The sequence below is a fragment of the Sphingomonas sp. PvP056 genome (genome assembly GCF_040549155.1).
In the GTDB taxonomy this organism is placed as follows: domain Bacteria; phylum Pseudomonadota; class Alphaproteobacteria; order Sphingomonadales; family Sphingomonadaceae; genus Sphingomonas.
Genome location: NZ_JBEPST010000007.1, coordinates 1 through 57,671, shown reverse-complemented (window position 1 = coordinate 57,671; position 57,671 = coordinate 1). Strand labels below are relative to the sequence as shown.

General features: G+C 60.6%; 46 protein-coding genes and 2 pseudogenes (1 of these 48 running past the window's edge). 19 read left to right on the top strand and 29 right to left on the bottom strand.

Going from position 1 to position 57,671, the window contains the following annotated elements; genetic code table 11:
• The 4 genes and pseudogenes from ABIC17_RS16045 to ABIC17_RS16025 all read right to left on the bottom strand — a co-directional run.
• Positions 1-498 carry the 5' portion of a DUF2726 domain-containing protein gene (locus ABIC17_RS16045; RefSeq protein WP_354283856.1) on the bottom strand. It extends 6 nt beyond the left edge of the window, so only the first 498 of its 504 coding nucleotides appear in the window; it begins with the start codon at positions 496-498; its stop codon lies beyond the left edge, outside the window.
• Positions 499-550: 52 nt separating this feature from the next.
• A pseudogene (mobF, locus tag ABIC17_RS16040) lies at positions 551-3,787 on the bottom strand (MobF family relaxase).
• Between the two features lie 2 nt (positions 3,788-3,789).
• Entirely contained in the window at positions 3,790-6,132 is a 2,343-nt protein-coding gene (locus tag ABIC17_RS16030; protein WP_354283464.1) for a type IV secretion system DNA-binding domain-containing protein, read from the bottom strand.
• Positions 6,122-6,412, bottom strand: a complete 291-nt coding sequence (locus tag ABIC17_RS16025; RefSeq protein WP_354283462.1) for a ribbon-helix-helix protein, CopG family — start codon at positions 6,410-6,412, stop codon at positions 6,122-6,124. The genes ABIC17_RS16030 and ABIC17_RS16025 overlap by 11 nt, the downstream gene beginning before the upstream one ends.
• A gap of 561 nt (positions 6,413-6,973) precedes the next feature.
• Here ABIC17_RS16025 and ABIC17_RS16020 point away from each other — a divergent pair.
• Positions 6,974-7,345: a metallophosphoesterase family protein gene (locus ABIC17_RS16020; protein ID WP_354283460.1), complete on the top strand. Its 372-nt coding sequence runs from the start codon at positions 6,974-6,976 to the stop codon at positions 7,343-7,345.
• Between the two features lie 108 nt (positions 7,346-7,453).
• Here the strand turns inward: ABIC17_RS16020 and ABIC17_RS16015 are convergent, their stop codons facing one another.
• The gene (locus ABIC17_RS16015; RefSeq protein WP_354283458.1) at positions 7,454-7,633 is read right to left on the bottom strand and encodes a hypothetical protein; all 180 of its coding nucleotides are present in this window, start codon (positions 7,631-7,633) and stop codon (positions 7,454-7,456) included.
• A 131-nt stretch (positions 7,634-7,764) separates the two neighbouring features.
• Between ABIC17_RS16015 and ABIC17_RS16010 the strand changes: the two genes are divergently transcribed.
• On the top strand, positions 7,765-8,133 hold the full coding sequence (locus ABIC17_RS16010) for a hypothetical protein (RefSeq protein WP_354283456.1): 369 nt from the start codon (positions 7,765-7,767) through the stop codon (positions 8,131-8,133).
• A gap of 27 nt (positions 8,134-8,160) precedes the next feature.
• Positions 8,161-8,726, top strand: a pseudogene (locus ABIC17_RS20285) (transposase); the annotation flags it as partial.
• A 749-nt stretch (positions 8,727-9,475) separates the two neighbouring features.
• Here ABIC17_RS20285 and tcmP read toward each other — a convergent pair.
• Together tcmP and ABIC17_RS15995 are read right to left on the bottom strand one after the other, a co-directional pair.
• Positions 9,476-10,654 carry a three-Cys-motif partner protein TcmP gene (gene tcmP, locus ABIC17_RS16000; protein ID WP_354283455.1) on the bottom strand — a complete coding sequence of 393 codons (1,179 nt, stop codon included), beginning with the start codon at positions 10,652-10,654 and terminating at the stop codon, positions 9,476-9,478.
• A 2-nt stretch (positions 10,655-10,656) separates the two neighbouring features.
• Positions 10,657-11,397 (bottom strand): DUF5131 family protein, encoded by a 741-nt coding sequence (locus ABIC17_RS15995; protein WP_354283453.1) that lies wholly within the window; start codon positions 11,395-11,397, stop codon positions 10,657-10,659.
• A 24-nt stretch (positions 11,398-11,421) separates the two neighbouring features.
• Here ABIC17_RS15995 and ABIC17_RS15990 point away from each other — a divergent pair, with 24 nt between their 5' ends.
• Positions 11,422-11,592, top strand: a complete 171-nt coding sequence (locus ABIC17_RS15990) for a hypothetical protein (protein ID WP_354283452.1) — start codon at positions 11,422-11,424, stop codon at positions 11,590-11,592.
• A gap of 61 nt (positions 11,593-11,653) precedes the next feature.
• Here ABIC17_RS15990 and ABIC17_RS15985 read toward each other — a convergent pair whose 3' ends face one another.
• The 7 genes from ABIC17_RS15985 to ABIC17_RS15955 are packed head-to-tail and all read right to left on the bottom strand — an operon-like array spanning position 11,654 to position 24,225.
• Positions 11,654-12,250, bottom strand: coding sequence for a hypothetical protein (locus ABIC17_RS15985; protein ID WP_354283451.1), 597 nt, complete (start codon positions 12,248-12,250; stop codon positions 11,654-11,656).
• A gap of 23 nt (positions 12,251-12,273) precedes the next feature.
• On the bottom strand, positions 12,274-14,223 hold the full coding sequence (gene pglZ / locus ABIC17_RS15980; protein ID WP_354283449.1) for a BREX-3 system phosphatase PglZ: 1,950 nt from the start codon (positions 14,221-14,223) through the stop codon (positions 12,274-12,276).
• Entirely contained in the window at positions 14,220-16,994 is a 2,775-nt protein-coding gene (locus ABIC17_RS15975) for a DEAD/DEAH box helicase (protein WP_354283447.1), read from the bottom strand. The genes pglZ and ABIC17_RS15975 overlap by 4 nt, the downstream gene beginning before the upstream one ends.
• On the bottom strand, positions 16,991-19,762 hold the full coding sequence (locus tag ABIC17_RS15970; protein ID WP_354283445.1) for a DNA methyltransferase: 2,772 nt from the start codon (positions 19,760-19,762) through the stop codon (positions 16,991-16,993). Before ABIC17_RS15970 ends, ABIC17_RS15975 begins: the two co-directional genes overlap by 4 nt.
• Position 19,763: 1 nt before the next feature.
• Positions 19,764-23,504, bottom strand: coding sequence for a DUF6079 family protein (locus tag ABIC17_RS15965; protein WP_354283443.1), 3,741 nt, complete (start codon positions 23,502-23,504; stop codon positions 19,764-19,766).
• Positions 23,501-24,001 carry a BREX-3 system P-loop-containing protein BrxF gene (gene brxF / locus ABIC17_RS15960; RefSeq protein WP_354283442.1) on the bottom strand — a complete coding sequence of 167 codons (501 nt, stop codon included), beginning with the start codon at positions 23,999-24,001 and terminating at the stop codon, positions 23,501-23,503. Before brxF ends, ABIC17_RS15965 begins: the two co-directional genes overlap by 4 nt.
• Before the next feature lie 2 nt (positions 24,002-24,003).
• Positions 24,004-24,225, bottom strand: coding sequence for a hypothetical protein (locus tag ABIC17_RS15955; RefSeq protein ID WP_354283440.1), 222 nt, complete (start codon positions 24,223-24,225; stop codon positions 24,004-24,006).
• Between the two features lie 37 nt (positions 24,226-24,262).
• On the opposite strand from ABIC17_RS15955, the gene ABIC17_RS15950 reads away from it, so the two are divergent.
• Complete coding sequence (locus ABIC17_RS15950; protein WP_354283438.1) at positions 24,263-26,134, top strand: DUF262 domain-containing protein; 1,872 nt, start codon at positions 24,263-24,265, stop codon at positions 26,132-26,134.
• A gap of 340 nt (positions 26,135-26,474) precedes the next feature.
• On the opposite strand, the gene ABIC17_RS15945 is transcribed toward ABIC17_RS15950, so the two are convergent.
• Entirely contained in the window at positions 26,475-27,677 is a 1,203-nt protein-coding gene (locus ABIC17_RS15945) for a tyrosine-type recombinase/integrase (protein WP_354283436.1), read from the bottom strand.
• Positions 27,674-29,185 carry a tyrosine-type recombinase/integrase gene (locus ABIC17_RS15940; RefSeq protein ID WP_354283434.1) on the bottom strand — a complete coding sequence of 504 codons (1,512 nt, stop codon included), beginning with the start codon at positions 29,183-29,185 and terminating at the stop codon, positions 27,674-27,676. The genes ABIC17_RS15945 and ABIC17_RS15940 overlap by 4 nt, the downstream gene beginning before the upstream one ends.
• A 112-nt stretch (positions 29,186-29,297) precedes the next feature.
• Between ABIC17_RS15940 and ABIC17_RS15935 the strand changes: the two genes are divergently transcribed.
• Complete coding sequence (locus ABIC17_RS15935) at positions 29,298-29,516, top strand: hypothetical protein (RefSeq protein ID WP_354283432.1); 219 nt, start codon at positions 29,298-29,300, stop codon at positions 29,514-29,516.
• A 179-nt stretch (positions 29,517-29,695) separates the two neighbouring features.
• On the opposite strand, the gene ABIC17_RS15930 is transcribed toward ABIC17_RS15935, so the two are convergent.
• From ABIC17_RS15930 to ABIC17_RS15915, 4 genes are all read right to left on the bottom strand, one after another.
• The gene (locus ABIC17_RS15930; protein ID WP_354283430.1) at positions 29,696-30,292 is read right to left on the bottom strand and encodes a hypothetical protein; all 597 of its coding nucleotides are present in this window, start codon (positions 30,290-30,292) and stop codon (positions 29,696-29,698) included.
• Between the two features lie 373 nt (positions 30,293-30,665).
• Positions 30,666-31,019, bottom strand: a complete 354-nt coding sequence (locus tag ABIC17_RS15925; RefSeq protein ID WP_354283428.1) for a hypothetical protein — start codon at positions 31,017-31,019, stop codon at positions 30,666-30,668.
• Between the two features lie 757 nt (positions 31,020-31,776).
• The gene (locus ABIC17_RS15920; RefSeq protein ID WP_354283426.1) at positions 31,777-32,877 is read right to left on the bottom strand and encodes a DUF2493 domain-containing protein; all 1,101 of its coding nucleotides are present in this window, start codon (positions 32,875-32,877) and stop codon (positions 31,777-31,779) included.
• Between the two features lie 81 nt (positions 32,878-32,958).
• Positions 32,959-33,405 (bottom strand): DUF736 domain-containing protein, encoded by a 447-nt coding sequence (locus tag ABIC17_RS15915; RefSeq protein ID WP_332748094.1) that lies wholly within the window; start codon positions 33,403-33,405, stop codon positions 32,959-32,961.
• Between the two features lie 885 nt (positions 33,406-34,290).
• Between ABIC17_RS15915 and ABIC17_RS15910 the strand changes: the two genes are divergently transcribed.
• The 3 genes from ABIC17_RS15910 (at position 34,291) to ABIC17_RS15900 (ending at position 35,791) form a co-directional block, all read left to right on the top strand.
• Positions 34,291-34,560, top strand: a complete 270-nt coding sequence (locus ABIC17_RS15910; RefSeq protein WP_354283424.1) for a hypothetical protein — start codon at positions 34,291-34,293, stop codon at positions 34,558-34,560.
• Between the two features lie 408 nt (positions 34,561-34,968).
• Entirely contained in the window at positions 34,969-35,445 is a 477-nt protein-coding gene (locus ABIC17_RS15905; RefSeq protein WP_354283422.1) for a hypothetical protein, read from the top strand.
• 133 nt (positions 35,446-35,578) lie between these two features.
• Positions 35,579-35,791: a hypothetical protein gene (locus tag ABIC17_RS15900; RefSeq protein WP_354283420.1), complete on the top strand. Its 213-nt coding sequence runs from the start codon at positions 35,579-35,581 to the stop codon at positions 35,789-35,791.
• A 16-nt stretch (positions 35,792-35,807) separates the two neighbouring features.
• Here the strand turns inward: ABIC17_RS15900 and ABIC17_RS15895 are convergent, their stop codons facing one another.
• From ABIC17_RS15895 to ABIC17_RS15880, 4 genes are all read right to left on the bottom strand, one after another.
• A complete protein-coding gene (locus tag ABIC17_RS15895) occupies positions 35,808-36,215 on the bottom strand; it encodes a response regulator (RefSeq protein ID WP_353447062.1) in 408 nt (135 codons plus the stop codon).
• Between the two features lie 38 nt (positions 36,216-36,253).
• A complete protein-coding gene (locus ABIC17_RS15890) occupies positions 36,254-36,439 on the bottom strand; it encodes a hypothetical protein (RefSeq protein ID WP_354283418.1) in 186 nt (61 codons plus the stop codon).
• A gap of 112 nt (positions 36,440-36,551) precedes the next feature.
• Complete coding sequence (locus tag ABIC17_RS15885) at positions 36,552-36,977, bottom strand: type II toxin-antitoxin system VapC family toxin (protein WP_354283416.1); 426 nt, start codon at positions 36,975-36,977, stop codon at positions 36,552-36,554.
• Positions 36,977-37,225, bottom strand: a complete 249-nt coding sequence (locus ABIC17_RS15880; protein WP_354283414.1) for a type II toxin-antitoxin system Phd/YefM family antitoxin — start codon at positions 37,223-37,225, stop codon at positions 36,977-36,979. The genes ABIC17_RS15885 and ABIC17_RS15880 overlap by 1 nt, the downstream gene beginning before the upstream one ends.
• Before the next feature lie 132 nt (positions 37,226-37,357).
• Here ABIC17_RS15880 and ABIC17_RS15875 point away from each other — a divergent pair, with 132 nt between their 5' ends.
• Positions 37,358-37,849 (top strand): hypothetical protein, encoded by a 492-nt coding sequence (locus tag ABIC17_RS15875; RefSeq protein WP_354283412.1) that lies wholly within the window; start codon positions 37,358-37,360, stop codon positions 37,847-37,849.
• Between the two features lie 14 nt (positions 37,850-37,863).
• Here ABIC17_RS15875 and ABIC17_RS15870 read toward each other — a convergent pair whose 3' ends face one another.
• Positions 37,864-38,058, bottom strand: a complete 195-nt coding sequence (locus ABIC17_RS15870) for a hypothetical protein (protein WP_354283410.1) — start codon at positions 38,056-38,058, stop codon at positions 37,864-37,866.
• Positions 38,059-39,798: 1,740 nt separating this feature from the next.
• On the opposite strand from ABIC17_RS15870, the gene ABIC17_RS15865 reads away from it, so the two are divergent.
• From ABIC17_RS15865 to ABIC17_RS15855, 3 genes are all read left to right on the top strand, one after another.
• Positions 39,799-40,878 (top strand): replication initiation protein, encoded by a 1,080-nt coding sequence (locus ABIC17_RS15865; protein ID WP_354283854.1) that lies wholly within the window; start codon positions 39,799-39,801, stop codon positions 40,876-40,878.
• A 163-nt stretch (positions 40,879-41,041) separates the two neighbouring features.
• Positions 41,042-42,244, top strand: coding sequence for an AAA family ATPase (locus ABIC17_RS15860; protein ID WP_354283409.1), 1,203 nt, complete (start codon positions 41,042-41,044; stop codon positions 42,242-42,244).
• A 46-nt stretch (positions 42,245-42,290) separates the two neighbouring features.
• Positions 42,291-43,301: a ParB/RepB/Spo0J family partition protein gene (locus tag ABIC17_RS15855; protein WP_354283407.1), complete on the top strand. Its 1,011-nt coding sequence runs from the start codon at positions 42,291-42,293 to the stop codon at positions 43,299-43,301.
• A 66-nt stretch (positions 43,302-43,367) separates the two neighbouring features.
• Here ABIC17_RS15855 and ABIC17_RS15850 read toward each other — a convergent pair whose 3' ends face one another.
• Positions 43,368-43,874 carry a hypothetical protein gene (locus tag ABIC17_RS15850; protein ID WP_354283405.1) on the bottom strand — a complete coding sequence of 169 codons (507 nt, stop codon included), beginning with the start codon at positions 43,872-43,874 and terminating at the stop codon, positions 43,368-43,370.
• A gap of 674 nt (positions 43,875-44,548) precedes the next feature.
• On the opposite strand from ABIC17_RS15850, the gene ABIC17_RS15845 reads away from it, so the two are divergent.
• Positions 44,549-45,787 carry a site-specific integrase gene (locus tag ABIC17_RS15845; RefSeq protein ID WP_354283403.1) on the top strand — a complete coding sequence of 413 codons (1,239 nt, stop codon included), beginning with the start codon at positions 44,549-44,551 and terminating at the stop codon, positions 45,785-45,787.
• Between the two features lie 163 nt (positions 45,788-45,950).
• Here the strand turns inward: ABIC17_RS15845 and ABIC17_RS15840 are convergent, their stop codons facing one another.
• Both ABIC17_RS15840 and ABIC17_RS15835 read right to left on the bottom strand, forming a co-directional pair.
• On the bottom strand, positions 45,951-46,895 hold the full coding sequence (locus ABIC17_RS15840) for a polysaccharide deacetylase family protein (protein WP_354283402.1): 945 nt from the start codon (positions 46,893-46,895) through the stop codon (positions 45,951-45,953).
• 552 nt (positions 46,896-47,447) lie between these two features.
• Entirely contained in the window at positions 47,448-48,140 is a 693-nt protein-coding gene (locus ABIC17_RS15835; RefSeq protein ID WP_354283400.1) for a PEPxxWA-CTERM sorting domain-containing protein, read from the bottom strand.
• 335 nt (positions 48,141-48,475) lie between these two features.
• Here ABIC17_RS15835 and ABIC17_RS15830 point away from each other — a divergent pair, with 335 nt between their 5' ends.
• The 4 genes from ABIC17_RS15830 (at position 48,476) to ABIC17_RS15815 (ending at position 56,308) form a co-directional block, all read left to right on the top strand.
• Positions 48,476-51,361 (top strand): DUF8508 domain-containing protein, encoded by a 2,886-nt coding sequence (locus tag ABIC17_RS15830; protein WP_354283398.1) that lies wholly within the window; start codon positions 48,476-48,478, stop codon positions 51,359-51,361.
• Positions 51,362-51,500: 139 nt separating this feature from the next.
• A complete protein-coding gene (locus ABIC17_RS15825; RefSeq protein WP_354283852.1) occupies positions 51,501-53,225 on the top strand; it encodes a type I secretion system permease/ATPase in 1,725 nt (574 codons plus the stop codon).
• The gene (locus tag ABIC17_RS15820; RefSeq protein ID WP_354283396.1) at positions 53,222-54,586 is read left to right on the top strand and encodes an HlyD family type I secretion periplasmic adaptor subunit; all 1,365 of its coding nucleotides are present in this window, start codon (positions 53,222-53,224) and stop codon (positions 54,584-54,586) included. The genes ABIC17_RS15825 and ABIC17_RS15820 overlap by 4 nt, the downstream gene beginning before the upstream one ends.
• Before the next feature lie 261 nt (positions 54,587-54,847).
• Positions 54,848-56,308 carry a CYTH and CHAD domain-containing protein gene (locus tag ABIC17_RS15815; protein ID WP_354283394.1) on the top strand — a complete coding sequence of 487 codons (1,461 nt, stop codon included), beginning with the start codon at positions 54,848-54,850 and terminating at the stop codon, positions 56,306-56,308.
• Between the two features lie 61 nt (positions 56,309-56,369).
• On the opposite strand, the gene ABIC17_RS15810 is transcribed toward ABIC17_RS15815, so the two are convergent.
• Positions 56,370-56,504: a hypothetical protein gene (locus tag ABIC17_RS15810; protein ID WP_354283392.1), complete on the bottom strand. Its 135-nt coding sequence runs from the start codon at positions 56,502-56,504 to the stop codon at positions 56,370-56,372.
• Positions 56,505-56,970: 466 nt separating this feature from the next.
• Between ABIC17_RS15810 and ABIC17_RS15805 the strand changes: the two genes are divergently transcribed.
• A complete protein-coding gene (locus ABIC17_RS15805) occupies positions 56,971-57,591 on the top strand; it encodes an OB-fold-containig protein (RefSeq protein WP_354283390.1) in 621 nt (206 codons plus the stop codon).
• The last annotated feature ends 80 nt before the right edge of the window (positions 57,592-57,671 follow it).

Here is a 57,671-nt window from a genome sequence, read left to right as displayed (position 1 = left end):
CCGGCTGCTCCCGTGCAATTCGTGTTGTTGGAATAGAGGCGCGATCGCAGCGCGGACTTCATGGATGCGGGGTTGGACCCCACGGCCGATGCGGATCGTGCGGTAGCCTGCGTGGCCCGTCATCGTGTCGCGTTTGCTGTCGCGCTGGACATTATGGCTTGCATCGTCGACCTCGATCAGCGCGACGATCGCCCCGGTCACGCGGTCCTGCGCGACGAAGTCGATGATCTTCTGGGAGAAGGCGTTGCGATCAGCGGGATGGCTCTTACCGATCAGCCGGGGAGGGGCCTTCAATACTGCGCCCATCGCCACCTGAGCATGGAAACGGTACTCAGGCAGGCATCGCTCTAGAATGTCGAGCATCGCAAGCTCGCGAGGTGTCATGAACCGCTTGGCAAGCGGCCGCCTCTCGCCGAAGCCGGCGCCGCCACCAGACAGCGCCTTCAACATCATGAAGACCCCGAGCAGGGCGACCAGGATGGCAATATTCCTGTCCATGGTCACAGGGCCTTTGCGGAGAGAGTGTTAGTTTCGATCGGCATGTCGGTGCTCACATATCCAGGCTGAGGTTCTTCTCAGGCAGCCCACGGGTTTGCTCATTCGAAGCGAGCATCGCGGGCAGGGCACTGAGGTCGTCCATGTCGAGCGGGCGCATCCCGAGCTCATCGTCCTTGCGATCAGGTCGGTCGTCGTGGCGATCCGCGTCGTCGCTATCCTTGATCGGCGGGATATCGCGATCGAAGTTTCTCACGTCGGAATAGTCCGTGGTGGACTCTCCCATTGGAGGCAGGTCGGTCATGTCGAGGCTGGCCGGATCGATCAGGATCGGCTCACTGTCCGCCTTGTCGAGGCCGTCGATCGCCTTGCTCAGCGCGTCATCGGCAGATTTTGTTTTCGCGCCGGACCCGTCGATGTCGAGCCGGCCGAGGCTTTCCAGCGCAGAGGTCTTGTCCCCAGGATTGCGGTCAAGCTGGCGTTCGAGCTTCTCCTGGTCATCGACCACCATGATGAGGTCATCCCGGACGCGGGTGACGACGACGTTGGTCAGGCGCTGGTTGGAGAGGTTGCTCTCATAGCTGTGCATCACGCCGATCGCCTTGTCGGCCGTCACGCCCTGCGCCATGTGCGCGTTTAGCGCATAGGCGAGGTCGAGCCGCGACAGCATCGGATCGCCCTTTTCAAGCGTCAGCGCCTCCTTGGATGCCAGCTCGACGGTGACCCGGCCGCCCTCGATCGCGGTGACGGTGGCCATCGCCGCATTGTTAATGCCGCGGTTCTTGTCGTTCGCGGTCCAGCGGACGCGGTCGCCTTCGTGGATCTTGACCGTCTCAAGCGTGGTCAGCTGCATCCGGTCGCGGTCGATCAGCGGATCGACCTTTTGTGGATTAAACCTGATCCGCTTGCCGTTGCTCTCGACCTCGACCTTCCCATTGGCAAAGACACGCTGCACCTCGGACATGCCGTGCCGTAGCCCCAGCTCGGCAACGTTCCCCTGGACGTGAAGGATCTGTCCCGGCTTGTAGACGTGCGCATAGCGCAACTCCTCCCGGGTTAGGTTGACTGTCTCGTGGACAGTAAGGAGCAACCCTTCGCCCTTCAGCGTGCCGTCCGCGATCAACCCCGCCTGCACGGTCTTGTTGATGGTGGCGCGTGCCTCCTTGCCGGAGGCGAAGATCGCGGTGATACCTTGCTCCTCGGGCGACAGCGCCAGCCACAGCTCCGAAGCCTTCTCGGCCGGGTTATCGTCCTCGACGACCTTGTCTCCAAGCACTCTCAGCGCTTGGGATGCTTTGCCGGCATTCGTCAGGGCCGCGACGGTGCGGAGCTGGTCGGTACGCTGACGGATGTTGTCATCCATTCGCGCCATGGTGACGCCGGCAGCCTGCTGCGCGGAGAAGGACTTGCCGCGATCGATGGGCTGCAGCTGCTGGCGATCACCGATCTCGCCGAGATGCTGGTTGCCGAGCGCGTCGGCGATGGTAAGCAGCTTCAGCATATCGGTATCGGACACCATCGACGTCTCATCGATCACGATGAGGGTCTCCTTCATCTCGGCACGCTTGGCTTGCGCTTCCGGGGTGTTCGGGTTCGCAACGTGCTTCTGGTTCTCCCAGATAAAGGAAGCGATGGTCTGAGCCTCGATGCCGGCCGACTTCATATCGTCGACTGACATTTCGCGCGGCTTCAGGCCTTCCCGCAGGTCGGTGACCATCTTGTTCTGAAAGGCGAGGCCGAGCACGCGTTTGCCTTCCTCGCGCGCGACGGCTGCAGTCGCCTGGAGCATGGTCGACTTGCCGGCGCCGGCGACGCCCTGGACGACGACGATGCGATCGGTGCTCGATACCAGCAATGTCGCTGCGGCGAGCTGGCCGGCGTTCAACTCGAACGGGGAGGCCGCCTGCAACCGGTCCGGCGCATCCGCAGCGGCGACGATCGGGGTAGCTTTCTCTTTCCCTGCGTCCACCATGGATAGGATCGATATTTCGGTTTTGAGCGCTTCCTTGGTTGTCACGGCGTCGACCATCCGGCCCTTCACCTCGATCTGTCCGGCGAGGAGCTTCTCCTGTTCCAGCAGCTGTTCGATCCGGGTCTCGACGTGATTGATCGTCACGCCTTTCAGGCCCAGGTCGAGCGCCTTCTTGCTGACTTGGTCGACCTCGAATGCAGCTTCTCGCTGGCCTAGGATGCGGATCGCCGATGCGACTGCGAGCTGCGCGTTCGCCTGGCCGGTGGATTGTGCCAAACGGACGAAGCCCCGATCAACAAGCGGATCGGGCGACCGGAGCAGGCCGGAAACCGTCTCACGGGCGACACTGACGGCATCTGCGATCACCTGGTAGCTGCGCCCGATCGGACCTGCGTCTTCTCGTTCCGCTGAGGCCTTCAGCGCGCCTTCGAGCAGCTTCTTTCCATCGAAGCCGTGCTCTGCGGCTTTCCTCATCCAGTCCAGGACTAAACCGTCGCGGTCCTCCACATTCAGCTTCGGATCGCGCGTATTGACCGTGACCTTGTTCCGCCCTTATGGCGAGACGATCCCGAGCTCGGCCGCCTTCTCCATGATCTGTTCGCGACGCTGGCTGAACGTCTCAAGCACCTCCTTCGGAACCCCGACAATTTCGAAGGTGCCATGCTTTCCTTCCTGTCGAACCTGGTATCCGAGCTTCTCCATCTCGTTCCGAAGGAAGCTGTGATAGATCGAGCCGATGACGGTGTTGCTCGACCAGATCCGGTCGGCGTGCAGGGCATGGATTTTGTCGTCCGGTCCCCGAGTTAGGTTCGCGACGATTGCGTGAATGTGCGCCTGCGGATCTAACGCGCGGCTCGTATCATGCTGGAAGAGTGCATAGACCAAGTTTCCGGTCTTCACCGTCTCGGTTTTGCCGTCCTTGGTAATACGGGTTTCAGCGAGGTTCTTCTCCACCCAGGCCATCGTCTGCTGGACCGCCTTGGTGTGTGCGCCGTCTGGTCCGAGGATGCGTTTGTCACCGGCGATGTAGGCCATTACCGACACCGACTTCGGTGCGGAAAAGGTCAGATCGTAGCCGGGTCGGCGCGTTTCGCGCTGGTCCATGACTCGATCGCCGGAAGGCAGTTCGCCGTTCAGGACTTTAGCAAACGTCTCCTTATAGACTGTCCCGCCAAGCCCGGCTGCAGCCGCACCCTCGCCACCCCATATGCTGACCTCGCCGGCCTTCTCGTCGGTGTAATATTCGCCGCTGACGAAGTCGTCCTTGCCGAAATAATTGGCGGCCCCTGACGCCGATTTGACGGATGCCATCGAGAGCATCGTTACAGCCCGTATCCGTCGTCCGGGAAGGCGTCGCGCGCCTCCCGGATCGACAGGTCTTCAGAGCGCTCAGCCTCCTGCGCCGCATTATCCTTCTGCTCGCGATGTTCGCTCCGGGAGAGCGCCGCCTGACCCTCCGATGGCTTTGTGCCTTCATCACGATGATCGCGATCAGATCGATCCCGCATGTCGGCGAGGATCACCTGTGGTTCGCTACGGGCCGTCGCCTCGATCGCCATCCCGTCCCGCGAATTGTCGACCTCGCCTTCAGTCGGCTGCGACAGGATGTTGGCCGCAAAATCATTCGCCTCGTTGGCGGGTGCCACCTGCTCCTCAACCATCACGGGCAGATCACCGCGACCAACATCAACATCACCACCTTGCGGCTTGCCACTTCCTCCGCGAACAGGCTTATCAGGCACGTCCGGCGTGCCGGGTTTGCGCCGGATGAACCCCTCGGCGACGGTCGGATAATGCTCCCATTCGAGCCGGACGCGTGCGGCGGGGAAGCCGTCTGGAAACTTTACGAAACCGTGCAGGCTGGGCAGGTTCATGATGTCGTCTGGAATGACCAGCGGCTCGATCTGCTTACGAGGGGTCAGGGTCGAAGCGTCGCGGGTGTTATTGTAGCCGTAGCTATACCCCTCATCCATCTGCCGGATCTCGCGATTACCGATGTAGCGGGAGCCCTGTTCCGCGGTGTCGAGGTCGGCCGCGGCGAGGATCAGCTTTGTCCGCGCCAGCGACGATAAGTTGCGCGCATTTTCCTCGCCGTAGACCTGTATCAGCTTGTCGAAAGAGTGGAGCCCAAGGACCATCGCGCCGCCAAAGTTTCGGGCGGTCTGGAGGCCGCTTTCGATTGCCGGCAGGCGATGCAGTGCGCCGAGTTCGTCAAACACGAACCAAGTGCGCAAATCGCGGGTTTTCTTCATCGTCATGAGCGAATGTATCGCCAGGTTCGACCACAGCGTGAGCAGCGCTCGGTTCATCTCGAGATCGGTGTAGTTCGAGGTGATAAACAGGATCGAGCCAGGCTTCTTCTCGGAGGTCATCCAGTCCCGGATCGAGTATTGCGGACCGTCGTCCGGCAGGAAGCGCAGCACTTGTGCGTTGGTGTTGAAAACGGCGCGGATCGACTCCGCCATCTTCGCCGTCTCGGGGGCGGTGATCGGGTCGGCAATGGTGTTGGCGAGGTGCTTGTGGACTAGCTTCAGGTCGGCGGTCATCAGGTTGTCCGCGAGCGCCCTGTTCGAGGTCATTTTCTTCTCGATGAGCTTCATGCACATCTCAATGAAAAGGGTGCGCGCAGCGAGTGCCCAGAAGGGGTCCGCGGCACCGCCATCCGACGGGATCAACGCCCCGGCTGCAGCTGTGAAATCGCTGTAGGAATGGCAGTCGTTAAAGATCGTCCAGGCCGGACAGCGGGCATCGGCCGGGTTGAGGATCGTGTCCCGTTCGGGATCGTAGAAGGCCTCAACATAGGCCCCGGTCAGATCGAACACGACGGCCGTGTCCTCGCGCTCCCGCATCTGTGCCAGGAGCTTTCGGAAGACGGTTGTCTTGCCCGAGCCGGTAGTGCCCAGCGTCATGAAGTGGGACTGCTCTAGGCGGTGCGGGAAGGGAATGCCGGCGACGCTGTACGGATGGTGGACGCCCCCCGCCTTCCGCGCCTTGAATTTAAGGCTGAGGACGTAGTCGGGTGTCTTGCCCGGGAACAGCCTGGTGGCCTCCTTCACGAACTCGACTTTGTTGTGCTGAGCGATCTCAGAATAGAGGAGGTCGCGGTCGACCAGCATGGCGCCGCGCTCGTGCCGCTCCTGGATCATCGCCTTGCCGCGTCGGGCCGAGAAATCGATGTACCAGATCGACAGCGGGACCGTGATGCAGGAGGCGATTGCGACTGAACCGAGCAAGCCTCTCACAGCCTTGTGCCAGGCGAGGATCACCTCCGGCACATAGGGCACGTAGCCCATGTAGGTGTGCCGCACGGCATTGTTCGGCAAGCGCAGGTTGACCTGCTTCATTTCGTCGAAGGAGATCCAGTCCCAAAGCGATGACAGAATGCGCATGCAGATCAGCTGGACGTTGTTCTCGTCGAGGGTGATCGAGAGGATCGTGAAGTACGCGATCGCGAACACGCCGAGCCACATGTAGACGGGCATCTTGATGCCCTGGAGCCACATGAGGACCTGTGTGTTGAGGAGCTGGCTCCCACGGGTGAAATTGCCCGAATTGCGGGGTGCATCACCGCGCGCAGAATGGTGCTGTTGAGGAATTGGACGCCGGTCGTTTCGGATGTCCTTGCGGGGCTCCTCGGGCGGCTTCTGGGGGTCATCACGCGCCATGGTAGCGCCTCACGCGTTGGTCGGTTTCGACGATCAGCTGGTCGCGCAGTTCCGGGTGGTTTTCCCGAATGATCGCGTCGAGGGCGACCTGCACATATTCGGTCACGCGAAGGTGCCGAAGCTGGCTCTCGGTGCGCTTCTGTTCACCGGTAAGATAATGGGCAATCGCGAGGCGCATGACCTCGGCCATCGACCTGGAATGCTTGGTGGCAAGCTCTTCCAGCCGCGCGTATTGCTGCGGGTCGAACCGGACGGTTCTTTGGACGTAGGGTATCTTCAAACCAACCTCCTAGCAGGGAGGCTGGTGGGCTCTGAGACGCTGCTACAATAGGGCAGTCACCCTTGGTATTGCAACGGTCAGCCGGTCGGAAACCGGAAAAATGTGATCCCATCCGATCCCAGCAAAAATGGCGTTTTTCTGCGGTTTCTTGCCCGAAAGTCGGTTGGGATCAAAAGCAACTCTGTTGGGATCACCTCGGGAGGGCTCGAAAAATGGCGGAAATCCCCCGAAAACGGCAAGCGCAGCTTGCGTAAGGTGTGCTGTCAAATCCGCATAAGATTCGCCTAGATCCGGGCCCAAAGTCATCCGTTGAAGAGCACGCCATTTTCCTTTTTCCGCAGTGACTTAAGCGCGCGAGTCAGCGCGCTTGAATGCTAACTATCTCCCGATGACGAAAGTCCATGTTCTCTGTCTGATCCGTTTTGGGGAGCAAATAGCCATCACGAGGGTGTAAACTACGGGGGAGTACCTGGGCAGCGATCTGGAAGCTTCCTCGCACCCCGACTGTTCGCTAGACGTTCCATAGAAACTGGAGCAGGCGAGACGCCGGCAAGGTGGTGAATGGTGCGCGTTCTGCACAGTGCCGACTGGCAACTCGGCAAGGCGTTTGGTTGCTTAGAACTCGACGTCAGGGTGGCTCTTATCGAAGCCCGCTTCGATGCGATCGACGCCATTGGTCAAGCCGCTCGCGTTCATGATGCCGGCCACGTGCTGGTAGCTGGCAACGTGTTCGATACCGAATGCCCTGAAGACCGAACCATCGTCCAGGCACTGTCCCGGATGGAGCGCGATTCCTGCCGCTGGTGGCTGCTGTCAGGCAACCATGATTATGCGCGCAACGGTGGTCTGTGGGACCGGGTGAGGGCTCGTCGAACTGGCAACGTCATTATTTTGACAGAACCCGATCCGCAGGAGATGGAGGACGGCGTTTAGCTGCTGCCGGCACCGCTCACGCACCGGCACTACCTCGACGATCCGACTGCCGATTTCGATACGATGGTCACGCCGAGGGCGCGCGTTCGTATCAGTCTTGCGCAAGGTTCAATCAGGGATTTCAGATCGCGAGGCGAGGCGCACAATCAGGTCCCACCCGACCGCGCCGAACGTTCTGATCTCAACTATCTCGCGCTGGGGGTTGGCGCGGCATCCTCGAAATTGGTAGCCGTACTTGGCATTCAGGAACGCGAGACCGACCGCTTCCAGCGCGATGTTCCCGGACACGTTTTGCTCGTCGATTTCGGAGGGGGGAGGGGGCCCAGGTCACCCCAATCCGAACCGGCCGCTACCAGTGGCTGATCCGAGAATGGCGGGTCAGTGACACAGCCAGTTTCGATGCGGAGCTGGAGCGCTTGATGGGCGAGGTTGATCTCGCCGCAACGCTGCTTCAGCTTTCGTTAGTGGGCATCACCAACATGACAGATCGCGTCGCCATCCTAGACAAAATAGAACATGATCTGCGGAGCCGGCTCCGCCATCTTGATCTCAGCGCCGACGATCTAGTCACCAGGCCGAGCGATGACGATCTCGCGTCGCTGGCAGGGGAGGGAATGCTCGGCGCCGCAGCCGCCAAGCTCTACGCGAAAGTGAGGGCAGGGGAGGGGGGTGCAGCGCTGGCCAATCGCGCGCTTGAACGCCTGTTCGAGGTGCTACTTCGTGAGCCTGAAGCTGCGGCGCATCACCGCCAACAACTTCCGCAAGTTCCGCGCGCCGGTCACGATTAACGGGCTCACCGACGGCATCACTGATGGAAGCTAATGCTGCGGAGGCTGCTGGTCGCCTACCTATCCGGTATCCGCTCGGAACGGCGCTTGTGCGAAGAGGTGCACCTCAACCTCGCCTACCGGTGGTTCTGTCGTCTCGATCTGGCCGATCGGGTACCTGATCATTCAACTTACCCAAAGAACCGGCCCGGTCGCTTCCGGGCCTGCGACCTGCATCGTCTGCTGTTCGAGCAGGTGGTCGCCAAGTGCGCCGCGGCCAGGTTGGTGGCGGGACGGGACGTAGCGGTAGATGGCGGCACGATCATGGCCGGTGTCAGCCGGGAGAAGAAGCTGAAGGGTACCGCCGCAGTTGACGAACTGCGTGCTCGGGAGAGCGTCTCGCGGCCAGCACCAAGTATCCCGCGGCGCTCGATCCCGCGTTTCCGCCCAGTCCGGACGAGCCGGCATCCGTAGAGCTGGCAAGCATCTCGCCGACCGACCCGCAGGCGGCGCTCACCTGCAAGCACGGGCCGGCACGGTACGGCTACGCTATCAACCTGCTGCTGACCTCGACACTGACTGCACCCTCGACGTGGAGGCAACGCCTGGCCGCCGCAGCCTACAACCTCAAGTTGCTCGCTCGGAATGCCGCATGATACGCAGCCCAACTTCCCGAATGCCGACGTCACCAGCCATCTGCCACGCCGCTCCCAAGCAGCCGTTTTTCGACAGCCTCGTTCGGTTGTGACACTCGCAGCTTTTGCCCGTTGCGCGCCATCGCCCTCAAGCACACTGCTTTTTCATGACACTGCTACAAGTAATTGGGATCACGCTGCCGATTGTGCAAAACCGCACCAACATCGTAGTTCTGAGGCGAAGGAGCATGGCGGTAATCGGCCCGTCGATGCGAAGTGCAGGTTGATGACCGCCCCATACGCAGCGATGACGCCGGCCGCGTAGTTGACGAACGTTTGGATGTGGTAGTCGTCGAACGTATCGAAGTCGTCTTCGGTCGTCCTCAATCCTGCGGCATATCTGCTGGCGAAGGCGTATTGGTCGAAGGGTGCCTGCAGCACGAGCGGGCGCAGATCGCGAATCAGCTACATAATCGAATTGGCGTCCCGAACTTGGCTTTGCGTTCGGGTTTGAGCGGTCCTCTCATCCGTCGCGCCGTCCATTGAACGCGTCGAACAGGATGCCTTCTTTGAATGACTGAGAAATCCACCTCCATAGGAACTCGGTTTCGACCTGGGAGGCACTTCCAGCAATCGCTGGGCAGTCGCACTGACACCGCGTAATTCATCGAACTCACAGAACCACTGTCGCAACCGGATGACGTAGAGTGCGTCGCCTATCCGTGCTTTTAGAGGTCGACTTTTATGCCGCGCGACATCCTATATGTGTCGTCTGGCACCTGCTTGCGATGTCCCCAGTCAAGGAAGTCGATCTCGCCAGAGCTCTTCAATTCCGCCGCGATGCGACCCAGTCGCGTCTTGCGGACGCCGTACTTCGCAAGAATGCGAGGCCACAGTTCACCGTAGGTGACGGTTCGCGGCGCTTCCGGAATGCCGTCAATGAGCGCGGCGCGCGCCTCTCTCTCTTGCTCGGCCAGCCACCGTGCCGCGAATTCGTCACCGGTCGGCGCGGCCCCGAACATGTCAACCATGCCAGCGCGCTCGTCCCGCTTGGCAGACTGCAAATCGGAACGCACCTTGTCCTGTGCCTTGAGCGAACTGTTCTGGCAGTCTCGGAACACCTCCACGCCCTTGGTGCTGCGGGTGGCATAGATCAGCGAGTAGTACGTTCGGTTCTTCAATGGGAAGAGGACTGGCGTTTCCATCACGTAGGGGTACCCGCCTAGGCCGCCGATCGCTTCGCTGATTGCAGCAACCAGCACGGCTTTGCGCGCGTCCGCCACTGACTGACCGAACGCGACTGAGATCCCATCCAGTCGCGGCTTCCAGTCTGTGTTCGGCATTAGCGCCTCCAGGCCCGCCTGGATGGCAGCGTTCGGCATCGAGGCGGACCAGTTGATCATCGTGAACATAAAGTTGAACACGACCTCGCTGTTCGGTCGGTGAAGGAGCGGCGCAACTGCTTTCATATCAATCTTCCAGCCCTTCGGATCCATGAGCACGAAAGAGAAGGCGTCTGCCGGAATGGCGCGTAGAAGGTCGGGAACGAACTTCACGAAGTCACCATTGAAGGTCCGGATGTCTATGTCCGGATAGAGCGGCACGATTTTTTGGAGCCGCGCGTATGCGTCAGGGTCTCGTTCGACGAGCAATGCCCGCATCGTACGGTCGCCACGGCCCATGTCCTTCCACGTCTGCTTGGCTCGCCGAAGGCTTCTCAGGGCGATGCCGAAGGAGGTGTCCTCGAACCGATCAGCTTGGTCCTGCCATGGACCGGAGAAACCATCTACGTACACGATGTCGCGTCGGCTACCGACCTTGAAGACGAGCTGATCGACGTAGTTGGCGAGGAAATGGTGCTTGATGAATGCCTGTTCGCGACCTCCATAGTTGGCGATGTCTGGCATCGTCAGGCGGCTCGCGACGCGACAGGGACGGGAAGCTCGTTCCATTCGCGCCCATCAAGATCGCGCCCCCCCGTCTTCGGACGGATGCCGCCCCACTGCTTGAAGAAGAATGCGACGTCCTGCGCCGCGCATTGGTCGCGGATCTCCCTGGCCCATTCTATCATCATCGGTCGAGCGGCCGGCCCGCTCTCGCCGCCGGCGATGACCCAGTGAATGCCGGACAGGTCGACCGGGCCAACGGAGCCGATTAGTGGCTCGACGGACAGGAATCGCACCGCGGCGGGAGCTTGGCGAAGATGCGTTATTCGAGCGCTGCTCCGGCTGTCCTCGACAGACACGCCGAGCCAGATGTGTGGCGGCGGAACCACGGTGCGGTACCGGCGCTTGAGGTAGTCCCGCATCAGCGAGCTGCGCTTCGTGAGCACCTGGAATACGTGCCAGTCGGCCTTCTCCATGCTGTCGAACACCCGGTCGACGAATTCGCGCGGGACCTCCTTGTGGAACAGGTCACTCATCGAGTTGACGAAGATCATGCGCGACCGCTTCCAATTGAGCGGTTGATCGATGCGTTCTGGCCGCAGTGTCAGGTCGAAGCCGTGCTCGAACGGATGGCCGGGTATGCCACGCCAGCGCTCCGAGAAGCGGGCGGCGTAGCAGTTGTCACAGCCGGCCGTGATCTTCGTGCAGCCCGTCACTGGGTTCCACGTAGCGTCAGTCCATTCGATTGCACTGCCGTCGGCCATAGTCACGCATCCCCGGAACGAACCATGAACCTGTCATATCGTGACTCACGGCGCAATAGCTTTGCCAAAGACGTGATCATCACCGCACCAACTGGCGCTTTGCGCCGATCGGTCAAGGAGTTCGGCTGGAATGACCAGATCAGCCTGTCTCGCCAGCCCGGACTGTTCTATATTTTTGATCAGCAGGCCGCATAACGCACAACTAACTGAAACAGCCGTCCTTTTCTGAGGCGATATTAGACCCATTCAGCTACCATTAGACCCAAGACCGTCTGAAGCCGGTGAGGAGTGGTTCGCCTGAAGCCAGCTCCTGTGGGCTCTGGCGATATATGCTCGCCGCCTGATTGATCAGCGCGAAGCCGTCGCGACTAAGGGTCAGATCTGTTGGAAGGAGAAATCTTCCATCCGCTGATCTGGTCAAGAGTCCCCAAGAAAGCATAGTCTTGAAGGTGTAACTGGTCGCCTGATCGATCGTGGACCGCTTGCCGTGTCGTTCGAACATTCGCCGGTGGATTTCGCCAGCTGTGCAGGTTTCGTGGGTGCGGAGTAGCCGCCCCACGGTTTCGCGGACTTCAGCGAAGTACGGATAGGCGGCGATCGCTACTGAACAGTACGCTGCCGGCTTGGCCGCATCGCCTTCGCGGCGAATTATCGATGCCGCTTCCATTGCGACTCCGATCTGCGCGGCAGATGAAGATAGCCACATGCGGGAGAGAATGCCGCGCGTCTTGACGCGTACGCTAGCCGCCGAGATGTCGAGTTGTAGCCGAGCCTCCAGCTCCGCCATGCTGACTTCGCCGCGGACAGCCTCGGCCGCGATGTCCATCCACTCGGCTGAGATGAATCGATCCATGCCGATGCGCGGGCGTCTCGTTGTCACGCGCTTTCCTTCCTACTGATTCGTACGAAAGGGACGATCAGCTCCTCAAGGGACGCGCCTCCGTGCGTCACCACGTGTTCGCCGCTGTTGATGAAGGCATTGCCCGATCCTGCGAAAGCCGGAAGCAGTTCGGCAGGAATGCCGGCGGGATCGAAAGCGAATGCCGAAGAGCACGACGTCAACAAAGTCTCACGGAGCGTTAGCGAGTCATAAATTCGTACTCGCTCACCACGCTCTAACGCGGCGACCCCTTCGTTCGGCCGGCCGATGCCGACTGCATCAGTGTTGCCATGATCCGCCGTAACGAAGATGTCGTAGCGGTTCGAGAGGAACCATTCGATCAGGGTGGTCCAGGCACCGGTTCCGAGCCAATGGTCGATTTGTGCCGAAAGGTTTGCTTTTCCGAGTACCGTTCCGTGCATCATGCGATCCACTACGTCGACTACGATCCCCACGATGGCAGGCTGGTTGGCCAGTTCGCCGACCAGATCGTCGACCGATGCCCGGCTCGAGATCCCTTTTCTATAGAAGATCTTATTGCTGGCCAGTCCGGCATCGGTCCATAGCCGCTGCCACAGCCGCGGTTCGGCCGATGTCGATCTGATCGTGGTCGCGAAGGTCCGCGGGACCGCGCCGGCGAAGATCGATTGCCGAGAGATGGAAGTGAGGGTTGGAAGCCAGGCAAAGGCTGCTCCGGAATCGATCAACGCGGAAGGGATTGCCCTCGCCGTCTCGCGCTCGAGCTGAAGCCACTGGTCAAGCGCAAGCCCATCCATGACGATGAGAGCTGTCCGATCGTTAGTAGATGACCGACGGTGCTCGATATGTCGCGCGACCTGGTGGACCATGACTGGCGCCCGCACGCTGGATGTCGATGCCAGGGTATCGAACTTGAGTGGAAGCCATTCGCGCAATCGTTCGTCAGCAGCGCGCCGGAGCCCCGAGATCCGCTGAGTGATAGCTGATCTGTCTTCGTGCGCGTTCCCGTGATGGTCAGATACGATGGTGGCGTAGCGGCGCGCGAAGGCGAACCAGGTCCGGTGGTCGGCGTCTCTTTCGGGGACGTCGGCGATCGCCTCGTCGATGCGTCGTTCGAGTAGGCGGCGACGCGCAGCAGGATCGGCCACGACGAGCGGGAGCACCCAACCAGGAAGTCTCTGGCTAGCATCCGAGGCGACGGCGGGTCTCACGACACCATCAAGCACCATGGTGTCTAGGCTTCGGCGGATGCGCGGCTGCTCTACCGGGATCGAATGAGGCGCTGGAGGCTGATCCTCCACGAGAGCGGAAACATAGGCATCCCAGTCTTTCTGGACACGATCGACGAACAGAGCGTCGTCGACGAGTATCTTGACTGCTTCGTCGCGCGAGAGATCGGGCGGAACGGCCATGATCGCGGTCGCGCGCTCTGCGAGCACCGTCGGCAGGCGCATTCCATCGAAGAAAAGATCGAACCTGGCCACCCAGAAGTCGACGGCGCTTCTGATCAACGTTGGCGAGAAGCGGAACAGGTTGGCGGAGATGAAATCCTTCGTCGCTTCCGACGACAGACGCGTCCGAATTTGGAAGCCGTAGGCTGCATCTAGATCGTCGAACCTCTCCGTACCGATTGCCTTTACTACGTTCGGATCGAGGTTTTCGAACAGATCGGCCACGTTGACGTGGAGCACCTGACTTTCTTCGAGTACGTCGAACGGCGCCGATGCCTCATCGTCGCACGGTACGTGCACGATCCACTTCGCGGTGTCAGATCCGTAGAACTGAGTTTCATATTCGTACCGGAAGCGGAACTGGTTATCGATAGTGACGAGTTCGTATCCCCTTGCCGCCAGGATTCTGCTTACTGCCGGTTCCAAGAAGAGCCCGTCGGCATCGAAGACTGTCCAGAGCCGCGATCGCTCCGGTATAATCTTTTCAGTCAGGCGCTCGTACCATTTCGCTCTCATGCCGCTTCGACCTGAGCGGCAGCGATAAGCTCAAGCGTCGGCAGCGTCTTTGCTATTGCCTCGATTTGGGCGAGCCGATTTGCGTGGGCCTCTTCCAGCTTGCGCCTACGATGCGAACGCACGTTCTCAAGCCCGATACGGCCGATAGCTCGCTGGCGAGCCTCAAATGAGGTGGTCGCGCGCTCTCTCGCAGCCGCCGTTTCCTTATCCTGCTCGCGAACCAGCTGCTCGTAGACGGGGCGGAGAATCGGCTGAGCCCCGTCGCGGTCGACTTCGACCCGCTCGGTGGTCGCTACCAGTTCTACGTCTTCACGTGACAGGAGTTCGTCCCAGACCCTAGATCCAGCGGGTCCGAACGTTCGCGCGCCTTGGCAGAACGTTGCAGCGTACCTGTGCCTGCGGCTATCAGTGGCGATCCCGATTCTCCAAAGCGCCCATATGCCGGCAATGCTGCTGGGAAGCCCGGGTACCCTGAGATGCACGGAGGCGAAGTTGGTCGTCGCCCGCTGAACGTCATCGATCAATCCCCTGACCCTCTCGTCCTGCAACGAGAGGGTGGCAGCATCAGGATCTGATGCATGATCGACAGCCGAGCGGCTGCTGGTCAGGATGCCTGGTGTTTCCCCCGGCCAACGTATGCTCATACGTTCGCCATCGCGCTGGATGTCACCGCCCCTGTCGCGCACGCCTGCGATGACGGCCCGCTCGATCCAATGATGAATCGGATGTTGCCTAGCATCGCGAGCTGCCTTTGGGTCGAGAATGCTATGTCCCGCAAGCATCTCACGGTTGCGCTTCTCGTCCGCAATCTTGGCTCGAAGGTTCTCGAGCGTGTGGTCAATCGTACCGTCGAGTGCATCGCCGGCCAGAGCGGAGAGATAGACGGTGTCGAACGCACCTTCTGTCTCGGACGAGTCGAGGACGTCCGCTGCCTTGTCGAACCCAAGCTCCTCGGCGATCGCTGCCAATTTCTGTTCGAGTACGTCCCGGACACGAGCTTCGACCGTATCAGCCAGTTGCAGGTTGAATGCCCGCACGGTCTTACCCTGTCCGATGCGATCGACGCGCCCGATCCGCTGTTCAATGCGCATCGGGTTCCATGGCATGTCGAAGTTGACGATGACGTGTGCGAACTGCAGGTTCAGGCCTTCACCGCCGGCGTCGGTCGAGACGAGTATGCGAGCTTGGCTGCGGAACTCCTCCTGCGCGCGGATGCGATCATCAAGAGGCATCTGCCCATTCAGGGTTGCGACGTTGATGCCCCGATCACGAAGGGCCGTCGCCAGCATCTCCTGGGTGGGTACAAACTCAGTGAAGATGAGTACCTTTAAGTCTGGATCGTCCTCCTCAACCTCGATTTGGCGCATGATCGTCAACAACGCGTCGAGTTTAGGATCGTTGATGCCGCGAGCACGCAGCGCCAGGTCAAGAAGCATCTGGACCTCAGCCTTCTCGCTCTGCCAGCCGGGCCAGTCGATCATTTCCTCAAGCCGCTCCTGGGCGTCGAGGTCATTCAGATCTTCGTCATCCAAATCCGCGCCCAACGCGAGCTGCCGATTGGGTTCGGACAGCGCGGCGAGGCGACGGGTGAGCGTGGCTGTGATGGCGGCCGTGGACGACGTGACCAATCGCTGCATCAGTACCATAAGGAAGCCGATGTGGCGTTGCTTCGATTTCAGTGATTGATTGTAGCCGTGGCGGACATAATCGGAGACGGCTTCGTATAGGTCACGGTGAGGCGTGTGGCGCGGCAGCCAATCTACAGATTCGAGCCGTGTCTGCCGCGGCCTGAATAGAGGAGCGCCCTCGTTGTCGATCGCGAGACGCTTCTCCGTTCGAACGACGAACGGGCGAACGCGATCTGGTGTCAGGCTCGTCTCGTCGGGGAATGCCTCACCATCGAGGAGCCTCATGATCCGCAGGAACTGTTCAGTTTTGCCCGAGTGAGGCGTTGCGGATAAAAGTAGGAGGTTTGGAGCAGCGTCGGCGAGTGCTGCCCCAAGCCGGTACCGAGCCACCTGATCCGTTGCGCCGCCCAAGCGGTGGGCTTCGTCGACGACCACAAGATCCCAACCAGCCGTGACGAGATCCTCGAAACGGCGCTGATTGTACGCAGCGAGTCTCTCGTGCGACCAGCCACGGCGCCGGGTGATCGGCTTAACGCTATCCAGCGGGCAGATGACTTGATCATGGTTGGTCCATGGATTGTCGCTGCCATGATTACTGCCCTCCATCGATGAAGGGTCGGCGACATGGAATGTCTCGCCGAAGTGAAGACGCATCTCAGCCTGCCATTGCGGCGTAAGTCCCTTAGGTGCGACGACTAGGATACGCTGGGCGATGCGCCGCAGTTTGAGTTCGCGGATGACCAATCCCGCCTCGATCGTCTTGCCGAGCCCGACCTCATCCGCAAATAGATGGCGGACTCTACGTTCTCCCATGGCCCGTTCGAGTGCGTAGAGCTGGTGCGGCAGAGGCGTCACGATTGAGCGTAGCGGAGCCAGCAGCACATCTTGAGCCAACGCTTCCTGAACACGGGCAGCGGCGATCCGATGGATGAAGGCATCAAGACCGTCTGCTGGTGAAGCGCGCTCGAGTTCGCCTGAAGGGACAGATGCAACGTTCCCGTCGCGCAGCAGCCAGACCGTTACCGCTTCATGTCCCCAGGCAGTCTCGATCGACAGGACGCGAGCGGACTGACCGGTCGGAGCATGCCAAAGCCATGCTCCGACCGATGCAATCGATCCTTCCGTGGCCCCCGCCGTGTTCATCGGCCGGACTGGATGCGGTTCGCTGCGAGTTCGTAGAAGGTGAGCAGCTTCTCATCTTCCTGCCAAGCATCCTCCGTCACCTTTTCGGCGACATCGATGATCGTCTGATAATCGCGAGCTGCATACGCGGCTTTGAAGCCGGCACGCATCACCTCAAGCCGGAACTCGCGCAAGCGCCTGCCGCGGTGCGCCTTGTAAGTTTCGAACTCCTTGAGCAGCGCTCGTTCTCGCCGGCGTTCGACATCTTGGGCTCGACGGGGATCGGGTACGTACCAGCGATCGCGGGCTCGCGCCTTCAACGTTGAGTCACCCTTGTCGAGGTTGCGCAGTTCCTTCCAGTTAGACGACAGGTAGCCGTGAATCTGCGGCGGGACCTGTTCTGACCCGTCATACTGGAGGAAGTTGCCTTCGAGCAGATCTGACAGCTCGGGTTTGGTCTCGTGCTTGCGCCAGCCAGCGCCCATCTTCTTGATGAACTCGGGAAGGATGTCCTGTCTAGTCGACGGCTTTGCCTTGAGATGGTCGGACAACCAGTCGATGGCCGACCGCTCGTCGTCCACGAACAATTCGCGCTGAGGCGCAACCGCCACGGTAAGCCGTACGCGATCGTAGTCGTCTACCTGGTTGGGGAGGAAGAGCATGCCATCCCTCTCGACGAACCGAGCGACAACCTGTTCCTGGAACTCGGCGCTCGATATTGGAACCGGGGTGTTGTGACGAACGAACCACGCGACCATGCGGTCGAAAACGCGTCGTGGGTCGCGCTCGGCGACCGCGTCCATGCCACCCTCCTTGTTGCGCTTGACGACGGCGAGGTTCCGCAAGTGCGTACGAACGAAGTCCCAAGCAGTGTCTTCTGTTAGCCCGCGTTCCTCGAAACGATCCTCCAAACCGCCGTTCGGCTTGTAACAAGACACAACAAGGTCCTGCTTGATAGCGTTCGTCGACGTGACCTGCTTGAAGCTACCTTGCTTCTTATCAAGCGCGGTAACCTCGGCGACCACGAAGCCGGCCTGCTGAAGTGCAACTTGGATGGTATTCCAAACTGAAGCCTGACTGTTTGAGAAGACAACCGTCATCCATCTACCAGGCTTGAGCACTCGAAAGTACTCGGAGAAGCACGCTTGCATTGCAGACTGATAGTGAATCAGCGACCGATCGACATACTTGTCAACCACCGCTTCATCGACATTGTTGGTTATGACGCCGTGCCACGCTTCTACCACGAAGTTTAGGGCAGAATAGCATATGTTCCCACCGAACGGAGGGTCGGTGAAGATGTAGTCAATGGACGATTCAGGAATTCCGATGCTCGCTGCCGATCCAACTGACACGGCCACGTTGCCATAGGTTGGCCGGAACGCCCGAAATGCAGAAATCAGCCGAGTGAACTTGCCTTCGAGGATGTACCATGGGCTGACTTCAGAATGCTGCGACCCGACATAGAACACACCGTTTAAGGCGCGATTAACCTGTGAGAAGTGCGTCGGGCTATATCGATTAAGTACCGACATACCGATTATCGCTTGCTCCACTCCAAAGAGTAAAGCGTTTCGGGTTCGATCATCTTGTTCCTGAGAGCAGAGTCTCCACAGACAGGCGAGTGCGTGAGCAGCGCGAGGTACAAAAAACTGGGGTATAGCTTGAGTATTTGTAGTTCTCATACGTCCTTCGTAGGACGACTTAGACTTGTTCAGGTGAAGCGTGGGGAGTTCGGATGGAATAGCTAGATCACTGACCTTGCGAATCAGATCGCGATCCTGTTCGTCTAACTCTTTTCGGAGCGCCTTGCCTTTCTGCTTGTAGACAATGCCAACCGGCTCGCGTCGGGGGCGCCAGTCCGACTTACCTGTTACAGGGTCCAGATACTGTTCCGTCGCGAGCTCGAGTTCTTCCTTTCTCGCCTCTGCTGAGCAGCTGGGGCATACAAGTCGGGCGCGACCCTCATCCTGCTCAGCGCGATCCGCGGACGCAAAAACTATCTCATTGGTGCAAGACGAACATACGAAGACCTCACTCCAGATTGTAAAGTCGATCTCTGCTTGTCCGTGCTTGCCCTCTGTCTCGTACATCCAGCCTATTTCATCACGGGCTGCTGAAAGGAGACGTTTACTTGCTCTTTCGAATTTATCAATATCTATTGGATTGACGTAATTAGCCGCGATGAAGGACGCCGCCGGTGATAGGTCGTTGATGATTGCGTGCCTAGCACCCCAAGTCGGTGCTGGCCGACCGTCCACGTCATTCTCGGCTTCGAGAATGGTCCTGTAGCTAGTTGGCGCCGTGCCGCAGAACGAGGCCGCGACTCCAGTCATACCTGAACCTCCGAACCCATCGAGAACGACGTCTCCGGGACTGGTGTAATGTAGGATCGATGGCACGATAGCTTGATGCGGCACTTTTGTGTGGTAGCCGTGTGCCCTGTAGAGCGGATCCGTCTTTCCCACGGTCACGTCGATAGCGAGGGGCGCCCGCGAATAAGACATCGTCGGATCATACGGCGTTCCGACGTAGGCTATGATCTCTGGGAGAAACGGGTTCGGGCAAGCCGTATAGAAGGGGGGATCAGACATGCGGATGATCGCATCGTCCAATCCTTGCGGAAAGTTCGGCACCGCCCGGAACGTAGGATCGGCAAGGTATTCGCGCAGCCGCTCTCTGAAATGTTGTCGACGGTCGTCATCGCTGGCGAATTCTATGCCAAGGCACGTCACCTTCTGCGCAGGGGCGGTGAGTTCAAGTCCGGATTGATGCATTTTGCTGGCCATTTCAGTTCACCTTCACCACGAAACGGACCTTCGAGATGTCTTTGCCTTTGACATGGGTCTCGAGCAGCTTTTCGAAGCGCGCTCGAAGTTCTTCAGCCGTTACTGGCGAGCCACCATCCAAGAGAGCTGCAGCAAGCTGGGCTGCCGTTAGTTCTTCGCGAACGAGGCCGGACAATGCGTCGCGCATGGCGGCGACAAAGTCCGAATCCAGCGGCATCGGAAGCTCAGCTCCGTCTGCAAACCCGCGGATACGGTCACGCTGGCTAGACGGTGCCATGTCGATGCCTTCAGCGCCGGTGATCGGATCGTCGAACTGCTCGCGGAGCTTGCCTGCCCAGCTTTTCAGCATACCGTCGAGGTCGGCGTCGAACTGCGACAACATCGCCTTCGGGGGCGCGAGCGGCAGCTCTTCCCTGGCGGGGCGATAACTGCAGTTCGGGCAGAATGGGGAGGCGGATAGATCGCTCGCCACTATGCCCTCGCAGCTCTGGAGCGCGCCTATCCGGTCGTCGAACCGGTCGATCTCGTGACCAGGCAGGATCGGGACCGAGCGGAGCAGACGCAGCGCCTTGCGGCGCTCGTCGTTTATCAGGCTTTGCTTGGTCTTGAGATCCTCAAGACCGATACGTGCCTTCGCGTGACGCGCGAGATAGTGGTCGATGTACGACGCTTTGATCTGTTGGAGTCGCTGGCGGATTTTGGTCGCCTTAGCATCGTCCAACTCTCCGCTCAGATCAGAGGCGATTTCTTCGCGAGCCTTACGTGCTTCGGCCACCCAGGAGTCATCGTTGGGCAGGCCTAGTTCGGCGTTAGCGAGGTATGCGGCCATAGACGCGAGGCCATCTAGCCGTGACGCGATGGCGCCGACCCGACGGAACGTCGCCATCCGCGGCTTCTGTTCTGCAACCTCTTCGGCAGTGAGCCGTAGGTTCTTGAGTTTTCCGGCGGTATCGTAGCGGGCGATCGTCTCCGAGAAGGTGCGGACGGCATCCATTTCCTTGCGGGCGAACTCAATCTCGTCGTCCCGCAGGATCGCCTGCCCCCAGAAGGTGAGCTTCTCCTTGGTGCCGGAGGCGAGTATGAGGCCATCCTTCGCCGCGGTTGCGGCACGATCGACGATCTGGCGAATCGCCGTCTCATCCCCGCCGGCAGCGAGCTGCGCGCCACCCGTAGGCAAGCCGAACAATTCGAAGACCTGCCGGAGGACACCCACGTCAACGTCCTTAGGACGCTCGATGTGCTTGAAGTTGATCAGGTCGTCGAGATTGTGATCCGCTAATTTTCCAATGCTACTGGAGTCGATCTTGGTTCCTGGCAATGAAAGGACCAGGTCGCCACTTGCGACGAGGGCTCCGATCACTACGGCTACGAGATCGTGTTCGATACCGTACAGTCCCGGCTTGAACATCTCGACGGCAGCGTCGCCCTCAAATATCTCTGATCGGTTCAGCACCTGCCCCGCAGGCTTGGCGCGCAGCATGTCCAGAAGAGCGCTGGCGTAGAGCGAACCTGATGTGTCGATGCTGTCGCCGTCCATCAGCTTGAGCGCGTCCAGGATCTTGTTGCCGTCCTTGGTGCGTCCGCCACCAGCGAGGGTCTTCAGCGCAGCGATGCACGATGCCCGCCGATTGTTCTGGGTAACGATGGTACTGAATGTCGGGTAATCGGGGTATGTCTCGGCGAAGTGTGGTGCGAGGCAGACACCGGCTACGACGTTCGCCATGTCTCGGAAGTTTAGGGTCTGGTCGCTCCGCAGATGCGCGCGATCACGCACATCCACTCCCTTGAGCCAGTCCTGCATTGGCTTCGTTTTGCCACGGTATGAGACCTGGAAGGCGGTCGATTGGTGCTCGCGTAACCAGCGCTGCATCGCCCGAAGCGCTTCTTCCCGCTTCTGTGCGTACACATCCTTTGACGGGCCGCTGGTCAACTGTGCCCAGTCGCGTGCGGCCCAGTAAGTTCGCAGGATCGCGACTAGGGCGTCGTCCCTGTCTGCGAGTCGGAAGAAAACCTCGTCCTCCTTCGCCTCGTCCTTGAAGTTCGGCGTCGCGAAAGGCTGGAGGAAGTAGACGTAGAAGTCTCTGTCTGGCTGAGCGGTAGGCCGATCGTTGGGCGAGCCAAGAAAGAGGTAGCCGCTACGGTCTACACGACGCTCGTTCCATTCTAGATCGTGCTGCCAGATGCGATGGCCGGGCACGTGCGCATCGTCGTCGACACGCTCCATGAGGTTGAGAATGGCGCTGTAGTAAGCCTTGTCGAGATCGCTGTCGTCTAAGGTCTCTGCGCGCTTGGCGACCTGGGCATCGTAGTCGATGTCCTTCTTCAGATCGAGATAGTACTGTTCACTGTCCGGTGAGCGGCTGATGAACTGCCCGTTTGCCGTCCTCATGATCTCGGCAAGCGTGGTTTCCACGAATCCGAGGAGGTCCGACGCTGCTTCCTCAGTGCCGATGTCCGCGACGAGGGGATGGAAGAGGGAAAGTTGGTCGCGTAGCTGGGACGGCGTGACCCCGATAGCTACATGGACATCATCTGTCGTGAGCCGATGGACCGAAAGACCGGCAATTAGGCGCGTGGCCATTGGCTTGAATGAAGCCTTCCTTGCCGGCCAACTGCTGTCGATCTTCTCGCTGAGAACCCCGGAGCGGCTTACGACCTGGCCGACATCGTGATCGGCACGGAGCGCGGCGTTCCCGCTGATCTCCTGCCAGAAAGTGTCGTACGTAATCAGGCCGGGCGCATCAGTAGGAACGTCCTGCTCCATCCGATCACGGATCACCTTTGAGAGCGTCGAGAGAGCACTCCGCTTCTCGGCGAATTTGATGTTCTCGAAGACGCGCAAATAGTCGGGATGTACGGGGAAGAGGCGAACGAACTGGTCCATTCTCTCCGCCATGTTTTCGTAGTACTTGGCGAACGGCTCAAGGTGCGCCCGGATGGCGGCAGACTGATCGGCGTCCTTGCGTAGCAGGCGTTCGGATACAACGAAGCTGATGTCCTGCCGACCGATCTGAATTTGGCGGAATCGATCCTTCACGCGGAGCAGACTGTCCGCCATGTGCGAGAAGCGGCCACCTTCGAAGATCGTCTCCTGGATACCCGCCATGAAGCGGAAACGGGTTCCATTCGCCAACTCGCCGATTTCACGAAGGAGCGAAAGATCGTGAACAATCTGGTGATCGTTGCGACCGCGCAGGTAGTCGAGTAGCTCATCAACGACGAGGAGAATCCCTTGGTCAGGGTACTTTTCCTCGAATGCCGCCATCATGGCGGCAAATCCCCTCTTGTTGTTGACTACTTTATCAACCGAGGGGAACTGGTACGTTACACCGATCCCGCTGAGGAATTCCTCCAGCTGCGACGTGATGATCGCGCGCAGTGACATCTCGCCGGCTACCTCGATGCGATGAACTTTCAATTTGCCGGCGATCGGTGCAGCAGCGTCTCGAACCCGGTCGTTGTTGATCAGCGGAAGATATCCCGCGTCCTCTGCAATAGACGAGAGGACCGACATCAGATGGGATTTGCCAGTCCCATAATTGCCGATGATCATCATGCCCTTATGGTCCACATCAGCACCGAAGCCGATTTGCGGCATGATTATGTCTGCGATCTGCGCGGCCATCTCTGGCGAGATCACGTACGATGCAATCAGCTTCTCTGCTGCCGTGGGTTCATTGGCATGCAGAAGCTGGATGACCGACTCAATCGGATCAAATTGGATTAGATCCCCGTACTTCACTTCAAGCCCCCGTTCTCTTTCGTCAAATCGATGATGACGGCACGCGATGCGTCCTCATTCACACATTCAGGATGACCGAGCTGCGCGTATCGCAGCCGGTTGTAATCTACTCGTCCGGGCCAGACGGCACAGATCGGATTTTGTCGCGACATGCGCACCAGAGCGTCGACTGCGTTGAGCGGAACCGCAGGAGAGAAGAGTCCCTCAATCCGGGTCAGAACAGGATTTGGTCCTGCTGAGGCGACGATCAAATCGATCGCATCAAGGACGTCCTGCACCCGGGGTTTGTGGTCGAGCTCGCCCAAGATCATAGCAAGCTGCATTCCCACGATAACCGGTTGGCTACCGAATAAGACACACAAGGCGTTTGCAAGAGCGTTGCGCTCGGAAGCGCTTCCACCTGTAATCAGAAGGGGACGAGGCGCGGCATGGCGTAGATCTGCAAGCAGGTCATGTGTACGCTCGGCCAACGCTGAAATGTTGATCTCGGTGTCCACGATCAAGCCCTGATCGTCTCGAGAACGATCCTGATAAGCTGGGCACGCTCGACGAGCAGTGCCTCAAGTTTGGTTCGGGCATGAACAGGCATGGGGTGCACACGGCTCATCCAGTTTCGGATGCTCCTGTCCGTTGTGGCCAGGTCACGCGCAATCGAACTCCGCCAGCGCTCCCCGTAGAGCGCCTTACCTGCGGCTACCAAAATATCGACGTCGTCCCCCATGCTTCCTAGCTACCGGAAGTACGGAAGGTGCGCAAGGATGATGTCGATCTGTTCCAACCGGAAATCCGATAAGCCGGACGCTTTAGATCTCTCGCTGCGCCGCTCTTTGCCGGAATCGCGCGACCGCCCCATCAAGCCGCTGCTCCCTCCCATGATCGGTTGCTATATCGTGGCGCAACGAGGTGTTCTGACGACAAATTATCTGCGAGAGCTAGGCGGTTATCTTTCACAGCCAGAGGTATCAATGCGGCTCAATCCCCAGCATTTCACTGTCGCCAAACTCATGCAGAGCAGGTTGTTCCGCATTCCGGACTATCAACGCGCGTATTCCTGGCAGCAGCGTCAACGAGCTGATCTGTTCGAGGATATCCGGGAGGTGCACCGGACGGGCCGCGACCACTTCATGGCGACCGTTGTAGGTCTCGCGCGCGACACCAGATCAATTGACGCCGACGAGTTCAGCGTGGTCGAATTGGTCGACGGACAGCAGCGGATCACGACGCTCGTCATCCTAATTAAGGCGATCGAGAAGGCGCTCCACGCTGACGATCAGATCGAAGGCAAGGTCCGCGACGATCTTCGCCGGCTGTTGGTCAAGGGAGACGACCATAATCTTGTTCTCCTTCAGACCAACCACGACAGCAGCGACGTATTCGCCAGCTATGTCCGGGATGGCGAGATCAGGAAGGACTCGATCGTCACGGCCGCGGACGGGAACGTCGTCAATGCCGCGGTTGAGTGTGAGGCGTTCGTGGCGAAGTGGAATGACGTCGGCACGCTGGTCGAGCTGGTCGCTACAATCCGCCACAAGCTGTCCATGATTTACCACGAGCTCGACGACGAAGGCACTGTGTACAGGGTGTTCGAAGTCCTCAACAGCCGTGGCCTTGATGTCCGGTGGATCGACAAAACCAAGAGCCAGCTGCTGGCTTCGATCTACGAATACGTCGACAAGGGATCCCGGTCCGATGGCCTTCACGAGATGCAGAACATCTGGAAGGACGTCTATCGCAAGCTCGGTCTTGATGATGGCTTGGGCGACGAAGCCCTTCGGTTCGCCGGCACATGGTCGGAAGAGGCGCGGCCTAACCGCGTTCTCAGCGAGCAGGATGCGTCAGCTGCGCTGCTAAAGGCAGCAGGAACCAAGCTGGCGACGATCGTCAAGGCGGCTGCTTGGCTCAAGCTGGTCGTCTCGAAGGTTGTAGACCTACACAGCGATCAACGGAGAGCGGCCGTGACGCGGATCGGTCAGGCCAGGTTCCTAGCTATCGCCATCATGCTGCGGGGCTTCGACGAGCAGACCGAGCGGATGCTTCTCGGAGCTTGGGAGAGGGTTACGTTCCGTATCTTCACTCTCGCTGGGAAGGACAGCCGGACGAAGGTTGGCGACTATATCCGCCTCGGATACGACGTGCTGAAGAACCAAATGGACGCTAACAATATTCTAGAATCTCTCGCCGAACTAGCCGAGGGCTTCGACATCGATGACATCATCGACGAGAACACCTGGGACGAATGGTACGGCGGTTACAACGAGGAGGTCCGATACCTGCTCTTCAGGTACGAGGAGCATCTTGCGTCGGAAAATGGCGTGAAGATAAATGAATCTCAGTGGGCCAAGGTGTGGGCGACCGATCCAGCCAAGTCGATTGAGCACATTATGTCGCAGAGTTCAGGCAAGGGATATGTGCACAGTCTCGGCAATCTGACGATGCTTCCTCCCGGCGTGAACTCGTCGCTCAAGGACAAACCTCCTGAGGATAAGGCGTCGCGGTACGTCGAATGCGGTATGAACGCCACGATGGCCGTTGGTCGAGACATCGAAGGTGGTTTGAAGTGGAATAAGGAGGCGGTTCAAAACCGCGCGGCCAAAATCGAAGCGTTCGTACGGACCGAATGGGGGGACTGATCAGCAGCTTTCCCACCAATGTTCTGACGAATCAGCCCACCCCATGCGACGTCGAGCATGGGGTGGTCGGAGCGGGACGGCTGGGTTTTGGCAGCACGCTTCCGCGATTAGGAATGCTCTAGTTCTTTGGTCGGTTCTGGTGCGCAAATCCTGCCCGTTGTTTGAAGACGTTGTCATCATCTACGAATGCGCGACCGCGACCTTCAACAGACGGTGCGTTAGTCTAGCCGATTTAGCATTCTTGTTGGTACCAAGGGGTAGTCATGAAATTGGTACTATTTGGTACCTTTGCGTCGGTTATTTGATCGGCGATTTAACCATACCTTAGTAGCTGGTAGGATCAGGCGATCATCCGCTCGATCGCTGTTCCGATTTGTTCCGCTGCACCGAGGACATGATTGTCATCGAGGTGCGCATAGCGCGAGGTCGATTGAGTGTTGCGGTGTCCGAGCAAGCGACCAATCATCGGCAGTGTTTCCCTATTCATCGCCGCGTGACTCGCGAACGTGTGCCGAAGGTCATGAACTCGAACCCCCGGCAGCCCAGCTCGGTTGCGGATCGACGGCCAGTGATTGCCGATGCGCAGTACCGGCTTGCACAGCACCGGGTTCCAAAACAGCCACGCCACGCCCCGCTGGCGTGGCAGGGCGGCGATCACCGCACGGGCTTGATCACCCAGCCAAACGGTGCGCGGCCCTGTCTTACTGTCGCGCAGCTTCAGCCGGTTGCCCTTGACGTCCGACCATTGCAGGCCGGCCACCTCGCCCGAACGACACCCCGTCAGCAGCAAGAGGGTCACCGCCGACGCGACAACCGCCTTAAGCTTGTCCTCTCCGGCTCGATCCTCTGCCAGCACTTCGCCCAGCCGCTCTAACTCAGCGGATGACAGAAAGCGCTCGCAACGGTACTTCCGGTTAGGACGAACGGTCCGGCATGGATTGGTGTTCTCAAGACGATAGCCCCAGCTTTCTGCCTTGGTCAGCATGTTGGCGAGGATGGTCAGGCAGCGGTTGGCAGCCCCCGGTCCGGTCTCGTCATTGAGCGTGGCGAACCACTGGGTGACATGAGACTCGTTCAACTCATCGATGAAAATGCCAGGGAAGGCATGGTCGAGATAGAGCCGGCGGTACACGCCGTGCGTCGCAAGAGTGGACGCCTTCCACTGCGCCGACCAGCGCCGCCAATATTCGTCGACGAAATTATCGAAGCGTGGCGCGGAGCGGATGCGGTCGCGATCGGTCGCCGGATCATGACCAACCTGTGCATAGGCGATCACGCGCCGTGCAATCGTCAGCGCCTGGTGCTGGCTAATGATCGTTCTGGGTGCGATCGTGATCGTGCGGAGGCGCCCAGCCATGCGGGTCTGGACGATGTAGACCTCGCGCCCAGTGGGGTAGAGACGCAAACCAAAGCCGCGCTCATGCTCGAACCAGGTCGTCGACCGAGCCTTGGTGTCGGATCGATAGGGATATGGATATTCAAAGGATATCCCAACTTCGGCCAACGATTCGCGCACGATCCTTTTGAGTGCCAGCGCGGTCATGCCCGCAGCCCCATCGCTTGAGCCAGCGCGCCAGAGACCCGCTGTGCGGCATCCCCAATGACGTCGTCTGCAAGGTGCGCGTACCGGGCGCTGGTCTCCGGCAGCACGTGACCAAGCAGTTTGCCGATCGTAGCGAGGGGGACGTTGTCCATAATAGCGGTGGATGCGAAGCTGTGCCGCAGGTCATGAATGCGAAGGTCGGGCATCGAACACCGCTGACGCAGTGCCGTCCACCAGCTGACGACGGCGACAGGCGCTTTGCCGGTTCTGTCTGGGAACACCAGAGAGCAATCTTCACGGCGGGGCAAGGCGTCCAGAATGGCCATCGCCTGACTGTTCAGCCAGATAGTCTTCGCGCCTGTTTTGCTATCGGGCAACGCCAGACGGGGCGGTTGCACCCACGCCCAACGTAGGTCGCGGATCTCTCCGACCCGCGCGCCCGTGTAGAGCAGCAGCCTGACGATCGCGACCTGCGCCGGGTGGGTCGCTTCCGCGTCCCGAAGCGACGCGCCCAGTCGGCGATATTCCAGCGGCGAAAGAAAGCGCTCTTTTGGCTCGCGGGGGTAGCGGGGGAGGCCCCGACAAGGGTTCGAACCCTTGCGCCGGAAATGGAGCGCCTCGGCATATTTCAGAAGACTGGCCAGCACCGGCACCGCCCGATTGAAGCGGGTCTCGGCGCACCCCGCACAATCGTCGCGCCAGCGGATCACATCGGCTGGCAACACCTCGGCGACCCGCGTTGCGCCAAAGACCGGCGCGAGGTCGCGCCGCCAGGCAGCGTGGTTGCGCTTGGCGGTCGAAGGTTTCCAGTAACGGGCAATGTCGTTCCAGTAGGTTTCGACGAAGGCAGACAACGTCGGTGTGGCCTTCACCGACCTATGCTTGGGCAAGCCGTCGAGCGCCACCTCGGCTAGCAGGCGGCGCGCTTTGGCACGGGCGAACGTCGCCTCGACGTCTTCAACACGACCAAGCGTGACGCGGCGCTGCTTACCGCGATGGCGAAGCCGCACTGTCCAGAAAGCATGTCCACTTGGTCGGATACGGAGGCCGAACCCGGCAAGCTCGGCGTCCCAGATGACATATTCTGAAGGGCGGGCCGGATGATTTTTGCGAGCAAAATTACCGTCTAGTAGTGCCCGTTTTTCAGCTCTGGAGGCATTGGGGACCAAATAGCCATCAGAAGGGGCCAAAACAGGTTCGCAAACGACGGGAAACGTTGAGTTTTTGGGGACCAATTGGCCATCGCCACGCCCCAAACTGCAAGCCGCTTCTGAGCAACTCGCCATTAATTTTGTTGACTTTTTTTCCATTCTGCAAGCGTAGCTTGCGTAAGGTGTGCTCCACTGTAGTCCCGATCCATCATTGTTGCTCTGATCTCCTCGTGCGTCCGGTTCGATGTGAAGGTCGTCCGGGGATCCACGGGAAAAGGCCCCGCCATGCTGGCGGAAAGGTTGTCCTATCCTGCGCTCCGCGCGGGTGTCTTGGGTTCGTTTTTCGTTGATCGTCATCGGGGTCTCCGTGGGTGACGCTGAGAGCCTTGGTCTCCGTCTTTTCTATCGCTCGAGTGGCGGTTATACCGGGTTGTTCAGAGCCCGATCAGCCTGACCAAAAGGCAAGAATATGGCGAAGTCACTGGACGCTGAAATGGCCGCGATCGAGGCCGAGGAACGCAAGCTAGCAGACCGTCGAAAGGCGCATCTGAAGAAGCTGCGGGATACGGCGATCGATAAGGTCGAGAAGGTAGGGTTGCTCAAGCTCCCACTGGATCGACTGGAGCGGATTATGGAGGCGGTGAAGACGCTGGGCGTGGATGAGGTCGAGAAGCGGCTGACGGCGTAAGCCGGCGACGTTTCGAGGCCGAGGCCCGCTTCAATGGCCGCACGGGTTTGCTACCTGTGCGGCCATTCTGTTTCCAGCCGGAAAGCGGCGAAGCCGGCTTGGCGGTATCAAGCAAAAAAAGGGACGCACTAGCCGTTAGGCTGGGCGTCCCTTGCATCTTGTCTCGGTGTGGCGGGCGATCAGATCCAAGCCAGCAGATACTCGCCGTCGATGGGCTTCAGTGCCGCCATTTTGGATAGCGTCTCAACGCAATCCGCCATCCCCGGATCGGCATCGAGGCGTCGCCGGATCCGCGGGTCCATCAGGCGCTGCCGCAGCTCTGTCATTGGGACCATTCCGGCGATCGCTCGATCGATGCCAAGGCCCTCCAACAGCGTGAGCGCGGCCGGGTTCGCCATCACGATTTCCGGGGCCGCATCGGGGTTCAGTGACAACCGCATCTCTATGTCGCGCGCCCGGTCGGTTTGAGCGATCCGGACCCGTCGACCAAGGAACTGCGCCTCGTCCAGAATCGCGATCACGGAGGGATCGTGATCGAAGCATCGAGCGACCGTTGCCAGCGACAGATGACAGACACGCGCATCGAACTCGAACCACGGATCACCCGTCACGCCGTAGACAGGTAGGAGCAGCGCAAAGCCCAAGCGCAACGCCTGTTCGGCAAGCATATCGCGGAACGCTGCCAACTGGTCAGGGGTGATTACGGCAGCGCATGGCGGTGTGATCGAACGGCCGTCTTCGACGCGGAATGTGATGGTCATGCTGACCTCCTTCATTGAAACCGCAAACTCTTCCCTCCCTCCTCTCCGGTGAGGATGCGGGACGCCGGCGACCACGCACACCAGTCCGATCGGCGAGGCGTAGCCAGTGCGCGGCCGAAGGACCGCTGCGCGTAGGCGAACGAGGCGTATCGGGCAGGGAAAACGGCTTGATCGGAGGGGCGCGGCAGCAGCGCCGGGGCGGGTTCGATGCCCGCACTGGCGCGTCCCCGGCCGATGCGTAGCAAGGGAGGCCCGTAGGGGCCGAACCGACGCGAGCGAGCCGGTCGAGCAGGGCCGCATAATAGCGCACCAAAAAGGGCCACCCGGTCGCCCGGATGGCCCTATAGTCGTGAGACGGTGAGGGGAGGAGCCGTAGCCCCTCCCGAGGTCATTTAATGAACTGAGCGTAAGCCGTGAGCGCTGCTCCAACCGCGATCGCGCCAGTCATCAGCGAGCCAAGCCCGATGATGTACCATTTGAGCCCGTCGATCGATGTCTGCATGCCTTTGAGGCCGCTTTCCAGCTTGACCTCCAGTCCGGCAATCCGTTGATCGAACTTCCCTTCAAGTCCCGCGATCCGCTGATCGAGTTTGAGCTCGAGCCCGGCGATTTGCTGCTTCAACGGCTCAATTGCGCGACCCACGGCCATGTCGATCTGCTCCTCGACGACGACGACTGCCTTTGCAGCTGCCTCGTCGTCGATATTAGCCGATTTCAGTGCTCTGAACAACGCGACCTGCATTTCGTCCTCCTCTGGTCATCATGACGAAGTCCGACCGTCGGCCGGATTGGTGAGGGTCAGGGACCGCGAAGCGGCCGCGTTAGCGGCGGTAGGGGCAACGATTTTTCGTAGAAAATGGTGGGACCCTGCCGTCCTTGACGCTCGCCGATCCGGCCGACAGACTTGGAAGATCTTGAGATAGATTTCCCCCGCGGCAGCAGCGCCAGGGCGGGCTCGATGCCCGCACTGGCGCTTCCCCGGCCGAGGCGTAGCGAAGGGCAGGCTGAAGGGCCTGACCGATGCGAGCGAGCGAGGCCGGGGCGGTCAGAGTTTGGCGGTTCAGGTCGAACGGCTGGAGGCCAGTATCTCGACCGCGGCAGCAGCGCCGGGGCGGGCTCGATGCCCGCACCGGCGCTTTCCCGGTCGAGGCGTAGCCAGGGGAGGCCCGACGGGGCCGGACCGATGCGAGCGAGCCCGGGACGCGCTGGCCGCGTTCGCGAAGATCGGGCAGCTCGCGCCCACTCGGACAAGCTGGCTGCAGCGCATTACCGGAGGGGGGAAGGCGATCGGTCGTGCGGCGTCCAGGCGCGGCCCGACGGGGCCGTGCCAAGGATGCCGCGCGGCCGATCGCCTGGCGTGGGGGGAACCGTAGGGTTCCCCCCACATGCGACGGCAACAGAAAAGGGCCAGCGCCGGGGTTTCGCCCGTCGCTGGCCTAGTCATTCCTGCCAAGGAAAGGGGAGGGGCGGCGCGTTCTGGGCTGCGCCGCCCGATGGGGTTAGCTGATCGCCTGCCGCTTGGTTGCGGTGGGGGCGGGTGCCTGTCCGTCGATGCGGAAAGCGTGGGTCGGGACGCGGGCGTTTTTCAGCACCTGCAACAGGTTCGATTGCAGCCCGGAACCCTGACAAACGATCGCTTCGACGGGTGCCAGCTTTGCAAGCTGCTCGTTGCGGACGAACCCGGCGCGGTTGCCATAGCGGCCCGTCTGTGGGGTGAAGGCAACCACGGTCACGCCACGGCTCGCGGCCCATGCTGCCGCGATCATATCGCACCCCTTGCGCTGTGCGGTGGTGCAAAGCGTCATATGGGGCACGCGGGCCTTGATCTGGTCGAGGCGGTCCCAAAGCTGCTGGAAGTCGTGCCACTCTTGACCGCCCGAAAAGACGACAAGCGGGCCGGTCGGGTTGCGCTTCTCGCGGTGGTCTTGCGCGCGGGCCTTCAGGAAGTCGAGGGCGGCAATCTGGCTCGCGGTGCCTCCGCTCGAAACCTTCGATCCGCGCGCGGGGGACCATGGGTGGCCCGACTGCGCGCGGTAGCAATCGGCGGCATAGTCGCGCATGCATTCGATGGCGGCGCGGCGCTCGGTCATGGTCTGCGCGCGAAGCTGCAATTCCTCCATTTCCGTTGCGTAGATTTCCGACGGATCATAGCGGCGCGTCATCTCGCCAAGGTCGCGGCAAAGCGTATCTTCTTCGCGTTCCAGCTTCAGCGCCTCGAAGTGGAACGAGTTGACGAACCCCCATGCAATCGCCTGTGCGCTCGCTTCTAGGCGGGTATCGCGGAACAGGTCGAAAAGGGTCGCCATGATCGCCGCGCAATCGTGCTGCGCCTCGAGCGGCTCGGGCATGTCGAGTTCCTGACGCTCGCCGCCAAGCTCGACAATGGAAAGCGCGCCAACGTCGCCGAAAGCATCCTGAAAATTGGTGGTCGCCGTTTCCTCGGCGTGGCTATCGGCGATCTCTGCCGCGCGCGGGTCGCTGGCGTCGTCGCTGGCGGTTTCCGTGGCGGGCGTGGTGTCCGTGCTGGCGTCGGTGCCGTTCAACGCTTCGCCCGTTTCGGAAAAGCTGTTAAAGCGCGGGGAGGTCGTTTTCTTGGTCATGGTGCTAACCTTTGGCAGGGATGGCGGTTTAGGGTCGGGGGAGCGTTTCAGCCGCTCTCCCCGCCCGTCTTGGTCGGTGTGTTAGAACGCGGGGATTTCGTCGTTCTGCGGCTCGGCAAGCTGGCCGTTGTCGGTAGCGTTGCCGTTGCCGAAACCGTCATCGGCTGCTTTGCGGCGGCTTTGGCGGGTGCCGTCCATGTTCTCGCGGCGGGGCTGCGCGCGGTTCCAGACGACGCGGAAGCCTTCTTCGTTGTTGCCGAAAAGCGTGATCTGCAACGGCTCGGAAAGGCTCGGGTCGTCCAGCTTGCCCTGATAGAAAACCTCGCCGGTCGAGTTGCTGGTCAGCTGCCACAGTGCGCCGATCTGAACCCAGCGACGGGCGACGTTTAGGGTGACGATCTCGAAAACCGGGGCGCGTTCGTTGTTGCTCTCGACGGGACGAAGGCCAAGGCGCGGGAGGTCGATAGTCGCGGTTGCGATCGAACCAACAAGCTGACCGCTGGCGTTCTTGAACTGACCGATGTTCATAGTAATAACTCCATCTAGGCGGGGGCCTATCCCCCTATTGCCGGTGCTTGGGGCCTTTCCCCTCCGGCATCTTCTTTTTACCCCCTCCCCTCTATTTAGCCAAACGAATTGATTACTTGACGCTTAGTCATCGTACACGGTGAGTCCGAGCATAAAAGAGCCCCCGACTAGGGGGCGTAAATAACAAATCAAAGACGCATAGACCGCGGTAGCGGGCTATTCTGTTCCTACCGTTCTGATGGGCAAGGCCCGGCCTTTGTTCTCATCGCACCCGGAGCCGTCCTCGCAGGGGCTCAAGAGGCAGGCACGGCCGGCGGGGTCAACATGAATGACGGAGGCTCCGCGACGCGCAGCGGCGGGGAAACCGTAGGGCCTTTAGGCCCGGTATTCTTGTTAAGGCGTCTTCCAATCAAACAAAAATCATTGCCCGCTTGCGGGCAATTTTGACGCCGACCCCGCCGGACGGGTCTGGCGCGCCGAGACACTGAGAGACGGCGAAGGGTGCGATGAGAACACAGGCCCACAAAGAACACATCATGCGCCTAGCGCATGATTCCACAGCCGTAGGCTGCCTGCGGTGATCGCGGTCCTGGGCACGACGTGAGAGACGACGCACAACCTTCGCCCCACACCATCCGCGAACATGGCGATCGAGCCGCTCTGGGGCCGTTCCGGGAGCCCGACAAGTGATTGTACCCGAAGGGCCGAGACCCGCTCTTCGCGGGGCTCGGGGAGCCTCTTGGCGACTATTGAACGGTCCCGCCCCCTTGGGCGGGATGTCCCAACCCTTACTGCTCTTCCTTGACCACCTGCGGCGAACAGATAGTTTCCCTGATGTTGAGGTGACGCGTACGTCCAGCGCCTAAGCAAGTTGAAGGATCGACCATGGCAGAATCCAAGATGATTTATGTAACGTCAGCTGCAGCTATGCTGGCCGCGTTGACCTTGGCCGCGTGTGGTCGCGAACCATCGGGATCGACGGGCCAAAGCAGTCAGCCCGATACCGTCGTCACCAGTCGTTCTGAAGGCAAGGCGGTCCTGAACCCGCGCCGCGGCAGCTTCAAGAAGTCAGATCCTAATGCGCCCGCAGGTTATTATTCACCAGATGACGTTCATAAAACAACGCCCGAGCCGCGTAGCAAGTACACTCAGTAGAGACTGCTGGTCTCATTTGTCCCCAGCCAGGACATGCTGAGCTTTTCCAGTGCGGCGAACGATCGCTTAGGCAACTGACAGCACCGTACCACCACGCTAACCGCGGGCCACCCCGTCGACCGGATCGCGCCGAACTTCGAGCGACCGAACGGCTTCATTCAGTGCGTCATCGACCCTGACCATTTCTTCGTTTCGGAAGCGTTTTTATGAGTCTCCTGCCGGCTTCGCGCGTTTGAGGAATGACGTGTTAAAAGAGGGCAGGGGACACGTCAGGGGGTAGGACCAGACCTTCAGTCTAGGCCGTTGTAAGGTACTGATAATACTCCGTATAATGCGCAACCGCGGCGTCAGATCGTGGGTGTCCATGACAGCAACAAGCAATGCTCGCGACCGGGAAGGACCATCCATATGAACTACGACGAGATGCTACACACGTTGGAGGAGCATCACCGAAGGATCATCGACGGGATTGCCAAAATCGAACGGCACTGCGCAGCGGCGCACCCCGGCAGCGACGCGCTGGCCAGGGATAGGCAGAGCCTCACCAATGCCAGCCTGTCCCGATCACAGTTTGTAAGTGAGACAGTCGTACCTGCATTGCTCGAGGACGCGAATACAGATCTGCGAAGCGCGCTATCCGACCTCCTGGTCGCCTTGACCGCAAAACGGCTGATGTCGAATGCGCACATTGCGAAGTGGACCTATGCGTCAATCGAAGCCGACTGGGCAGGCTATTGCTCCGTAGCCCGCGATATCTGGGCGATGATGAAAACCCAGATTGAGCGCGAACGACGTGTCCTTATCAAGCAATTGCGGTTGCGTTCGGCAGACAAAAAAAGGGCCAGCGTGAGCCGGCCCGGAGAGTTTCTAGGAGAGGATGCCTGAAAGGCGTCCCTATGCTGCAAGTGCGAACACCGTTTTGCAACCGCTAACGGGGTTGAACGCCATATTTTTCGAGCGATATCCCGTTTTGGCTGACCGTTGCGACCCGCACGATGAATCGGCCATCCGGAGGGACATGAGCGACACGCGTATCGGCACGATTGAGCGAGCATTTCAGTTGGCGAAGCAGGGGGCCTGTCGTTCGGTGAGCGATATCCGCGAACGCCTGACTGCTGAAGGCTATCAAGGCGTATTCAGCCACCTGAACGGCATGAGCATCAGGCGTCAGTTGAACGCCGCCCTCGAAGCCCGCGGCGTAGCTGCCACCATGGACACCGACGACGAGTAGGCCCGCATCGTCGTCTTTAAACGGCCGTTTTTAGCGGATCTGGTAGCTTGCCGTCGGGCAGGGTCTCGCGAAGATGGCCATGGATCATCTGCGCATTGAACGGCTTCGAGACGAACGTCGCCTTCTCGGGAAGGTCACCCTCTTTCGGTTGAAGATGACCGCTACCAATGACGATCTCGATCCAGGGATAGTTTTCAGCGACGTGATGGGCGAGCGTGAACCCGTTCGTGTCGCCCGGCATGTCGACGTCCGAGAAGAGCAGGGTGATGGTGTGGGCGTACTCCGGGAGCATAGCGATCGCAGCATCGCCGTCATCCGCCTCATATGTGCGGAAGCCTGCATCTTCGAGAATAGTCGTGACATCCATGAGGATGAAAGGGTCGTCATCGACCGCAAGCGCATAGGGGACTGTGGAGGTTGTCATTTAGACAGAACACGACAGCCGGCAAAACGGGCCAGTTATTATTGCTGATGCCCTTTTCCTCTCATATCTCGACTCCTTGCTTCGATGGCCTCCGCGAGGCGAGCTTCAGCGAGCGTCGCCCCAACTTCTTGGTCAAGCAACGCCAGTGCCATCTTCATCAGGCTCAGCGGTACATCAACCGGCTGCCGATCGGCAAAAGGGGAGTCCGGAAGCGCGTCAGTCATCAAACCTCCAATACCTTGATCGAGATTAGATGGCTTTTGATGAACGCTTCCGAAATCGTGCGCCGGATCCGCGTCGCAACCCTTGGGTCTGCGCATCTCGGAGTGGTGTTGTTCAGTCGGCGAAGGTCCAGGGGTCGAGGAGCGTCACGCCGGTTCCCGTAAAGTCCCCGATGTTTCGGGTGACGACTGTCAGATCATGCGCAAGCCCCGTCGCCGCGATCCACGCGTCGCGCTCGCTTTTGGTTTCCGGGACGTGCAGCCGCGCGCAGCGCAGGGCGATTGTCGTGTCTACAGGCAGAACGCGACCGGAGAACGCTTGCATAACCTTCTCGTGAAGCCAAAGCCGTAACACGCCGGCCTGCCTGGCATCGCGTCGTTCAAGAAGCGCGATGCCAAGCTCGACCTCCATGATCGTAATGACCGAGAGGTACATGTCGGCCTGATCGACGCTGCCCGCCCATACTTCCACGGCCGGATTGATCTTTCCGCTGCGACGTTTGCGCAGCTCGGACAGGACGTTGGTGTCGAGCAGGTACATCAGTCAAATACTGCCGGCCGCGGGATGGATTGCGGTCGCGTGAAGTCGACCTCGATGTCGCCGACCTCGTCCATGTCCAGCGAGTCGAGGATGTTGCCGGGGGGTGCCTTCAGCCGCTCATATTCGGCGAACGGCATCACCGCGATGATCGGCCGACCGCGCTCGGTGATGATGACGGGACCGTCCACGGCCGCGCGCTTGATGCGCCCCGGTTCGCGATTGAAGTCGCGACTGGAAAAAGTTTGCATTTCGGGTTGACCTTATTTGTCGTGACGTACAGACATTGCCGCAGGTGGCGGATTTGTCAATGTTCGTCATGCGGCCATGAAACCGGGCGCGTGACGGTCGGAGGAAGTCCGAGGCCTCACCCGAAGGAGAATATGATGAAGGTCCAGGACATGATGCGGGGGTACGATTACGACCTGCCGCTGCTCGACGTGCTGAACAACAACGAGAAGGACGACAACGGCGATCCGCAGGTGTCGGTCGATCGCAGGGTGCTTGCAGGCGCCACGGTCGGCATCGGCCTCGACGTCGCTTATCTCGCGATCACGGAGTTGCAGGAGGCGTTTACCGCGCTCGCGAGCGACGTCCGCAACACGACGGGATACGGTGAAGGCTACAAGGATATCGAGGAGATCCTGCGCGATAAGAACCCGTACCAGATGCGCCTTTGGTATCTGCTGTACGACACGCCGATCGAGCAGGCGATCACCGAGTTGGCCTGGCTGCAGAGCTTGACGTATCGTCGTGGCCGGATGTGCAACGTTATGCGCGAGCAGAAGCTACCGGTGCTGTACGCGACGAACGCTGACCTGTGTGAAGGCCGCACGGCCCCGCAGATCATAACCAATGTGTCGAGCGCAGGCTGACAACGGAAACCTGGTCAGGCGACCAGGGCGAGAAGACTCTTCGGGTGATGTGGCCGGCACCGGGAGACACAAAAGGGCTGGATGGGATTGTCGGTGCGGACCACAAACTGGTCGACTCCAGTATTTTCGCGAAGCTGAATGGCGACGGCGTAGGCGTTCTCGAATGACGCGAGCGAACTGCGATGAGCCGAGAGTGCAATGACGGTCATGTTGATGTCCCTTCGGGGTTGATGTCCTTCGGGTGAAGTTCTCGGGTGGCGTGCCGTATGGCGAGTGGAACGGCCGGAACGGCTCGTTCATGGGAAATTGAGGATGAACCGTATAACGGGGGGTGGTGGACCGGGATCGTCGCTAACGCGTTGAGCCTGTCTATCCACCGTTTCGACGGGGGATCCTTCGATCGACGGGGTCGGGACCGCTGCTATCGGTTCCGGCCCCGTTATCGTTTCAACGCGAAAGGGCGTTAGTGCAATTCGGACAAGAGCCGCTGCGCAGCTGAGTAAATCTCTTCTTCTTCGCGCCTGGTTAGCCGTTCGAGTGCAGCGTGAAAGCCGGCATGCTCTGGCGGTATACCCGGACCAATTGGCTTGAACGGACCGGGCGTGCCAGTCACCGAAATGGGCGGAATATGCTAAGCGGAGATCAAGCGTCCGCCCGGCGTGCTGAAGCAAAGCCACACCTTCACCTAGTTCGAGCCGTTCACGTTGCTCTCAGCGCTCGACATGGTGACAAGCCGAATCGGCTTGGTTGCAACGACGACGTTCGCGGAAAAAATGGATGGAGTTCAACTCTACAAGTTGTTCGGCCACTCTGTCCGCGAATATCTCCAGGTCGGTGCCTTCTAGCAGGCCCCTGCCTACAAAAGTCTCGAAGCGCTGTTCGAGATCGCGATGGATGAATTGCGCGCGCGAAGAAAGTCCCTGGTCTAAAAGTGTGGACCGAGCCGGTTTCTCCAGTCCAGTTATACAGATACTGTAAGATGTGCGCACTGAGCTGACGATAGCCTTGTGCACCGAGCACGACTCGCAGCCTCGTAGCTTGGGTTATCTTCTCGCTTGTGACCCGATATTGCGCCTTCGTCAGGTTGGCGGCGTCATGGATACCCAGCTTGTTGCAGAGCATCTCGCCGCCGCGGTTAAGCCTAAGGATCGGCCACTGCGCAAGTGCCTCAGGCGGCTTGATCGGCTCGGCAGAGCTCCGCGGCAAGTCGTCGCGACAATTCAATCCGCAGGTTGGCGGTAGCCCCTCCTCGAACTGCACCTCGGCGAAGAGCGTATGAACGGTATGCTGCTCGAGCCCTCCGATCGCGGCCACTTGAGCATCATCGACACGCGCACAAGCCTTAGGGCGTAGCCAGGGCGAGCAGTATGGGATCGATCGATGGCCAGCTCGATCACTCTCTTGTTCGTAAGAATCACTCTATAAAACGACGCTGCTCGCAGCGGAAGGATTCATGATTCAATAGATTCTAATTCGCGGCCGAAAAACGGCGTAGTCTCAGTAGCATACGAGAAGTGGCCTGACCTTGCGGGGGAGTTTCGCTGACCGATTGGGGGCTACATCCTGTCCTGGCGGGGGAAGCTTCCTGACTGATTGGGGTTATCCTGACCATTTGGGGGCAGCGGAAATATCGCGTTCCGATCGGTTTTCCGATCCCAGTTTCGGCGACAAATTTCGCAAAATCGACAGTTTCAGCAACAAGGACGCACGCTCGTCGCGACTCGTGACTTTAATATGGCTTTTCCAGATCTGACACCGTCATTATCCTGACCACTTGGGGGATGCTGAATTCAAAAACGTCCTGACCTGACTTGACGGTGGAGGTCAGGTCAGGCAGCAATCACGCCTCTGACCTCTGATTCTGATCGTGTTATGGCATGGAAGCCGGCGATAGTGAAAGTGTTGTTGTAGTCGAGGAGGCCACCGAGGAGCCGCTTCCGGGCCGTTCGATGCGCGTGGCTGCGGCATTGCGCGCTAAAGGCGGCGACGAGTTCGCAAAGCCGGGCAACATCATCGAGGTGAAGTTCGTCAAAGGCGAATCGCTGAGCCTTACGGCATCGCGATTACTGGCTTTGATGATTTTAACAGCAGGCGGGGATGCTTGGGAAGACAAGCCACACCGAATGCGAAAGGCCGACATTCGCCGCGGCCATAAAGGCAATGAGCGGATCACGGACATGCTCCAGGAACTCCATCGGACACTGTTTGCTGTCGATGACCGATCATGGCGCGGGAAGAAGGCCACCACCCTGTTCTCTCTCATTTCCCGATCGCGGGAAGAAACAGAGGAGGAGGGCGAGGCCGGGTGGATTGAATGGGAATTTACCGCTGATGCTAGAAAACTAATTCAGGCATCCGAGACTTATGCGGTCCTGAACCGTCAGGCAGTCCTCGGTTTTCGCTCGAACTATGCGCTAAAGCTTTATGAACTGGGGGCGCTTCGGCTGCATCGCAGGCAGGCAACATGGCGCGGGGATATGACCGCGCTGCGCGCTGCTCTCGGCATACCTCCCGAAGTTTACACCGATTTTGCGCAGCTTCGACGGAAGGTACTTGAGAAAGCAAAGGCTGAGATTGATCAGCTTGCGCATTTCCGCGTCGAGTGGCGGGAGATCAGGCAGGGTCGGACCGTAGTGGAGATCGAATTCCGGTTTGAACCGAAGGACACACCAGCGCTCATCGCCACCGTCGATGAGCTCGAACGCCATTCCGGTGGGCGTCGACAGCGGCGGGATGGAACGGTCGAAGTGATGACGACGATCGTGCCTGCCATCGCAGAGCAGAAGCCGGCCCCCGTTCCAGCGAAGTCGGCTGAGCTCATCTTTCCGTCGGGATCAATCCGATTTGGAGCAGAGGAGCTTGCGGCGATTGCCCGGCACGACGGCGGGGGCTGGGACATCGATCTGATCGCAGACGGCTTCAGACAGCAAATGGGCGATCGGATTGAGAAGGTTCGAGGAGCAAAATTGCTGAAAGCTTGGACGGGATTTTGTGAGGGTTGGGTTACTCGGCGGGGCAGGGCTTCGTAAAAATTGCACGCGTGCAATTTCGTTTGCCCCCAAAAGGTCAGGATAGCCTCCAGAGCCGACCAGAAGTGCATTTCTCGCCACATCAGCTTTCGCAATTTTTAAGTTTATTGACAAAAAAGCGCAAGTAAGCGCACCATGCCCCAAATTTCAAAAAGGCGGGCATGTGACATCGGCATTGGATATTGAGGGCGCCCAAGACTTAGTGTCGGTGGCGACACTCGCTGCCCGCACGTCGTCGGTGCTCGAGAAGCTCCGGGATTCTGCGCGGAGTGCTCGTGCTGGTGATCGACGCGAACCCACATTTACCATAAGCAAGGCCGCCGAGCTGGTGGGGCGAACGGCCGCTGCAATCCGAGATGCCGAAAAAGATGGTCGGCTTCCAGAGCCTGTGCGCGGCGAGAATAACCGGCGGGAGCGATACACGCTTGCTCAGATTAACGACATGCGGGGGGTGTTCGGGACGCGGCCTTATCGCACCGCTGAAGATCCGTGCTGCGTCGTTGCGGTCCAGAACTTCAAGGGCGGCGTCGGGAAATCGACACTCGCGGTCCACCTTGCCCAGTACCTGGCAATTCACGGGTATCGCGTCGCATTGATTGACTGCGACAGCCAGGCGTCCGCGACAACACTTTTTGGGTATGTCCCCGATCTGGATCTTACGGAGGATGACACGCTCTATCCGTTCCTGCGGGAAGAGGAGCGGACATCGCTCGATTACGCGCTGCGCAAAACGCACTTCGACGGACTTGAGCTAATTCCGGCTAATTTGCGGTTGTTCAACTCTGAATACGAACTGGCAGCGAGGATGGCACGTGGCAGCGGCGAACTGCTCGATCGCCTGAGGGTAGGCATCGACAGCATTTCGGATAGGTTCGACGTGATCGTGATGGACCCGCCCCCCGCGCTCGGCGCTATCTCGCTTTCAGTCCTTCGCGCCGCCAATGCACTCATTGTGCCGGTGCCGCCGACGGTGATGGACTTTTCCTCAACCGCAGCATTTCTGTCGATGCTCGACGAGACGATCGAACAGCTGACGGAACGCGGCCTAGCTCCCGATCTGCAGTTCCTTCGGTTTGTCGCGTCGAAGGTCGACGAGAACAAGTCGATGCAGAAAGAACTGCTCAACCTCATGCGAACCCTTTTCGGGCATGCCATGATCCGCACGCCGCTAAAGGATTCCGCCGAAATCGACAACGCTACGGCGCGATTAATGACGGTCTATGAGTTAGACGGGCCAGCCACCAGCTCGCAGGTTCGTAACCGATGCCTCGCCTATCTCGACGGTGTAAATCAGGAAATCGAGGTGGATGTGCGGTCGATGTGGCCAAGCCATCGTGCCCGCTTGCGCCAGGAGGCACTGGCGTGAAAACGCGAAATTGCACGCGTGCAATTTGCGAGAACCGGAGGGCCGCATGAGCGGGAAGAACAGTGGATTTGCAGCCGATCTAGCTGCCGGAATCGACCTCAGCAATGAGGCCGCGCCGAGACGTAGCGGGATCGCAAACAATGTCCTCACGGGGCGAAGCAACCGAATTGCGGAACTCGCTTCGGGTGCCGTGATCACCCGGACCCACGAACTGGTCGATCCAGCACGCTGTCGCATGTGGTCCGGCCATAATCGCGAATATGGGTTGCTGAACGAGCAACGCTGCGAAGATTTGATCGAGAGCATCAAGGCGCAGGGTCGGCAGGAGATGCCAGCCATCGTCCGCCGCGTTTCGGGCGATCCGGATTGCGACTTCGAGGTAATCTGCGGAGCGCGCCGCCACTGGACGATCAGCTGGCTCCGGTCGCACAACTATCCAGACTTCAAATTCCTCGTCGACATTCGAGAAATCGGCGATGAGGAAGCGTTTCGGCTGGCTGACATCGAAAACCGAGCGCGCGACGATCTTACCGACCTTGAGCGCGCGCGCGATTATCTCCGGGCGCTCGACGCATATTATGGTGGGCGCCAGAAGACGATGGCGGAGAGGATCAACGTTAGTGAAAGCTGGCTGACTCGGTATCTTGATCTGGCGCGCCTGCCCGAGGCCTTAATGGCGGCATTCCTGGAGCCGCAGTCGCTTACGATCCGAAACGTGATCGCTTTGAAGCCACTACTGAAGCCAGAGGAAAAGAGAGCCAGGGTGTTTCAGGAGGCGGCAACGCTAAGGAAGCGGCAGATCGACACCGGAACCCCGATGGCTGTCCTTGATATCATCCGGGCATTAAGCGCAGCTGCGCCCCCCCCCAAGAAGTCAGGATCCCCCAAGAGGTCAGGATCGGTCCAGACCATCTCGTCGTCTAGGGGGAAGGCTGTTCTTCGGATCGAAAGCGCCGATCGCAAGGGTGTCCGTCTGACGCTGTTACATAAAAGTGGAGCTTCGCGGGAAGACGCGGAGAAGGCGATACGAGAGGTGCTCGACCAGCACTGGACGTAAGGGAGATACCAGGACTCGATGCGTTGAGCTTTGCGCGACGCGTCCTTCTGGGCGGTGAAGTTGAATCTAGGAGATTGGCTCTCCCGCAGGACCGATCACACCGATCTTCTCGAGGACGAGATCTAGAGCCGCCATCTCGCGATCGAAAGCCGTCAAGATTGGTTCGAGCTCCGTCATCTGTCGCGGGGCGGCGCGAGGTCGTCCGACCGGTCGGGTGACGTACCCGAACGCTATTGCGATATCCGGGGCCATATAGGCGCGCCAAGCCATTCGACCGCTGACCTCGGCGAGCAGTTCGAGGTCCGCGGCGCGTGCAAGCAGCTTTCCGGCGCCCGAAAGTGTCATGTTTAAACGCTGTGCAATTTGACGCGGGCTCACCACCGGCGCGAACTGAACCAGAGCGGCGAGTTCCAGAAGCCTCCCAGGCCGGTACGCGGCACGGATCGCTTCGGCTGTCCGCAGCCGGTGATCCTCAAGCGCCTGGAGTCGATCAAGAGCCTCGTCGGCGCGATCGGCAAGACCACGCAGGTTGCGTACGATGATGGCCTCGCCCTCGCGCGGAGCGAGGCGCATCGCCTTATCCCCGACTGTGAGACACGGGAGCGTTGCCCGAGTGATGGCCATCGAGCGGAGCAGGACGGGGAACGTCAGCCACGGAGCGATGGTAGCGTCGGCTCGCGCATGATGCGCGGTGACCTCAAGAGTCCGAAGCAGCACGGGGCGCCGGTTCCAGTCCTCGCCCACGGCGGTCGGCATAGTGGCAATGTCCCGCCAATAGTGCGGCTCGCGTTGCCGCAACCGCGCTTGCCATTCGTGCAAGGCCCCGGGATCTTCCGTATGGGTCGGGATCAGCGGTCGACCGGGGAGTTTGATCGCACATTCCCGACCGAAAATGTCGATTTCGTCAATTTCAACAGACTGCCCCCTGAGCGCTGTAGCATACCCCGTCCAGGAAGCCCGAATCGCCCACGGTGCAGCGACCGGACTGACGCAAACACGGGCATCTAGCCTGCCTATGGTCGCCGCGGCGCGCTCAAGAGCAGTCACGAGTTTGGAAGTCCAAACCGGCTTCGAAAGGTCAGGAAGAGCGCGCGTCACAACGTCAACATATCCCGAAAGGCGCGTCTCGGTCTACCTTGGATAGGCTACAGGATTATTCACATGCGATAATTGCAGTTATCGCATAAGCGGAATTGACCATTCTTTATAATGTGCGGTATATGCGTTGCGGAGGAGTAAGGCGCGCAATGGGCACAGAAACCGCGCCGGAAGGGCATAAGACCCCTATTGCGGCACCTGAGGCACGCGTGCCGGCCATCAGGCCGCCGGACGATCTCTCCTGGATGATTGTACAGATGCGTGCGGGCGAGCGCATCGCCGTCAATGAGGCGCTCATCGCCGCTTATCAGGCGGCCTCGTCGCCCCACAGCATACGGGCGGTCAAATCCGACATTGCGGCGTTCGACGTGTGGTGTCGGCACACTAGCCGGATCGCGCTACCGGCGACGGCCGAGACTGTGGCAGACTATCTTGATGCCCGAGCAGGAAAGGGGAGCCGGCCGGCTTCGTTGTCCCGCTACAAGGCGTCGATCGCCAAGATCCACCAGTTGCTTAATCTCAAGGATCCGACGCCCGCCCCGCTGGTCAAGCTGCGGCTAAAGGCTGTACGTCGCAAGGAGGGGACGGCCCAGAAACAGGCGCGGCCGCTCCGGTTCAAAGGCCCAGTGCGCGACGTCGAGCGCGACAAGGCGCGCGGGCTCAATATCCGGGCCTTGCTCGATAGCTGCGGGGATGATCTGCCTGAACTGCGCGATCGCGCACTCCTGTCGACTGCGTATGACACAGGTTTGCGCGCATCTGAGCTGGTGGCGGTCGCCGTCGACCATATTCAGGAAGCGATCGACCCCGAAGCGCGGCTGTTGCAGATCCTGCGACACAAGGGTGATCAGGATGGGGAGGGAGCCACCGCCTATCTCAGCCCGCGGACTGTCGCGGCGATAGCTGCCTGGACCAAGGCGGCCGATATTACAACGGGTCCGCTTTTTCGGCGGGTGCAAGTGCGTCGTTACAAAGCGCGCGCAGCAGTGCGTGGCCGGTCGATCCATAGCATCTCCGGTCGGGAGACGTGGGATCTGCGCAAGACGCATTCCAAACCTGCGATGGAGGCGCGCGTGGCGTATGACGTTGGCATTGTCGCGTTGCATCCAGGCTCGGTCGGACCGATATTCCGATCGATTATCCAGCGCGCGTTTAACCGCAGTGCGTTGCCCGATCTAACTGCGGAGGATATCGCACGACTGCTCAAGGGCATCAGTTCCCACTCGACGCGGATTGGGCTTAACCAGGACCTGTTTGCCAGTGGCGAGGATCTGGCAGGTATTATGGACGCTTTGCGGTGGAAATCACCCCGGATGCCGCTTGCGTACAATCGCAATCTTGCGGCAGAGCAAGGTGCCGCCGGTCGGCTTATGGCCAAGATCGCTTGAGCCCACAAAAGTTGGACCGTCTACCTCCGGACAACATTGGGTGGCAAGCGGACAGGCCGCTTTTAGGAAGGCGGGTGACAATAGCCGACATTACCTGGGGCTGCCGCCTTTCCCGAAAAGGATCAAGTTCTGGAAGTGGCCCGCTCATTGTGCCAACGCCTTGCTATAATCGTACAGCGTCCATTTTTGGCATCTCGTAGTCACCGTCCTCACCCGGATAGCGTAACAGCTTCTCGAAACGGCCATCTGCCTTCGCGAGCGACCAAACTAGGCTTTGCCCAGCGGGCAGCACGTCAGGTTCCATAGCGAACACCGGAGATGCAAAAGCCGTCTTTGCGTCGGTGAGCCGCCAGCCTCGCTTACGGAACATCGAGAGCATATCATCCAGGAACAGGCCGGTGGTTAGCCGATGGTGGAGCAGGATCGTGTGATCGATCGAATGTCCAAAAAGCGACTGCGCCAGACCGTCATAGAAGGTCGCTCGATCCCAAATGTGGTCCAGATAGAAGCGTCGGTATGGGCCGATCTGCGCCTTGGGGTGAGCCTTGAGACGTGCTTTTAGCCGGTTGTCGATATACCAATCTGACGTGTCGATCGTGACATGGGCGTTAGCATACTCATGCTTTTTCAGGAGCGCACGCATTTGGTCCCGGCCTTCTGCCGTTTTTCCCTCGGCCAGAAATGGAAAACGAAAGAGCTTCCGGAAACCGGGATAGTCCGACAGCAACGGCTCGCACTTCATAATATCAGACATCACCTCTTCGGGGTTTTTGCCGCTGAAGTACTGATGGGAGAAACTATGATTGCCGATGATATGGCCGCCATCTGACCAAGCAGATAGGATGCGTGGACTAAGCACCTTATCAACGTACTTTCCCGCGACGAAGCCGCCCGCCTTGATCCGGTGACGCATTAAGGCTGCGCGAATGGCCGCATCGCGTTCCTGACCACTCATTAGAGCAGTGTCCGAGAGATCAAAGTCGTCAATCGTAACTGCGATGCCCGGCGCGCGCACGCCTCGTGCCGACGCCTGTGTTGAATGTGCGGCAGCAAGTCCCAGCGCCGCAAGGCCCGCGAGAACGAAGCGACGATCAGAATGGATGGTCATCCCCGCCTTATGCTGCCTCGCTCCTCAGGCTACAACGTTACGCTTTAGATATCAGCGCTAATTAGCACGGCCCTGTCAGCGATAAATGGCACGGCGCGGGATTCTAGAATCGATGGTGTTTCGGGAATGTCCGGGTTTGGTGGAAAGCGGAACGGCCGCTTTCGGGTGGAAATCGGCATAAGAGGACGTTCGTTCAGAGACCTGGGCAGGGGGACTACACTGCCATTTTGGGTGATGGCGTGGACGCCCCCCCCCCCCCGACGGCATCGATGTGCGAAAGTGGGTTGTCCCAATCAATAAGGCACGGAGGGGGGCGACTAGACGCCGTGATCAACATGTTCATGTTAGTAACAAAAGCAGGCAGCGGTGGTACGTGTCAGAGCGGGCGGCAAGCTACCAAGTCAGGCGCGACTAGGCGGGGTTATGAAGCTCTCAATACCATGCGACCGAACCCCACGGTAACGATCTTTGGTCGAAGTCCAATGAACGCAAAAAGGGGCGCGCCGCAATGACTGCGGCACGCCCCTCCCGAGCAGCAAAGCCACCACGCGTTCAGGCGAAGCGGACGCCCGTGGCGCGACGGCGATAGCGCAAACTGCCACCGATCAGGCCGAAGCCCGCCAGCATCATGGCCCAGGTCGCGGTCTCGGGCACGGCGGCGACCGGTGCCGCCATGCTGGTGAAGCGGAAGTTCGCGTCGCAGATGTTGCGCGAGCATATCGTGTCGCCTGCGTTGTTCCGGATCACTGCGCCGCCCGCATAGGCATCGTTCGCGGTATCGTTCGCGGGGTTGGTCGCAGCAGCGGTATTCGGGCTGAACACCAGCGCGAGATACGATGCGGACGTCGTTACCACCGCACTATAGGTCTCCCCGGGGGTCAGCGCGACGCTGCCGCTGAAGACGTCATAGTAAGCAAAGGACGGGTTCGTCCGGAATTGCAGGCCGTTCAGCAGCGTCGTGCTGCTCGCCAACGTCGCGCCGCCCGACGAAAGAAGCGAGAAGGTGACGCTGGCGCTGGTGTTGGCCCGAACGCTCGAGGCGAACTGGAAAGCGAACCCGGTCAGCAGCGAGTCGCTGGTGCTGAACGTCTGGCCCATCGACGTCGCGCCATTGACGGTAACGCCGTTGCTAAGGATGGCGCCGGTCCGCACGCCGGTGACACCACCGAAAGTCGTTGCCGCGGATGCTGAGCCCGCGGTGCAGGCGAGGAGTGCAGCGGAAAGACAAGCAAGCGAACGAATCATGAGAAAAACCCCTAAACAGCGATACATACTGTAGCAGTTTGAGTCCCTATCCGCGGTTTGTTTCAGTTAGGCGACAGCGGTCCGGGATATTCTTCAACGGTACGACGGTCGCATGTCCCGTTAGTCAGACATTCGAAACAATGCTCACGCAACGGGACGATGGCTTGCCGCAGCGCCGGTTTCGATACATGTTAAAATACGGTTTATGAAGCATTTTTCACATCTGTGTCACATGCGCCTCGTAGCCGGCAAATCCAGCGCGTGATTGCGGACCTTTGCACCGAACGAGTCGGATGCGTGGGTCGGCAGAGTTAAGGCGACAGGGGAGTAAGGCGTTGACAACCACCTATTGGAATCTCGGCAGCAGCGACCTTCTGCAGGATTGGTCGAACCTCGGGCTGATCACCAGCAACAACGATTGGTCGGGCGTGCCGTCGATCATGGGCTTCCGGGGCGACGGCCTGCTATCGGGCACGGGCGTCGATCCGCGCACCGTCACCGGTACCAGCACGGTGGTCAGCGTCAGCGCCAATCAGGCCAACCCCAACACCTTCACGACCGGCGGCGTCGCCGAGTTCCAGATCGCCAATCCGACGATCGGCCTCACCGGATCGGGCACCGCAGCCGCACCCTATCTCGCGCTGTATCTTGATGCGACCGGGCGACAGGGCGTCACGCTGTCATTCACGCTGCGTGATCTCGAAAATGGCGTCGACAATGCGGTCCAGCAGGTCGCGGTGCAATATCGTCTTGGCGACACCGGGGCGTGGTCAAACGTCCCGGGCGGCTATGTCGCCGATGCGACGTCCGGCCCCAACAGCTTCGGCGCGGATATCCCCGTTTCGGTAACGCTGCCGTCCGACGCTAACAATGCCGCGACGCTGCAGGTCCGCGTGATCACGACCAACGCAGTCGGCAATGACGAATGGGTCGGGGTCGACGACATCAAGGTCACCAGCAACGGCAGCGTCGGGGTCGTCCCCGGCGTGCTGAGCATCAGCGACGCGAGCACGACCGAGGGCGACGCGGGGAGCCAGATGATCGACTTCACCGTCTCGCGCGTTGGCGGCGCGAGCGGCGCGGTCGAGGCGACCTATTCCGTCCTGCTGCCCGGCGGCAATGGCGGCGCGGACGCCAACGACTTCGGCACGACCGCCTTCACCGGCGTCGTCTCGTTCGCCGACGGCCAGTCGACCGCGACGATCTCGCTCCCTGTGCTGGGCGACCACGCGCCCGAGCCGAACGAGACGTTCAGCATCACCCTGTCGAACGCGACCGGCGGCGCGACGATCGACCGCGCGACCGCGACCGGCACGATCCTCAATGACGACATCCTGCCGCTCCAGATCGGCCAGATCCAGGGCGAAGGGCAACGCTCTGCGTTCGAGGGCCAGACGATCGTGACCGAGGGGATCATCACCGCGGTCGACAGCAACGGCTTCTACATTCAGGACAGGGGCGACGGGAACAGCCGTACGTCGGACGCGGTGTTCGTCTTTACCGGTGCCGCGCCGCAGGACGTCTTTCTCGGCGACCTCGTCTCGGTGCAGGGCGTCGTGAACGAGTTCCGCGCGGGGACGGGCGGCCTGTCGGTCACCCAGATCAGCGCGCCGATCGTCAACTTCGTCGCGTCCGACTATCAGCTCCCCGACGCGGTGCTGATCGGCGAGGGTGGGCTCACCCCGCCGAGCCGCGTGATCGATAACGATGGCCTCACCAGCTACGACCCCACCACCGACGGGATCGATTTCTGGGAATCGCTCGAGGGGATGCGCGTCACGATCGACGCGCCGCTCGTCGTGTCGAACACCACCAGCGACACCTTTGCCGAAACCGACGTCGTGGCGTCGCTTGGCAAGGGCGCGACCGGGATCAACGATCGCGGCGGGATCACCATTTCGGACGGCGACTTCAACCCGGAGAAGATCCAGCTCCAGGGCGACAGGACGATCTTTGCCGGCTTCACCGCGGGCTATTCGGTCGGCGACCAGCTCAGCAGCGTGACCGGCATCGTCAACTATGCCGCCGCGCGCTACGAAGTGCTGGTGACCGAGGCGGTCACCGTGACCAAGGACGTATCGCTCGCCAGGGAAGTCACGACGCTGACCGGCGACGCGACGCATCTGTCGATGGCGACTTACAACGTCGAGAACCTCGATCCGTCGGACGGCAAGTTCGACGTGCTGGCGTCGAACATCGTCTACAACCTGCGCGCTCCCGACATCATCGCGCTCCAGGAGATCCAGGATGCGGACGGCGCGGGCAACGGCAGCGATTATTCGGGCGTCAAGACCGCGCAGGGCCTGATCGATGCGATCGCGGCGATCGACGGCGGGCGCTATGGCTATGTCGAAGTCGCGCCGACCGCCAACAACACCACCGGCGGCGAACCCAATGGTAACATCCGCGGCGGCTATCTCTACAATCTCGACCGCGTGACCTATGTCGAGGGCAGCGCCGAGCTGATCGACGGTCCGGCGTACAACAATACGCGCAAGCCGCTCGTCGCGGACTTCCTGTTCCACGGCGAGACCGTTACCGCGATCAACGTCCATCTGACGTCGCGCGGGGGCAGCGACCCCTTGTGGGGCGCGACCCAGCCGCCCGCCGATGCCGGTGACGCGGCACGCACCGCGCAGGCCGCCGGGGTGAAAGCGTATATCAACGCGCATCTCGCGGACGACCCCGACCTCAACATCGCAGTGTTGGGTGACTGGAACGGGTTCGCCTGGGAAGAAGCGCAGACCCAGCTGACCGATCCCGCAAAGGGCGGTGCCATGACCGATCTGGCCACCTTGCTGTCGGTCGAGGAACGTTACAGCTATATGTTCGAGGGCAACGCGCAGCAGCTCGACCATATTCTCGTGACCGACTCACTGGCCGCCAACGCGCAATATGATGCGGTCCACATCAACGCGCAGTTTGGCGGGGATCGCCCGACCGATCATGATCCTCAGCTCGCCGTGTTCGACTTCGGCAATGTCATCGCACGGACAACTGTGGCGTCGGTCGAGCAGGACAGCGGCATGCACCAGGGTTTCGATTTTGGTACCGCACCGGTCGCTGCAACGGCGGATGATGTGTTCGCCTGGGAGCCCGACGCTGTGGCTGCGGTAACGCAGGACGGCGCCGGCAGCACCGCGGGTCCGCAGGTCGACAGCTTTGGTTACGACCACCACCTGTACGCCCTGACGTCCGTCGATGACATTCATCTGGTGTGATAAATGCTCCCCCGATTCCGCGAGGGATCGGGGGAGCAGCGTATAATCGATGACCGACATTGCAACGCCAGCCACGCAGGCTCTGCCATCCGGGGCATGGTCCCCGACGCCTCCCGGCGACGCATCGTTTCATGGGCGAATGCGCGACGCGTTGCAGCTTTGCCGCAGGCACCTGATCGCCGCGGCAGCGTTCAGCGCGCTCGTCAATTTGCTGTATATCGCCCCGACGTTGTACATGCTGCAGGTATACGACCGGGTCGTGCCGACGAAGGGATTGCAGACGCTCGGGTTCCTGACTGCGGCGCTGTTGTTCGCGCTGGGATGCCTCGCGTTGCTCGACCGGATCCGCAGCCGGTTGCTGGTGCGCGCGGGCGTGCTGCTGGACGCGGTGGTCGCGCCCGCGCTGCTCGATGCGACGCTTGGCCGGCCCGAATCCCCCGTCGCGCGACAGGCGCTGCGCGAACTCGACGTTATTCGCGGGACCCTGACCGGGCCGGGAATCCTCGCGCTGTTCGATGCGCCGTGGACGCCGATCTATATCTTCGTCTGTTTTCTGGTGCACCCGTGGATCGGCGTGGTTGCGCTGCTCGGCGGCTTGGTCCTCCCGTTCATTGCTTGGCGCAACGAGCGCGCCACGCGCGACGGGATGATGCGCGCGCAGGATGTCGCGGCGCGGACCTATGCCGCGCAGGATGCTGCGCTCAATGGCCCGGATGGGATAAAGGCACTCGGGATGCGGCGGGCGTTCGTCGCGCGACAGTTGCGGCAGCGGCTTTCGATGCTCGCGTTCCAGACCGAGGCCGGGTTCCAGGCGAGCGGGTATCTCACCGCGACCAAGTTCGTCCGGCTCGCGTTGCAGTCGCTCGCGCTTGGCCTCGGTGCGATGCTGGCAGTCGACAATCGCATCTCGGGGGGCGCGATCTTCGCGGCATCCTTCCTCATCGCACGCGCGCTCGCACCGATCGAGTTGCTCATCGGCAGCTGGAAGCCGCTGATGCAGGCACGCGACGGCTATCGTAACATCGACGCATTGCTCGCCGCCGATCCGTTTCATGCCGCGCCGACGCGGCTGCCTGCGCCGACCGGGACGCTTAAGCTCGAGGGGGTCACGGTGCTCACCGCGTCGCGTGACGCGGCGGTGCTCAATGCGGTGTCCTTCGCGCTCGAGCCCGGCGAAGTGCTCGCGATCGTCGGGCCGTCGGGGTCGGGTAAATCGACGCTGGTCCGCGCAATCGTGGGTGCGCTCCCGCTCGACCGCGGGACGGTGCGGCTCGATGAGGCAAGTCTCCTGGACTGGGATCCCGAACTGCTGGCACGGCACATCGGCTATCTACCACAGGACGCCGCGTTGTTCGAAGGAACGGTGAAGGACAACATCAGCCGGTTCGCGGCCGAAACCGGTGCCGATCCCGCTGCCGTCGACGCGGAAGCGGTCGCGGCGGCGGAAAAGGTCGGCGCGCTGCCGTTGATCCTGCGGCTGAACGGCGGGTTCGATCACAAGCTTCAGCTCGGCGGGCGCGGTGTGTCGGCGGGGCAGGCGCAACGCATCGCACTGGCGCGGGCGGTCTACGGCAATCCCGCGCTGTACGTGCTCGACGAACCCAACGCGCATCTCGATTCCGAGGGCGATGCCGCGCTCAACATGGTGATCGCGCGGTTGAAGGCGGAGGGGCGGACGATCATCGTGGTGTCGCATAAGCTCGGCGTGCTCCCGGTGGTCGACAAAATGCTGGTGCTTCGCGACGGGCGTGCCGAACTGTTCGGCCCGCGTGACGAGGTCCTCGCCAAGATCGCGCCGCCCAATGTGCGCCGGATGGTGCCGCCCGTGTCGGATCTGCCCGCAACACAGGGGGGAGCGGCATGAGCGGCTCTGTCAGCGTGCTACGCGCGGCCGATACACCCGCCGACTATGAGCACCGCCTTGCCGATCCGGGGCGTGACATTCGCAATGGGGCGGCGATCGCGATCGTCTTTTTCGTCCTGTTCCTCGGCTGGGCGGCATTCGCGCGGCTCGATGCGGCGGCCTACGCCCCGGGGGTGCTCGAAGTCTCCGGCCAGCGGCAGACGGTCCAGCACCGCGACGGCGGCGTCGTCGGCGCGATCTACGTGCGCGAGGGGCAGCGGGTCGAACGCGGACAGTTGCTCATCCGGCTCGCGGCATCGGAAGTGCTCGCGCAGGAACGCGCGATGAGTGCACAGGCAATCCGGTTGCTGGCGCAGCGCTCCCGGCTCGAGGCGGAGGAACTGGGGACGGGGGGTCTCGTCACGCCGCCCGAATATGCCACGCTCCCGCCCGAGGACCGCGACGATGCGGCGCTCGCGCTCAAGCTGCAACAGCGCGAGTTGCTGGCCCGGCGCGCGACGCTTGCGGCACAACGCGGGGCGCTCGGGCAGCGGGCGGCGCAGTCGACCGCGCAGGGGCGCGGCTACGACACGCAAGTGGTGTCCGCGCAGGAACAGCTGCGGATCATCGACGAACAGCTGAAAGCGTTAGCGCCGCTGGCGGAAAAGGGGTTCGTTTCGCAGACGCGGCTGCGCGAACTGGAGCGGATGCGCGCCGAACTGGTCGGCCAACGCGGGCAATATTCGGCAAGCGTCGCGCAGACGCAGGGCGCGGCACGCGAAAGCCAGATTACCGCGATCGAGGCAGAACGCACGTTCCGCGAGCGCACCGCCGCCGATCTGCGCGATGTCGAGATCCGCTTAGGAGACGTCCTCCCCAAGCTCGCTTCAGCGCGCGACCAACTGCGCCGCACCGACATCCGCGCGCCTGCGACCGGCGCGGTGATTGCGCTGAGCGTCGTTACGCCCGGCGGCGTCGTATCACCTGGACAGAAGCTGATGGACATCGTTCCGGAGCGGACCCCGCTTAAAATCCAGGCGCGTGTAGCGCCCGACGACGCGGACGATCTGGTCGTTGGGCAGCGCACCCTGGTCAAGTTCCCGGGGTTGCATGAACGGACCCTGCCCGATCTAGAAGGGACGCTGACCCGGCTTTCGGCCGATGTGCTAACTGATGAGAAGACCGGCGCGACCTATTTTACGGGCGAAGTTACGGTGCCGCGTCGACAGCTTGCACTGCTACGCGGCGTAAGGGGAAAGAATTTCGAACTGCGCGCGGGGATGCCGGTCCAGGTGCTCGTCCCGCTGCGGAAGCGAACCGCGTTAAGCTATGCGTTGGAGCCATTGATTGGCGCGTTCTGGGGGGCGTTCCGTGAACATTGAGCGCATCCGGGATGGGCTGACAGAACGGGCGGGCAGAGTTGTACACAGAATCTGTGAGCGAGATTAAAGGGCGTTTCCATGGGCGGTCCGACTGAGGTCAACTACTGCGACATACTAACTTACGGAATGGCCGCGAACGGTCTTGGTCCTTCGTAGCTTGGAGTTTGCGCAGAGATTGCGCTTGCGACTATCCAGGAACCAGCGAACCTATCGCATATTGCTCGGTGTAGAAGGCGTCGTGATTTTGCGGGAAGGTATCTGGTGGCACAGGAAGTCGAACTGAAGCTGGTATTGGACGCCGCGGCGGCCGATGCCTTCGCGGGGTCCGACGTGTTCGATGGCCCGCCGCGTACGCGGCAAATGCAAGCGGTCTATTTCGACACGCCCGATCTGGCGCTTTCGCAAGGCGGCGTCTCGTTGCGCATCCGCCAGTCCGGCGACACGCGCACACAGACGATCAAAGTCGCGGATGCGAAGGCGGCCGGTCTCTTCGCGCGGTCCGAATGGGAAATCGAGGTGGCCGACTTGACCCCGGTCATCGACGACCGGACCCCCATTCCGACGCTGCTCGGCGATGAGGCGGGCACCGTCGCTCCGATCTTCACCGTCGCGGTTGAGCGCCTGACGTGGATCGTCGACAGCGACGAGGCGTCGATCGAACTGGTCTTGGATCGCGGACACGTCTCCGCGGGTGACCGCCAGTCGCCAGTCTGCGAGCTCGAGCTGGAGTTGAAACGGGGAGAGCCCGGTGCCTTGTTTGCGCTGGCCAAGACAATAGCGGCGCATTTTCCGGTCCGCCTTGGCGTAGTGACCAAGTCCGAACGTGGCTACGACCTGCTTCGTCCCGTATCCAAAGCGTTCAAGGCGGAGCGGGTCGCGTTGAGCCGGACCGCATCCGCAGCGGACGCTTTCGAGGCAATCGCCGGCTCGTGCATACGCCAGTACCGCCTGAACGAAACCATCCTGCTCGACCAAGCAGATGCCGAAGCCCTGCATCAGGCGCGCGTGTCGTTGCGTCGGCTGCGGTCCGCCTTTTCAATCTTCAAGTCCTTGCTCGACAGTGACGAGGTGCAGCATTTCAATAGCGAGTTGCGCTGGCTGGGATCGGTGCTGGGCGAAGCGCGCGACCTCGACGTGTTACTGGCGAAGGCGCCGCCCGGCGCTTCGTTGTTCCAGGAGCTCAACCGGGCTTGCGATGCTGCCTATGCCGCGGTCGATACCGCGCTTGGCTCAGACCGGGTTCGCGCCCTGATGCTCGATCTGACGGAATGGCTGGTATGCGGGGCATGGCGCACCGCGCCATCGATGCGCGATGCTCGGGACGCGCCGGCAAGGCAGTTCGCGGCGGAGACGCTGCACAAGCAGCTTCGGCGAGTCAGCAAGCGTGGTAGGTCGCTTGCCACACAGGCGGACGAGGAACGGCACGAAGTCCGCAAAACCGCCAAACGGCTCCGCTATGGCGTGGAGTTTCTCGGCTCGCTATTCCCGGGCAAGAAGCGTGCGCGTCGCTACGGGAAGTTCATGAGATCGCTGGAGAAGCTGCAGGATCAGCTTGGCGCGCTGAACGACATGGCGACTGCGCCAATGGTTCTGGACCGGCTGGGCCTGAGGGATGACCCCGGGGCCAAGAGCTTGCTGGCGCACCGAAAGAAATCGAAGATTATTGACGCCGCAGCCGAGGCGTACGACGATCTCTTGGATCGCAAGACTTTCTGGGGTTAGGGTAGGAGGATTAGCGCCCGGTCGGACGATCGAGCGTCGGCGCGATCGGCTGATCGCCCCTTCAAAGTCCGATGATGAGGCGGCACAGGTTGGGCCGTTCGACGATCGCTGTCAGCATCGCGGCGGCGTCGTCGCGCGAGACTGAGCCATGCGAAATCACGAAATTCACTCGGACGCGGCGAAGTTTCAACCGCATGACTTTTCTTTCGCTGGCTACATGAACGAATGGCAGATTTTAGTAACCTGAGATAGCGCGCGAACGTCCGACTTTGGGTCGGTGAAGTCGGTAGCGTCTTTGTTGTTTGGGTCTTTGGCAGTAAGGAATCTTGAGCCGGAAGGGCTTTTCGCGTGCCTTTCACAGTGTCCTACGGGCAGCATTCCCGTGGTCCGTGGTCCGTGGTCCGTGCTCCGTGGTCCCGTGGTCCCGTGATCATGATGGCGATGTGCTCCGCGTCCTATTATCGTGCTGATCCTGCCAGCGCTTATCCGAACCCGGTCGATCTTACCTCGGCAGGCGTTGCGATCGCCTTGTCGTAGGACTAGCCTCGCCTCGGGGAGTGAAATCATATGGAATTCAAAGACCGGGCGGGATGGCTCTTCGTAACTAAGCGTTTTTGTCCGTCCGCTATCCGTGCGCCGATGCAAAACCAGAGCCACGGCAAATGTTCGCCATCTTCCTGACGCCGGCCTATGCGCCATTCGCGATCTCGTTCATCGTGATGACTGGGATCGGCCTGATCGAGGCGATCGGCCTTGGGCTTGGCCATCTCGATCTCGACGCGGACGTGTCTGCCGACGCCGCTAGCGGCGGCGTGCTAGATTGGCTTGGATTTGGCCATGAATTGCCGATCCTGATCTGGCTCACCTCCTTGCTCGGCTGCTTCACGCTGGCTGGAATCGCCATTCAGCAGGGTGCCGCTGCTATGACCGGCGGCCCGCTGCCCTGGGGCCTCGCTTCGGGTGGCGCGCTGATCGCTGGCGCCGTGCTCAATACGCTTGCCGCCAACGGCCTCGCCCGGGTCATGCCCGGCTTCGAAACCAGCGTGATCTCGACCGACGACTTTCTTCGCCGCCGCGGCACCATCCTTGAAGGCACCGCCCGGCGCGGATCGCCGGCTCGCGCGAAAATCATCGACCAGCACGGCCAAGCGCATTTCATCATGGTCGAGCCGCATGACGACACCGACGCGATCGCTACCGGCGAGACCGCGCTGATCGTCCGCCGCGACGGCAAACTTTTCTACGCGCTGCCCGAAGCCAACGCGCTTCTGCAGTCGATCTGACCACAATCATAACCGGGGAGGGTTTCATGCCCGCACAGCTTCTGAACGTCCTGATCTATGCCGGTATCGTGCTGTTCGCG

Excerpts from the sequence above, each read along its gene's own strand:
- ABIC17_RS15955 (WP_354283440.1), bottom strand. The coding sequence starts at position 24,225 with ATGGGGGACGACGTCGATATTTTGGTAGCCGCAGGTAAGGCGCTCTAC.
- ABIC17_RS15885 (WP_354283416.1), bottom strand. The coding sequence starts at position 36,977 with ATGTACCTGCTCGACACCAACGTCCTGTCCGAGCTGCGCAAACGTCGC.
- ABIC17_RS15810 (WP_354283392.1), bottom strand. The coding sequence starts at position 56,504 with ATGCGGTTGAAACTTCGCCGCGTCCGAGTGAATTTCGTGATTTCGCAT.
- ABIC17_RS15895 (WP_353447062.1), bottom strand. The coding sequence starts at position 36,215 with ATGACAACCTCCACAGTCCCCTATGCGCTTGCGGTCGATGACGACCCT.
- ABIC17_RS16010 (WP_354283456.1), top strand. The coding sequence starts at position 7,765 with ATGGGCGAGGTTGATCTCGCCGCAACGCTGCTTCAGCTTTCGTTAGTG.
- ABIC17_RS16020 (WP_354283460.1), top strand. The coding sequence starts at position 6,974 with ATGGTGCGCGTTCTGCACAGTGCCGACTGGCAACTCGGCAAGGCGTTT.
- ABIC17_RS15970 (WP_354283445.1), bottom strand. The coding sequence starts at position 19,762 with ATGGCCAGCAAAATGCATCAATCCGGACTTGAACTCACCGCCCCTGCG.
- ABIC17_RS15835 (WP_354283400.1), bottom strand. The coding sequence starts at position 48,140 with ATGATTCGTTCGCTTGCTTGTCTTTCCGCTGCACTCCTCGCCTGCACC.
- ABIC17_RS15975 (WP_354283447.1), bottom strand. The coding sequence starts at position 16,994 with ATGAACACGGCGGGGGCCACGGAAGGATCGATTGCATCGGTCGGAGCA.
- ABIC17_RS15915 (WP_332748094.1), bottom strand. The coding sequence starts at position 33,405 with ATGAACATCGGTCAGTTCAAGAACGCCAGCGGTCAGCTTGTTGGTTCG.
- ABIC17_RS15985 (WP_354283451.1), bottom strand. The coding sequence starts at position 12,250 with ATGGATCGATTCATCTCAGCCGAGTGGATGGACATCGCGGCCGAGGCT.
- tcmP (WP_354283455.1), bottom strand. The coding sequence starts at position 10,654 with ATGCCAGACATCGCCAACTATGGAGGTCGCGAACAGGCATTCATCAAG.
- ABIC17_RS15865 (WP_354283854.1), top strand. The coding sequence starts at position 39,799 with ATGCGCGTGGCTGCGGCATTGCGCGCTAAAGGCGGCGACGAGTTCGCA.
- ABIC17_RS15855 (WP_354283407.1), top strand. The coding sequence starts at position 42,291 with ATGAGCGGGAAGAACAGTGGATTTGCAGCCGATCTAGCTGCCGGAATC.
- ABIC17_RS15995 (WP_354283453.1), bottom strand. The coding sequence starts at position 11,397 with ATGGCCGACGGCAGTGCAATCGAATGGACTGACGCTACGTGGAACCCA.
- ABIC17_RS15935 (WP_354283432.1), top strand. The coding sequence starts at position 29,298 with ATGGCGAAGTCACTGGACGCTGAAATGGCCGCGATCGAGGCCGAGGAA.
- ABIC17_RS15925 (WP_354283428.1), bottom strand. The coding sequence starts at position 31,019 with ATGCAGGTCGCGTTGTTCAGAGCACTGAAATCGGCTAATATCGACGAC.
- ABIC17_RS15990 (WP_354283452.1), top strand. The coding sequence starts at position 11,422 with ATGAACCTGTCATATCGTGACTCACGGCGCAATAGCTTTGCCAAAGAC.
- ABIC17_RS16030 (WP_354283464.1), bottom strand. The coding sequence starts at position 6,132 with ATGGCGCGTGATGACCCCCAGAAGCCGCCCGAGGAGCCCCGCAAGGAC.
- ABIC17_RS15875 (WP_354283412.1), top strand. The coding sequence starts at position 37,358 with ATGATGAAGGTCCAGGACATGATGCGGGGGTACGATTACGACCTGCCG.
- ABIC17_RS15845 (WP_354283403.1), top strand. The coding sequence starts at position 44,549 with ATGGGCACAGAAACCGCGCCGGAAGGGCATAAGACCCCTATTGCGGCA.
- ABIC17_RS15945 (WP_354283436.1), bottom strand. The coding sequence starts at position 27,677 with ATGACCGCGCTGGCACTCAAAAGGATCGTGCGCGAATCGTTGGCCGAA.
- ABIC17_RS15825 (WP_354283852.1), top strand. The coding sequence starts at position 51,501 with ATGCGCGACGCGTTGCAGCTTTGCCGCAGGCACCTGATCGCCGCGGCA.
- ABIC17_RS15840 (WP_354283402.1), bottom strand. The coding sequence starts at position 46,895 with ATGACCATCCATTCTGATCGTCGCTTCGTTCTCGCGGGCCTTGCGGCG.
- ABIC17_RS15950 (WP_354283438.1), top strand. The coding sequence starts at position 24,263 with ATGATGTCGATCTGTTCCAACCGGAAATCCGATAAGCCGGACGCTTTA.
- pglZ (WP_354283449.1), bottom strand. The coding sequence starts at position 14,223 with ATGAGAGCGAAATGGTACGAGCGCCTGACTGAAAAGATTATACCGGAG.
- ABIC17_RS15930 (WP_354283430.1), bottom strand. The coding sequence starts at position 30,292 with ATGAAGGAGGTCAGCATGACCATCACATTCCGCGTCGAAGACGGCCGT.
- ABIC17_RS15940 (WP_354283434.1), bottom strand. The coding sequence starts at position 29,185 with ATGACGATCAACGAAAAACGAACCCAAGACACCCGCGCGGAGCGCAGG.
- ABIC17_RS15850 (WP_354283405.1), bottom strand. The coding sequence starts at position 43,874 with ATGCGCCTCGCTCCGCGCGAGGGCGAGGCCATCATCGTACGCAACCTG.
- ABIC17_RS15920 (WP_354283426.1), bottom strand. The coding sequence starts at position 32,877 with ATGACCAAGAAAACGACCTCCCCGCGCTTTAACAGCTTTTCCGAAACG.
- ABIC17_RS15890 (WP_354283418.1), bottom strand. The coding sequence starts at position 36,439 with ATGACTGACGCGCTTCCGGACTCCCCTTTTGCCGATCGGCAGCCGGTT.
- ABIC17_RS15910 (WP_354283424.1), top strand. The coding sequence starts at position 34,291 with ATGGCAGAATCCAAGATGATTTATGTAACGTCAGCTGCAGCTATGCTG.
- ABIC17_RS15905 (WP_354283422.1), top strand. The coding sequence starts at position 34,969 with ATGAACTACGACGAGATGCTACACACGTTGGAGGAGCATCACCGAAGG.
- ABIC17_RS15820 (WP_354283396.1), top strand. The coding sequence starts at position 53,222 with ATGAGCGGCTCTGTCAGCGTGCTACGCGCGGCCGATACACCCGCCGAC.
- ABIC17_RS15805 (WP_354283390.1), top strand. The coding sequence starts at position 56,971 with ATGTTCGCCATCTTCCTGACGCCGGCCTATGCGCCATTCGCGATCTCG.
- ABIC17_RS15900 (WP_354283420.1), top strand. The coding sequence starts at position 35,579 with ATGAGCGACACGCGTATCGGCACGATTGAGCGAGCATTTCAGTTGGCG.
- ABIC17_RS15870 (WP_354283410.1), bottom strand. The coding sequence starts at position 38,058 with ATGACCGTCATTGCACTCTCGGCTCATCGCAGTTCGCTCGCGTCATTC.
- ABIC17_RS15880 (WP_354283414.1), bottom strand. The coding sequence starts at position 37,225 with ATGCAAACTTTTTCCAGTCGCGACTTCAATCGCGAACCGGGGCGCATC.